The sequence below is a fragment of the Bacteroides sp. AM10-21B genome, assembly GCF_003472565.1.
Lineage (GTDB): Bacteria > Bacteroidota > Bacteroidia > Bacteroidales > Bacteroidaceae > Bacteroides > Bacteroides propionicigenes.
The window spans coordinates 57,672-115,342 of sequence record NZ_QRME01000007.1 but is presented as its reverse complement, the minus strand read 5'-3'; the positions used below and the strand labels follow the sequence as shown (position 1 = coordinate 115,342).

The 57,671-nt window shown below is 43.0% G+C and carries 49 protein-coding genes and 2 tRNA genes (2 of these 51 cut by a window edge); 22 read left to right on the top strand and 29 right to left on the bottom strand.

Annotated elements, in window-relative coordinates; genetic code table 11:
* A protein-coding gene (locus DW121_RS10805) for an ATP-binding cassette domain-containing protein (RefSeq protein WP_118323752.1) crosses the window boundary here: on the bottom strand, nt 1-371 show its 5' portion. It extends 253 nt beyond the left edge of the window; the window shows 371 of its 624 coding nt (coding positions 1-371); it begins with the start codon at nt 369-371; its stop codon lies beyond the left edge, outside the window.
* Nucleotides 372-474: 103 nt separating this feature from the next.
* On the opposite strand from DW121_RS10805, the gene DW121_RS10800 reads away from it, so the two are divergent.
* From DW121_RS10800 to DW121_RS10790, 3 genes are all read left to right on the top strand, one after another.
* Complete coding sequence (locus tag DW121_RS10800; protein WP_117710180.1) at nt 475-1,014, top strand: ferredoxin domain-containing protein; 540 nt, start codon at nt 475-477, stop codon at nt 1,012-1,014.
* 168 nt (nt 1,015-1,182) lie between these two features.
* The gene (locus tag DW121_RS10795) at nt 1,183-2,301 is read left to right on the top strand and encodes an agmatine deiminase family protein (protein WP_117710181.1); all 1,119 of its coding nucleotides are present in this window, start codon (nt 1,183-1,185) and stop codon (nt 2,299-2,301) included.
* Between the two features lie 21 nt (nt 2,302-2,322).
* Nucleotides 2,323-3,207, top strand: a complete 885-nt coding sequence (locus DW121_RS10790) for a carbon-nitrogen hydrolase (protein ID WP_118323751.1) — start codon at nt 2,323-2,325, stop codon at nt 3,205-3,207.
* 9 nt (nt 3,208-3,216) lie between these two features.
* Here the strand turns inward: DW121_RS10790 and DW121_RS10785 are convergent, their stop codons facing one another.
* The 4 genes from DW121_RS10785 to DW121_RS10770 all read right to left on the bottom strand — a co-directional run bounded on the left by DW121_RS10785 (nt 3,217) and on the right by DW121_RS10770 (nt 8,852).
* Entirely contained in the window at nt 3,217-3,597 is a 381-nt protein-coding gene (locus DW121_RS10785; RefSeq protein WP_117710183.1) for a GtrA family protein, read from the bottom strand.
* Nucleotides 3,598-3,617: 20 nt separating this feature from the next.
* Nucleotides 3,618-5,375 (bottom strand): aspartate--tRNA ligase, encoded by a 1,758-nt coding sequence (gene aspS, locus DW121_RS10780; protein ID WP_117710184.1) that lies wholly within the window; start codon nt 5,373-5,375, stop codon nt 3,618-3,620.
* A 139-nt stretch (nt 5,376-5,514) separates the two neighbouring features.
* Entirely contained in the window at nt 5,515-7,761 is a 2,247-nt protein-coding gene (locus DW121_RS10775) for an ATP-binding protein (protein WP_118323750.1), read from the bottom strand.
* Between the two features lie 47 nt (nt 7,762-7,808).
* On the bottom strand, nt 7,809-8,852 hold the full coding sequence (locus DW121_RS10770; RefSeq protein WP_117710186.1) for a diacylglycerol/lipid kinase family protein: 1,044 nt from the start codon (nt 8,850-8,852) through the stop codon (nt 7,809-7,811).
* Between the two features lie 204 nt (nt 8,853-9,056).
* Between DW121_RS10770 and spt the strand changes: the two genes are divergently transcribed.
* Both spt and DW121_RS10760 read left to right on the top strand, forming a co-directional pair.
* On the top strand, nt 9,057-10,244 hold the full coding sequence (gene spt / locus DW121_RS10765; RefSeq protein WP_117710187.1) for a serine palmitoyltransferase: 1,188 nt from the start codon (nt 9,057-9,059) through the stop codon (nt 10,242-10,244).
* Between the two features lie 194 nt (nt 10,245-10,438).
* Nucleotides 10,439-11,125 (top strand): hypothetical protein, encoded by a 687-nt coding sequence (locus DW121_RS10760; RefSeq protein WP_118323749.1) that lies wholly within the window; start codon nt 10,439-10,441, stop codon nt 11,123-11,125.
* A gap of 59 nt (nt 11,126-11,184) precedes the next feature.
* Here DW121_RS10760 and DW121_RS10755 read toward each other — a convergent pair whose 3' ends face one another.
* Nucleotides 11,185-11,541 (bottom strand): lipocalin family protein, encoded by a 357-nt coding sequence (locus tag DW121_RS10755; protein ID WP_118323748.1) that lies wholly within the window; start codon nt 11,539-11,541, stop codon nt 11,185-11,187.
* Nucleotides 11,542-11,762: 221 nt separating this feature from the next.
* On the opposite strand from DW121_RS10755, the gene DW121_RS10750 reads away from it, so the two are divergent.
* Nucleotides 11,763-11,837: transfer RNA gene (locus DW121_RS10750), tRNA-Pro, on the top strand.
* A 32-nt stretch (nt 11,838-11,869) separates the two neighbouring features.
* On the opposite strand, the gene DW121_RS10745 is transcribed toward DW121_RS10750, so the two are convergent.
* Both DW121_RS10745 and DW121_RS10740 read right to left on the bottom strand, forming a co-directional pair.
* On the bottom strand, nt 11,870-12,103 hold the full coding sequence (locus DW121_RS10745; RefSeq protein WP_117710199.1) for a hypothetical protein: 234 nt from the start codon (nt 12,101-12,103) through the stop codon (nt 11,870-11,872).
* Nucleotides 12,104-12,355: 252 nt separating this feature from the next.
* Entirely contained in the window at nt 12,356-13,066 is a 711-nt protein-coding gene (locus DW121_RS10740) for a tRNA1(Val) (adenine(37)-N6)-methyltransferase (RefSeq protein WP_117710200.1), read from the bottom strand.
* Nucleotides 13,067-13,237: 171 nt separating this feature from the next.
* On the opposite strand from DW121_RS10740, the gene lon reads away from it, so the two are divergent.
* Genes lon through DW121_RS10725 form a run of 3 tightly spaced genes read left to right on the top strand, consistent with a single transcriptional unit; the run spans nt 13,238 to nt 17,984 of the window.
* Nucleotides 13,238-15,709 (top strand): endopeptidase La, encoded by a 2,472-nt coding sequence (gene lon, locus DW121_RS10735; protein WP_118323747.1) that lies wholly within the window; start codon nt 13,238-13,240, stop codon nt 15,707-15,709.
* Nucleotides 15,710-15,714: 5 nt separating this feature from the next.
* Entirely contained in the window at nt 15,715-16,845 is a 1,131-nt protein-coding gene (gene tgt, locus DW121_RS10730) for a tRNA guanosine(34) transglycosylase Tgt (protein WP_117710202.1), read from the top strand.
* Entirely contained in the window at nt 16,842-17,984 is a 1,143-nt protein-coding gene (locus tag DW121_RS10725) for an LptF/LptG family permease (protein WP_117710203.1), read from the top strand. Before tgt ends, DW121_RS10725 begins: the two co-directional genes overlap by 4 nt.
* Before the next feature lie 222 nt (nt 17,985-18,206).
* On the opposite strand, the gene DW121_RS10720 is transcribed toward DW121_RS10725, so the two are convergent.
* Entirely contained in the window at nt 18,207-18,710 is a 504-nt protein-coding gene (locus DW121_RS10720) for a thioredoxin-like domain-containing protein (RefSeq protein ID WP_118323746.1), read from the bottom strand.
* Nucleotides 18,711-18,988: 278 nt separating this feature from the next.
* Between DW121_RS10720 and serB the strand changes: the two genes are divergently transcribed.
* Together serB and DW121_RS10705 are read left to right on the top strand one after the other, a co-directional pair.
* Nucleotides 18,989-20,218, top strand: coding sequence for a phosphoserine phosphatase SerB (gene serB / locus DW121_RS10710; RefSeq protein ID WP_117710205.1), 1,230 nt, complete (start codon nt 18,989-18,991; stop codon nt 20,216-20,218).
* Nucleotides 20,219-20,333: 115 nt separating this feature from the next.
* Nucleotides 20,334-21,629 (top strand): DEAD/DEAH box helicase, encoded by a 1,296-nt coding sequence (locus DW121_RS10705; RefSeq protein ID WP_118323745.1) that lies wholly within the window; start codon nt 20,334-20,336, stop codon nt 21,627-21,629.
* Nucleotides 21,630-21,641: 12 nt separating this feature from the next.
* Here the strand turns inward: DW121_RS10705 and DW121_RS10700 are convergent, their stop codons facing one another.
* From DW121_RS10700 to DW121_RS10685, 4 genes are read right to left on the bottom strand one after another with little or no spacing between them, the layout of a single operon-like run.
* Nucleotides 21,642-22,430: a DUF4738 domain-containing protein gene (locus DW121_RS10700; protein WP_118323744.1), complete on the bottom strand. Its 789-nt coding sequence runs from the start codon at nt 22,428-22,430 to the stop codon at nt 21,642-21,644.
* 15 nt (nt 22,431-22,445) lie between these two features.
* Entirely contained in the window at nt 22,446-23,759 is a 1,314-nt protein-coding gene (locus DW121_RS10695; RefSeq protein ID WP_117710208.1) for a UDP-glucose dehydrogenase family protein, read from the bottom strand.
* 3 nt (nt 23,760-23,762) lie between these two features.
* Nucleotides 23,763-24,311, bottom strand: coding sequence for a dTDP-4-dehydrorhamnose 3,5-epimerase (gene rfbC / locus DW121_RS10690; protein WP_117710209.1), 549 nt, complete (start codon nt 24,309-24,311; stop codon nt 23,763-23,765).
* 4 nt (nt 24,312-24,315) lie between these two features.
* A complete protein-coding gene (locus tag DW121_RS10685) occupies nt 24,316-25,749 on the bottom strand; it encodes a capsule assembly Wzi family protein (RefSeq protein ID WP_118323743.1) in 1,434 nt (477 codons plus the stop codon).
* A gap of 243 nt (nt 25,750-25,992) precedes the next feature.
* Here DW121_RS10685 and DW121_RS10680 point away from each other — a divergent pair, with 243 nt between their 5' ends.
* Nucleotides 25,993-27,081 (top strand): SPOR domain-containing protein, encoded by a 1,089-nt coding sequence (locus tag DW121_RS10680; RefSeq protein WP_118323742.1) that lies wholly within the window; start codon nt 25,993-25,995, stop codon nt 27,079-27,081.
* 47 nt (nt 27,082-27,128) lie between these two features.
* Nucleotides 27,129-27,650: an FHA domain-containing protein gene (locus tag DW121_RS10675; RefSeq protein WP_118323741.1), complete on the top strand. Its 522-nt coding sequence runs from the start codon at nt 27,129-27,131 to the stop codon at nt 27,648-27,650.
* Here DW121_RS10675 and DW121_RS10670 read toward each other — a convergent pair.
* The 4 genes from DW121_RS10670 to DW121_RS10655 form a co-directional block, all read right to left on the bottom strand.
* The gene (locus DW121_RS10670; RefSeq protein WP_117710213.1) at nt 27,628-28,080 is read right to left on the bottom strand and encodes a hypothetical protein; all 453 of its coding nucleotides are present in this window, start codon (nt 28,078-28,080) and stop codon (nt 27,628-27,630) included. The genes DW121_RS10675 and DW121_RS10670 overlap by 23 nt on opposite strands.
* A gap of 295 nt (nt 28,081-28,375) precedes the next feature.
* Complete coding sequence (locus DW121_RS10665; protein WP_117710214.1) at nt 28,376-28,810, bottom strand: DUF6078 family protein; 435 nt, start codon at nt 28,808-28,810, stop codon at nt 28,376-28,378.
* A gap of 162 nt (nt 28,811-28,972) precedes the next feature.
* Entirely contained in the window at nt 28,973-30,451 is a 1,479-nt protein-coding gene (locus DW121_RS10660) for a tagaturonate reductase (protein WP_118323740.1), read from the bottom strand.
* 61 nt (nt 30,452-30,512) lie between these two features.
* Nucleotides 30,513-31,574, bottom strand: coding sequence for a substrate-binding domain-containing protein (locus DW121_RS10655; RefSeq protein ID WP_117710216.1), 1,062 nt, complete (start codon nt 31,572-31,574; stop codon nt 30,513-30,515).
* A 232-nt stretch (nt 31,575-31,806) separates the two neighbouring features.
* Here DW121_RS10655 and uxaC point away from each other — a divergent pair, with 232 nt between their 5' ends.
* Nucleotides 31,807-33,213 (top strand): glucuronate isomerase, encoded by a 1,407-nt coding sequence (uxaC, locus tag DW121_RS10650; protein ID WP_117710217.1) that lies wholly within the window; start codon nt 31,807-31,809, stop codon nt 33,211-33,213.
* A 118-nt stretch (nt 33,214-33,331) separates the two neighbouring features.
* On the opposite strand, the gene DW121_RS10645 is transcribed toward uxaC, so the two are convergent.
* Nucleotides 33,332-34,024, bottom strand: coding sequence for an HAD family hydrolase (locus tag DW121_RS10645; protein WP_117710218.1), 693 nt, complete (start codon nt 34,022-34,024; stop codon nt 33,332-33,334).
* A gap of 78 nt (nt 34,025-34,102) precedes the next feature.
* Here DW121_RS10645 and DW121_RS10640 point away from each other — a divergent pair, with 78 nt between their 5' ends.
* The 4 genes from DW121_RS10640 to DW121_RS10625 all read left to right on the top strand — a co-directional run bounded on the left by DW121_RS10640 (nt 34,103) and on the right by DW121_RS10625 (nt 37,199).
* Nucleotides 34,103-35,485, top strand: a complete 1,383-nt coding sequence (locus DW121_RS10640) for a peptide MFS transporter (protein ID WP_118323739.1) — start codon at nt 34,103-34,105, stop codon at nt 35,483-35,485.
* Between the two features lie 83 nt (nt 35,486-35,568).
* Complete coding sequence (locus tag DW121_RS10635; RefSeq protein WP_118323840.1) at nt 35,569-36,372, top strand: MBL fold metallo-hydrolase; 804 nt, start codon at nt 35,569-35,571, stop codon at nt 36,370-36,372.
* Nucleotides 36,373-36,465: 93 nt separating this feature from the next.
* Nucleotides 36,466-36,538: transfer RNA gene (locus tag DW121_RS10630), tRNA-Lys, on the top strand.
* Nucleotides 36,539-36,641: 103 nt separating this feature from the next.
* The gene (locus DW121_RS10625) at nt 36,642-37,199 is read left to right on the top strand and encodes an NAD(P)H-dependent oxidoreductase (RefSeq protein WP_117710220.1); all 558 of its coding nucleotides are present in this window, start codon (nt 36,642-36,644) and stop codon (nt 37,197-37,199) included.
* Nucleotides 37,200-37,265: 66 nt separating this feature from the next.
* Here the strand turns inward: DW121_RS10625 and DW121_RS10620 are convergent, their stop codons facing one another.
* A complete protein-coding gene (locus DW121_RS10620; RefSeq protein WP_118323738.1) occupies nt 37,266-38,975 on the bottom strand; it encodes a lipid A phosphoethanolamine transferase in 1,710 nt (569 codons plus the stop codon).
* A complete protein-coding gene (locus DW121_RS10615) occupies nt 38,962-40,155 on the bottom strand; it encodes a BamA/TamA family outer membrane protein (RefSeq protein WP_118323737.1) in 1,194 nt (397 codons plus the stop codon). The genes DW121_RS10620 and DW121_RS10615 overlap by 14 nt, the downstream gene beginning before the upstream one ends.
* A 196-nt stretch (nt 40,156-40,351) precedes the next feature.
* Here DW121_RS10615 and DW121_RS10610 point away from each other — a divergent pair, with 196 nt between their 5' ends.
* Together DW121_RS10610 and DW121_RS10605 are read left to right on the top strand one after the other, a co-directional pair.
* Nucleotides 40,352-41,638, top strand: a complete 1,287-nt coding sequence (locus DW121_RS10610) for an NAD(P)/FAD-dependent oxidoreductase (RefSeq protein WP_118323736.1) — start codon at nt 40,352-40,354, stop codon at nt 41,636-41,638.
* A gap of 147 nt (nt 41,639-41,785) precedes the next feature.
* Nucleotides 41,786-42,343 (top strand): DUF3332 domain-containing protein, encoded by a 558-nt coding sequence (locus DW121_RS10605; RefSeq protein WP_117710224.1) that lies wholly within the window; start codon nt 41,786-41,788, stop codon nt 42,341-42,343.
* 92 nt (nt 42,344-42,435) lie between these two features.
* Here the strand turns inward: DW121_RS10605 and DW121_RS10600 are convergent, their stop codons facing one another.
* On the bottom strand, nt 42,436-44,748 hold the full coding sequence (locus tag DW121_RS10600; protein WP_117710225.1) for a BamA/TamA family outer membrane protein: 2,313 nt from the start codon (nt 44,746-44,748) through the stop codon (nt 42,436-42,438).
* 79 nt (nt 44,749-44,827) lie between these two features.
* Between DW121_RS10600 and DW121_RS10595 the strand changes: the two genes are divergently transcribed.
* Nucleotides 44,828-45,589 carry an RNA methyltransferase gene (locus DW121_RS10595; RefSeq protein ID WP_118323735.1) on the top strand — a complete coding sequence of 254 codons (762 nt, stop codon included), beginning with the start codon at nt 44,828-44,830 and terminating at the stop codon, nt 45,587-45,589.
* Here the strand turns inward: DW121_RS10595 and DW121_RS10590 are convergent.
* Genes DW121_RS10590 through ileS form a run of 5 tightly spaced genes read right to left on the bottom strand, consistent with a single transcriptional unit; the run spans nt 45,540 to nt 51,410 of the window.
* Nucleotides 45,540-45,944, bottom strand: coding sequence for a hypothetical protein (locus tag DW121_RS10590; RefSeq protein ID WP_118323734.1), 405 nt, complete (start codon nt 45,942-45,944; stop codon nt 45,540-45,542). The two genes, DW121_RS10595 and DW121_RS10590, sit on opposite strands and share 50 nt — an antisense overlap.
* Nucleotides 45,944-46,879 (bottom strand): DUF4296 domain-containing protein, encoded by a 936-nt coding sequence (locus tag DW121_RS10585; protein WP_118323733.1) that lies wholly within the window; start codon nt 46,877-46,879, stop codon nt 45,944-45,946. The genes DW121_RS10590 and DW121_RS10585 overlap by 1 nt, the downstream gene beginning before the upstream one ends.
* Nucleotides 46,876-47,505 carry a lipoprotein signal peptidase gene (locus tag DW121_RS10580; protein WP_118323732.1) on the bottom strand — a complete coding sequence of 210 codons (630 nt, stop codon included), beginning with the start codon at nt 47,503-47,505 and terminating at the stop codon, nt 46,876-46,878. Before DW121_RS10580 ends, DW121_RS10585 begins: the two co-directional genes overlap by 4 nt.
* Before the next feature lie 2 nt (nt 47,506-47,507).
* Nucleotides 47,508-47,888, bottom strand: a complete 381-nt coding sequence (locus tag DW121_RS10575; RefSeq protein ID WP_004290962.1) for a TraR/DksA family transcriptional regulator — start codon at nt 47,886-47,888, stop codon at nt 47,508-47,510.
* A gap of 33 nt (nt 47,889-47,921) precedes the next feature.
* Nucleotides 47,922-51,410, bottom strand: coding sequence for an isoleucine--tRNA ligase (gene ileS, locus DW121_RS10570; RefSeq protein WP_118323731.1), 3,489 nt, complete (start codon nt 51,408-51,410; stop codon nt 47,922-47,924).
* A 341-nt stretch (nt 51,411-51,751) separates the two neighbouring features.
* On the opposite strand from ileS, the gene DW121_RS10565 reads away from it, so the two are divergent.
* On the top strand, nt 51,752-53,218 hold the full coding sequence (locus DW121_RS10565; protein WP_117710571.1) for a catalase: 1,467 nt from the start codon (nt 51,752-51,754) through the stop codon (nt 53,216-53,218).
* A gap of 89 nt (nt 53,219-53,307) precedes the next feature.
* On the opposite strand, the gene DW121_RS10560 is transcribed toward DW121_RS10565, so the two are convergent.
* From DW121_RS10560 to xylA, 3 genes are all read right to left on the bottom strand, one after another.
* The gene (locus DW121_RS10560; RefSeq protein ID WP_117710230.1) at nt 53,308-54,843 is read right to left on the bottom strand and encodes a carbon-nitrogen hydrolase family protein; all 1,536 of its coding nucleotides are present in this window, start codon (nt 54,841-54,843) and stop codon (nt 53,308-53,310) included.
* A gap of 158 nt (nt 54,844-55,001) precedes the next feature.
* On the bottom strand, nt 55,002-56,477 hold the full coding sequence (gene xylE, locus DW121_RS10555; protein WP_117710231.1) for a D-xylose transporter XylE: 1,476 nt from the start codon (nt 56,475-56,477) through the stop codon (nt 55,002-55,004).
* A 130-nt stretch (nt 56,478-56,607) separates the two neighbouring features.
* Nucleotides 56,608-57,671, bottom strand: the 3' portion of a protein-coding gene (gene xylA, locus DW121_RS10550) for a xylose isomerase (RefSeq protein WP_117710232.1). Its footprint extends 253 nt past the window's final position; 1,064 of the gene's 1,317 nt are visible here — the last part of the coding sequence; the start codon falls outside the window, past its right edge; its stop codon occupies nt 56,608-56,610.

Genomic DNA, 57,671 nt, shown 5'->3' with positions numbered 1-57,671 from the left:
TCAAGTCCTAATTCTCCGAAGTAATTAAATAGCTGAGTTTCGGAGAATGGTGTGGCTCGGTTAGCTTTTAAACCGAAAGGTAGTTGTATCATATCTTTTACCCACTCTAATGGGAGTGCCAGTTCTTGTGGAATCCAAGCTATTTGCTTGCGAATGAGGTCGATGCTATTTTTATTCAAAACGATGTTGTTGACAGTAATACTCCCTTCTCTTAATGAAGTGAAACCGAGTATGGCATTGAGAAGAGATGTTTTTCCACATCCTGACGGACCGGAAACACAACCAATCTCTCCCCTTTTCAGTTGCAGGTTGAATTTGGAGAATAATACATCATTGCCGTATGCAATACTGGCATCCTCTATTTGTAGCATAAATAAAATCTTTAGTCTCTATTGCAAAGGTAAGGAAAAAAGATTTGCAAAGATAACTTTATACTTTTATCTTTGTGTCACTAATTAATTCAGGAAAGAAAGTATGATACAGAATGAACGGGATTGCCGCCATGAACATATACTTAATGTGGCGAGACAAATGATGACTGCCGCGCGTACGGCACCTAAAGGGAAAGGCATAGATATAATTGAGACGGCATTGGTGACAGGTGAAGACTTGAAAAAGCTTTCAGAAAGAATGATTGTCATGGCTGAAGAACTGGGTATGAAGTTCTTTCTTCGTGATGCTGCAAACGTTTTGCAGGCAGAATGTGTCGTTATAATAGGTACGCGCGAGCAGGCACAAGGATTGAACTGCGGACATTGTGGTTTTCCAACTTGTGCCGGACGCTCTGAAGGTGTGCCATGTGCCCTGAATATGATTGATGTGGGAATTGCAGTTGGTTCGGCTTGTGCTATGGCTGCTGATATGCGGGTAGATACCCGAGTTATGTTTTCTGCGGGGTTGGCCGCACAACGAATGAATTGGTTGAAAGATTGCAAGGCTGTATTCGCTATTCCGGTCAGTGCGTCTTCTAAGAATCCGTTTTTTGATAGGAAGCCTAAGGAAGAAAAAAAATAAGTGCATTCCGGACTTGAAGTTGAGAACTGTAAACGTAAAGTTGAACTTTAGAACTCTAAAGTTCAACTTTGGAAATGTAGAATAGAACTCTACGAAAATTAGGATTTAGGAGCATTTGTACTCAGACTTCATTATCTTACTTAACAAAGTAAATAACTTAGAATTGATATGGGATATTTTGTTGGGCTTCCATTAGGTGGAGCTACCGAAAAAGATTGCCAAGTGCGTTTTGGTAAGAATATGACCTTTCAAGTGGAAATGCGTACCCCTCATCTGCCTGCAGAGTGGGCTTTACAGAGTGGTATACAGCTTACATGGCCTCATGCAAATACCGACTGGGCTTATATGCTTGAAGAGGTACAGCGATGTTTCATTACCATTGCTTCCGAAATAGCAAAGCGGGAGTTACTGTTAATCGCAACCCCGGAACCAGAGGAAGTGAAAAAGCAAATCTCCACGACAGTCAACATGGAAAATGTTCGTTTTCTGGAGTGCGAGACGAATGATACTTGGGCGCGCGACCATGGAGCTATCACTATGATAGATACAGAAGGACCTTTTTTGCTTGATTTTACTTTTAACGGTTGGGGACTGAAATTCTCTTCGGATAAAGACAATCAGATAACACGCCGGGCTGTAGAAGCCGAAGTTTTAAAAGGTCGATATGTGAACCGTTTAGGCTTTGTCCTGGAAGGCGGTTCCATTGAAAGTGACGGAATGGGAACATTGCTTACCACTTCAGAATGCCTTCTGTCGCCTAACCGTAACGGTCAGCTAAATAAAGTGGAAATTGAAGAGTATCTTCGTTCTACATTTCATCTTGAACGGGTGCTTTGGTTGGATCATGGTTATTTGGCAGGGGATGATACGGATAGCCATATAGATACCCTTGCCCGTTTGTGCTCGCCGGATACGATAGCTTATGTGCAGTGTCGTGATGTAAATGACGAGCATTATGAGGAATTGTATCAAATGGAGGAGCAACTGAAAACGTTCCGGACGCTTGCTGGAGAACCTTATAAACTGTTGGCGCTGCCAATGGCTGATAAAATAGAAGTGGAGGGCGAAAGACTTCCGGCTACGTATGCCAACTTCTTGATAATGAATGATGCGGTGTTGTACCCTACGTATAATCAACCCAAGAATGATATGCGTGTCAAAGAAGTGTTGCAGGAAGCTTTCCCTGAACATGAGATTGTAGGTATAGACTGTCGCGCTTTAATAAAACAGCATGGTTCGTTGCATTGCGTCACAATGCAATATCCGATAGGAGTGCTGAATAAATAAAAATAGAAAGGAAATATAGATATGAGGAAAATAAAAGTGGGTATTATTCAGCAGTCCAATGTGGCGGATATGCGTACTAATCTGATGAATTTAGCTAAGAGTATTGAAGTATGCGCCGCTCACGGTGCACAATTAGTGGTGTTGCAAGAACTGCATAATTCTCTTTATTTTTGTCAGACAGAAAATACCCAACTGTTTGACTTGGCAGAGTCTATCCCTGGACCGTCAACCGGTTTTTATTCAGAGTTGGCGGCAGCCAACAATATTGTACTGGTAACTTCATTATTTGAAAAGCGCGCGCCTGGTTTGTATCATAATACAGCTGTCGTTTTTGAATGTGACGGTAGCATTGCCGGGAAATACCGCAAAATGCATATTCCAGATGATCCTGCCTATTATGAGAAATTCTATTTTACTCCCGGAGATTTGGGGTTTGAACCAATACAGACATCTTTGGGGAAATTGGGTGTTTTGATTTGTTGGGATCAATGGTATCCTGAAGCTGCGCGTCTTATGGCTCTGAAAGGAGCTGAATTATTGATTTATCCTACTGCTATAGGTTGGGAAAGCAGTGATACGGATGATGAGAAGATCCGCCAACTCAATGCGTGGATAATTTCGCAACGCGGGCATGCCGTAGCAAATGGTCTTCCTGTTATTTCGGTGAATCGTGTGGGGCACGAGTCCGATCCTTCCATGCAGACAAACGGTATTCAGTTTTGGGGAAATAGCTTTGTTGCCGGGCCGCAAGGTGAATTCCTTGTACAAGCGGGTAATGAACAACCGGAAAATATTGTAGTAGAAGTAGATTTGGAACGTTCGGAGAATGTTCGTCGTTGGTGGCCGTTCTTGCGCGACCGTAGAATTGACACTTATGAGGGGTTGACAAAGCGTTTTTTAGACTAAGGAGTAACTTCATTTGAATGTGACCTTTTTGTTCATCAAAAAGTTGACTCCGCCATATACAAATAACCCTAAGAACTGAGCGAGATATTCATCGCATTTCAGTCCCTCTACCAATCCGATAAGAAAAAGGAACTGTGCACAATAAGCCATTCCGAAAGCTATGGAAAAGAGCAGCACTTGTCTCCAAGTGTTGCTCTTTTTTTCTGTTGGGAATATCCAATACTTGCACCAGATAAAATTGTGAGTCTGTGCCAGTATATATGCAGTAATATTGGAGAGCATGTAATTGATGTCTAACTCATCCATCATTACCCAGATGGTGATTGCTGTTATTAAGGCGTTTAGCGTACCGATTACTGCAAAACGGAAAATACGTGCGGACTCTTTCACTCTCTCCTATTCTCTTGTTTTTATTCTTTTACCTCGACAATAAGGTTCAGTTCATCCAATTGCTTTTGGTCAATGGTCGAAGGCGCATCCAGCATAACATCACGACCGGAGTTGTTTTTCGGGAACGCAATACAGTCACGGATACTGTCGAGACCGGCAAAGATGCTTACCCAACGGTCAAGGCCGTAAGCCAAACCGCCATGAGGAGGTGCTCCGAATTTGAAAGCGTTCATCAGAAAGCCGAACTGTTCTTCAGCCTTTTCCGGTGTGAAGCCTAATATCTCGAACATCTTAGCCTGCAATTGGGCATCATGGATACGGATAGAACCTCCACCGACTTCAATACCGTTACATACCATATCGTAGGCATCGGCACGAACAGCTGCAGGATTTGTATCCAACAAAGGAATATCTTCGTCTTTGGGATGAGTAAACGGATGGTGCATAGCCATCAAGCGACCCTCTTCCTCACTCCATTCGAACATCGGGAAGTCAACAATCCAAAGCAGTGCAAACTTATTCTTGTCGCGCAAGCCTAATTGATTACCCATTTCAAGACGAAGTTCGTTCAGTTGCTTGCGGGTCTTCATTACGTCTTCACCGCTCAATATCAAGATTAAGTCACCCGGTTTTGCACCAAAGGCGGCTTTCATCTGTTGCAGCACTTCTTGCGTATAGAATTTATCGACACTCGATTTTACAGTACCGTCGGCCTCGATGCGGGCATAAACCATTCCCTTTGCTCCAATCTGCGGCTTCTTCACAAATTCGGTCAAGGCATCCAGTTGCTTGCGGGTATAGCTTGCAGCACCTTCGGCACAAATACCGCCGATGTATGCAGCATTGTCGAATACAGAGAAACCATGGCCTTTCATGATGTCCATCAGTTCTACGAACTTCATGCCAAAGCGGAGGTCGGGTTTGTCGCTACCATAATACTTCATGGCATCTGCCCACGGCATCCGCATGAACGGTTCTGTCAACTCAACACCACGAATTTCCTTGAAGAGATACTTTGCCATACCCTCGAAGAGTTCGATTACATCGTCTTGCTGTACAAAAGACATTTCACAATCGATTTGTGTAAATTCCGGTTGACGGTCGGCGCGAAGGTCTTCATCACGGAAGCATTTTGCAATCTGGAAGTAACGGTCGAAACCTGAAACCATCAGCAATTGCTTCAATGTTTGAGGGCTTTGCGGCAGTGCATAGAATTGTCCGGGATTCATACGTGAAGGAACAACGAAGTCGCGTGCACCTTCCGGAGTAGAACCGATGAGAAGCGGAGTTTCCACTTCGATAAATCCTTTGCTATCCAAATATTTACGGACTTCAATTGTCATTTTATGGCGTAACTCCAGATTCTTGCGTACAGTAGTGCGACGTAAGTCCAGATAACGGTATTTCATGCGGATATCATCACCGCCATCTGTATTATCTTCGATTGTGAAAGGCGGAGTTAAAGCTGAATTTAGTACATTCAGTTCCGAAACAATGATTTCTATGTCTCCGGTAGGAATATTTTTGTTTTTGCTGAAACGTTCGTTTACCGTTCCTACTATTTGGATTACGAATTCGCGACCCAAGCGGTTAGCCTGTTCGCAAAGTTCGGCATCTACTTCCTCATTAAAAACTAATTGGGTGATTCCGTAACGGTCGCGAAGGTCAATGAAGGTCATACCTCCCATTTTACGGCTACGCTGTACCCAACCTGCCAGCGTCACTTGCTTATTAACGTCGGAGATACGTAATTCTCCACAGGTGTGTGATCTATACATCTTATTATATACTGTTTTACAATTTACATTTTACCATTTGGTGATGCATCACCAAGATGTGTCATCGCTAAAAGCGGATAAATATTGTGCAAAAATACATAAAACATATTACAGACGTATCAAAACAGAAGAGTTTATTTTAAAAAACGACTTTGCAGGGCAGTATAACACTAAAACGGCTGCCTTTTTCGAGTTCCGACCGCACTTCTATTCTCCCGTTCAGCTTCTCAATGATGCTTTGGCAAATAGAAAGACCTAACCCCGTTCCCTGAGAGAATTCATCATGTTTATAGAAACGGGTAAAAATCATTTTCAGTTCTTTTGGTTCAATTCCCTGCCCGCTGTCTTCAACAAAGATTTCTACCTCTTCTTTGTCGGGAATATATTTATACCCCAATTTGATATGCCCTTGCTTGGTAAATTTACATGCGTTGTTCAAGAAGTTGATGATGACTTGGGTCAACCGTTCTTTATCTACATTGACTTCCGGTATCACACTACAATCTTCCTCTTTAAGGAATTGAATATGAGCTGGTATCATCATTTGATAAGAGTTGTAAATGCTGTTTATAATATCATCTATCCGATATTGTCCGTAAGTAAATGACATATATCCGGATTTGATTCTTGACAACTCCAAAATATCATTGATGAGTTTTAATAAAAGCTTGTTGTTTTCATGAATGCTTGCGATATAGTCTTGTTTATCTTCCCAATAAAGGTCCTCATTGGATGCCAGAAGTGTAGAAAATCCAACAATAGCATTTAAGGGAGTACGGATTTCATGGCTCATGTTAGCAAGAAAGGACTCTTTCAATTCCGCTTTTTCTGCCAGTTCACGGGCTTCTTCCAATTCTTGTTCACGTTCTTTGAATGTTTGAATATTGAGGAGCAATCCGGCAGTGCGGCATTCTCCTGTGGGCAGACAAGTGGTTGTATAGCGAAACTCCCACCATTGATAACCTTTTTGGTTGAAATCACATTGTAACTGTACTATTTCCTTTTGAGCGGAGCGTAATTCTTTCCAATTTAGAAAGAAAAGTTCTCGTTGGTCGGGATGAATACATTGTGTGAAGTCATCTATGGATAATACTTTAGTTTTGGATATCCCTAATGAAATCCAAAATGCTTTTTCAAAAATTAAAAAATTCTTCTCTAACGTCCATACATAAGTCGCTCCGCCTTCTACGGCTAAGGCTAGAGTCTCTTTCTCGTTAGCTAAATCGGACAATGCCTTTTTCTTTCTTTTCTGTTCGCGTCGATATAGAAATATAAGCCACAATATGACGGTTATCAATGAGCAGCTTATCGCGACAAGGCCGATAAACCATAGTACATAATGCTTTTCGCTGAAGGGGATATTGATAACTGTATACTCAGTCGGAATTTCTTTGAGAGAAAAACCCAATTGTTTTGCTACTTTCCAGTCAATTGTATATTGTTTGGCGCTCTCTTGCACGGGAATATCTGCAGGAGTTTCTCCACGCAAAATCCGACAAGCGGCTTTTACTTCTTCCGCCACCTGTGTATGTAATGTAGTGAAATATCCGCCCAAGTATTTTTCATCCATATCAAATGCCTCATTTATGGTTGTAAGACAAGGACTGGATGTGAGATTGCTGACTTTCACAGTTGTGTAGTCACGTTTGGCCTGTATGTAACAGCGGTTTCTGGCATATTGGCTTAGGAACCATAATAATGAGCAGCTTCCTTGCTCATTGACCGAGCGTATAGGTACTTCTGTGTAGACGGTATAGCCTTTCTCTAACAGTTCTTTGAATTCAAAATTCTTTAAGGTGTGATCTGTATATAGTATATTCTTTCCTTTTATTTGTTCTTGAATATCATTTCTGATCTTCTTGTCTAAATAAGTCATATCCATTAATGAGAAAAAACTTATTTCTTGCCCAAACAGTCTTCTGCCCATATTGATATTTGCCATGAAGTCTATTTTATCATGAAAGCCGGTAACATTAGAGTATTCTTTTATCAGTTCCCAATTGGGATAATTGACTCCGGCAAAGACAATCGGGAGCTGTTTGACTAAGGAATGCCCACATTTTAATAATGAGTATGCAGCTTGGTCCTCATTAACAAGAATTATTTCGGGTTTCCAGTTAGAAACAGAATCCAGCAACAGGCTCATTCTGGCCAATTCTTCTGTATCCAGATAAGCTTCACAGTCCAAATACTGTATGAATAACTCAGCATGTATCCCTTGCTTTCGAAACTCTTCTTTTATCAAATCGTTGAATAGAGGATAACCGGCATAGGTTTCTTCATATGAATGGATTACCAATATGCGTTTTTCTTCTTTCGGTGTGCTGCAAGCAGAGCATACTCCCAGCAAAGTCCAAAGATATATCAGACAGGTTATGTGATTCATTTCATGAGTTTATTATTCATCCTTACATCTATGGACTTTGTGAATTCTTAATTCTTTCTGAGCCTTTTTATTTGTTCCTTACCTTTATCTAATATCATTCTGTTTGTATGGGTAATGTCTTCCATTATGGCTTCGTTTATCTGTTTCAAACCGTTGATATAGTCTTGGGCACGTTGTAATACGTTTGAAGTATCTTTTTCTGCATTCTTAGGAACGATAACTTGCAATCCCCTTTTTATTATATTCACATCTATATTCTCTCCCATCATCATCGGGTCTCCGTCGAAATGTATTACTCCCGGTTTGGAACGATGAATGCGAAGCGTTTTACAACGGAAGGTTTTTATACGGCTGTTTTGGTCAATGGTTTTGTTGAATAACTGGAATGACAACGCCGGTACATCCAGCACGGTAAACGGTTCAAGAATAGTAACATCCAGTAGCCCGTCGTTTAGTGTGGCTTGCGGAGTTATGTAAGCATTGTTGCCATATTGTGAAGCATTTCCACATGCTATCAGGAACGCTTTATATCGCAACGTACTGCCATCCATTTCCAGTTCGTATGTTTCCGGTTTGTACTTCAAACTTTCAAGTAGCGTCTTTTCCAAGTATATGAGCGGTCCTCTCCTGCCGGCTTTGGAAAATTGCAGGCTGACAAATGCGTCGAATCCTACTCCGCTTGTACAGAAAAAAGGAATATCATTGATTTTGCCATAATCAATGATATCTATCAATCCTTCATTGATAACGTCGATTGCCTTTTTGGCTTCCATCGGAATTTGCAAATGACGCGCAAGCCCGTTTCCGGAACCACATGGAATGATACCTAATGCTGTTTTTGTGTGGACTAACGAACGTGCTATCTCGTTGATTGTTCCGTCTCCGCCAATAGCAACAACGGCAAAAGCTTCTTCTTTTGCTTTTCGGGCAGCTATCTCAACTGCATGCCCTGCCCGCTCCGTATAGATTACCTCCGGTATATATCGGCTCTTGTCTAACCTTTCATCAAGCCATTTCAAAATCAACTCCTTACCCTGCGTACCGGATATAGGATTTATTATAAATGATATTTTCTTTTTATTATCGTCCATTTAAACGGATATTACATGGGATTTCTTTCATGCAAAAGTAATATAAATCCTTTAAATTTTAACCATGTGAATCTCTTAAAACGAGTTAGAGTAGATTTTTTGGAGTAAATGGAACATATAACAACATATTTTGCTATCTTTGCCCCCTGTTTTTAAGAACTTGTTTTTAATAGAATTAAATATTCATTATATAAAAGACATTTCATGGGTTTACTGCAAGACAAATTCGCGAAATATGATTTGCCGCAACAATTTATGGCAAAAGGGGTATACCCTTATTTCCGCACAATTAACAGCCATCAGGATACAGAGGTGATGATGGATGGCAAGAAAGTTCTGATGTTCGGTTCGAACGCGTATATGGGACTGACATATGACAAACGAATCATTGACGCTTCAATAGCCGCCACTGAAAAATATGGTACAGGTTGTGCCGGTTCTCGTTTTTTGAATGGCACTCTTGATATACATGTTGAACTGGAAAAAGAATTGGCCGAGTTCGTAGGAAAAGATGAAGCACTCTGTTTTTCTACCGGTTTTACGGTGAATGAAGGTATTATTCCCGCAGTGGTAGGACGCGGCGACTATATCATTTGTGATGACCGCGACCATGCTTCTATCGTAGACGGGCGCCGTCTTTCATTCGCTACACAATTAAAGTATAAACACAATGATATGGAAGACCTTGAGAAGGAACTCCAAAAGTGTGAACCGGATGCTGTGAAGCTAATTGTTGTAGATGGGGTGTTCTCAATGGAAGGTGATTTAGCTAATTTGCCGGAAATCGTCCGTTTGAAAAAGAAATATAATGCCAGCATTTATGTAGACGAAGCTCATGGTTTGGGAGTGTTCGGTAAGCAAGGTCGTGGTGTTTGTGACCATTTCGGAGTTACCGAAGATATCGACTTGATAATGGGAACATTCAGTAAGTCTTTGGCTTCTATCGGTGGTTTCATTGCAGGCGACAAGGAGGTTATCAATTGGTTGCGTCACAATGCCCGTTCTTATATATTCCAGGCAAGTAGTACGCCGGCAGCGACGGCAGCTGCTCGTGAAGCTCTCCATATTATTAAATCCGAACCGGAACGTATTCAACGTTTGTGGGATATTACCAACTATGCATTGAAGAGTTTCCGCGATGCAGGCTTTGAAATTGGTGAAACCGAGTCTCCTATTATACCTCTGTATGTACGTGATACGGAAAAAACATTTGTTGTAACAAAGATGGCTTTTGATGAAGGTATCTTTATTAATCCGGTTATTCCTCCTGCATGTGCTCCTCAAGATACATTGGTACGTGTAGCATTGATGGCTACTCATACGAAAGAGCAGGTAGACTATGCTGTTGAAAAGTTAACAAAATGTTTTAAGGCATTGGAGATTATTAAGTAAGAGAATACTTATAAGCAAGATATAAAGCCGTTTAATCGAGGTTCGGTTAAACGGCTTTCTTCTATAAAAAATAACATGAGTCCTACTCTATGTGCAATGCTTTGAATTAAGTTACTGAAACTTTCGGTATGCTTTGATATTGGATTCATTTTAGTAAGTATGCAGCTATTGTTAATGAAAAACACAATATTTGGATGAAAAAGCAAGATTTTATTTTCGTGTTTATTTTAGTCGTAATCTTCTTACCTTTTTTAGTGAGTGATACTATCTACGACTGGTATAAATCTTTCAATGCTGCACATGGCATGATAATGAGTTTTCTGAAATTTGGAGTTCTTGCCACTTTGGGTGAAATGTTGGGACTTCGTATCAGCGTCGGTGTGTACAACAGAAGAGGATTTGGACTTCTCCCTCGTGCAGCTGTATGGGGGCTCTTAGGTATGGGGATTAATATGGCTATGATTGTTTTTTCTAAAGGTGTACCGCAATTCTTGGAATATATGGGAATGGTAAATGCTTCGGTTATAATTAATGAAGATTTTTGCTTAGGAAAGTTATGGATTGCTTTCGCTATATCTATCACTATGAACACTATTTTTGCTCCTGTATTTATGACGTTTCATAAGATAACGGATACGCATATTTTGAACTGTGGCGGTTCGCTTCGTAGTCTTGTTACTCCTATTCCTATGACACGCATCATTACACACCTTAATTGGGATGCGCAATGGAATTTCGTCTTTAAAAAAACGATTCCTTTCTTTTGGTATCCGGCTCATACCATTACTTTTTTGTTACCGGGAGAGGTAAGAGTGCTGTTTGCCGCTATCTTGGGTGTTGTACTCGGGGTATTGCTGGCTGTTGCTGCCAGAATGAAATAATCTTCTCCTTTCTGTATAGAAACAGGGAATGCAGATTAGTCCACATCCCCTGTTATTTTTTATTTTTCTCTTACATAGCGTAAGATGTAGCCATAGTTGGAATTTAAAATTAATGAATCGGCCGTGAGTTTCTCAATTTTTAGAGTATCTATACCTTCTATTTCCATACCATTACCAATACTTTTTACTGTAAGGTAGAGATCGTCTCCTTGTTGCTTCCAATATTTATATACCAGTGTAGCCATATTAATGGAAAAGGCCTCTCCGTTTTCTTCCAGTTTTATACCTTGCATTTTCCCAGGTTGACCTTCAATAGGCATTACCCATGAACCAATAATAGAGTCTTTACTCTTTTTTTCATTGCAAGCGACCATTGCAATCATTAATACGGCAGCTGCTAATAAAACTTTTTTCATTCTATATCTTTTTAAAGTGAGTTAATGTACCTTTTATTAGGACTATTTCTGCAAAAATAGATATAAAAGAGGATGTATCCAAAGGAGAAGGCGATAATTTATTATTGTTGACTATTGTTCCTCAGACTTTTATGATTTTATTTTAGATAAAACTATAAAAATGTTTGGTCTTTATCAAAAAAGATTTTACCTTTGCACTCGCTTTTAAGAAATAAGGCATTCGGGGTGTAGCGCAGTCCGGTTAGCGCACCTGCTTTGGGAGCAGGGGGTCGTGGGTTCGAATCCCGCTACCCCGACGAACAAAAATAAGCCGTTGGATTCCAACGGCTTATTTTTGTATATGGAAGCGTCCAACAAAATACTTTATCTCCTCAATTTCTTTATGTATTCTAGCAAAATCTTTTTTAACAGCAGCTTGAAGTTCTGCTTCATCTTCCGGATGTATTGAGTCAAAAAAAACTTTCATTTCGCGTTCTGCCTTTTCTTTATCGGTTCCCTTGCTTTTGATACAAACCTCTTTATATATTTTATTTGGTACGTCGTATCGTTTTTTTTCTACCAATTCTCCGACTATCCGGAATTATGAATCAATCTTCGGGCGGGTTTTATGGAGCAAATAGAGATTTACTAAAACGATGGGGAAGATTTAGTAAATCGTTGCCGGAGATTTAGTAAATCGTTGGGGACGTTTTAGTAAATCGGGAAAGTCTTGAATAACAATCTCAGGAAAGAAACAATGTGAGCCCACATGCTTTTACGGGTGAGTCCTATTCATATAGAGACTTTCCTTGTTCTTTATGAGCTATCAGGAACATTACATTCTCAAATAAAAGTCTTTGGTTAGGGCGATGTATGCCGGAGTAAACTGCCCGTGCTTCTCTCCTTCTATGTAAAGACTCTCCTCAATGCACGGTAAGTTTTGGTAACCGAAAGTCAATAACACACGCCGATAAGGTTTTCCGGGTTTGGTGAAAACGCGCAAGCGGCAATATGGATGAAAATTATATTTCCATGCCGTATCAATAACCGTATTTTCGACTTCAGATGGAATGATAATGCCTATAATTCCTTGTTCTGATAATATGTGTGTCGAATGCCCAAAGAGTAATTCATAATTCAAATCACTTGTATGTCGTGCTGTACAACGCTGGTTATCCGGACACTTCAAAGCATCAACAAAATAAGGTGGATTTGAAACGATAAGATCAAATTTATGTTCCGGGTTATAATTGCGGAAGTCACAGCATATAATTTCCATTCGGTCATTCCAGGGAGAAGACTGAATGTTTTCTTGAGCTTGGGCGGCTGCGGCCGGATCTATTTCAATAGATGTGATTAAGGCTTTCGGATTTCGTTGTGCTAACTGCAAGGATATTAATCCACTGCCGGTTCCTACATCAAGAATTCGTTTAGTATTCTGGACAGGAACCCATGCTCCTAACAGTACTCCATCTGTACCCACTTTCATGGCGCATTTATCGTGCCGGACAGTAAATTGTTTGAACTGAAAATAAGGATTCGACATATTTGTTTTTTGTTAATCGGACCCAAAAATAATCAAAGCTGCCAAAATAGCGGCAATTTTGGTATCGTTTTTGTCTTTTTAAAGGATGGAACATCTATTTAATAGAAGAAATAGCTAACTTTGCAGGCGCCTTATTGGTCTGCCAATATGACATAAACTAAAAAGAATGAGATGAAGAAAAGAAATTACTTTAGTGATATCGAAGATAGGAATGAAAATGGTTTTTCTGTAATTGCTGATTTTGAGGGGAATGAAGAACAATTGATGGATATTGAGGTTGATGAAATCCTGCCGGTATTACCTCTTCGGAACATGGTTTTGTTTCCGGGTGTGTTTATGCCGGTGTCTGTCGGAAGAAAATCTTCCTTGAAATTAGTGCGCGAAGCAGAAAAGAAAGGTGCATATATAGCTGTAGTATGTCAGAAAGTAGCTGATACGGAAACTCCTTTATTTGAAGACTTGCATACAATCGGTACGGTTGCCAAAATTGTTCGTGTGCTGGAAATGCCGGATCAGACAACTACAGTTATCCTGCAAGGCTCCAAACGTATTGAATTAAAGGAAATAACAGAGACGAGTCCATATTTAAAAGGACGTGTCAGCACTCTTAATGAGGAGATTCCGGCTAAAGATGACAAGGAGTTTCAAGCATTGGTAGAAGCATGTAAAGATTTGACCGTGCGCTATATCAAATCTTCCGAAATGTTTCCGCAGGATTCAGCCTTTGCTATCAAAAACATTAGTAATCCAATGTTCTTGGTGGACTTTATCTGTACTAACCTGCCGTTGAAGAAAGATGAGAAGATTGAGTTGCTGCGTATTGATGCATTGCGTGCCCGTACGTATCGTTTACTCGAAATTCTGAATCGTGAAGTTCAGCTTGCTGAAATAAAAGAGTCAATCCAGATGCGTGCCCGCGAGGACATCGACCAACAGCAACGCGAATACTTCTTGCAACAGCAGATTAAGACAATTCAGGATGAACTGGGTGGAGGCAATCAAGAGCAGGAACTGGAAGAAATGCGTAAAAAGGCAGAGACTATAAAATGGAATGGAGAAGTGAAAAATACATTCCTGAAAGAAGTCGATAAATTGGAACGTATGCATCCGCAATCGCCTGATTATAGTGTGCAATTGAATTATCTGCAAACCATGATGAGTCTGCCATGGGGAATTTATACGACGGATAATCTGAACTTGACTAATGCCGAAAAGACATTGAATAAAGATCATTATGGCTTGGAGAAGGTTAAAGAGCGTATTCTGGAACATCTCGCCGTATTGAAGTTGAAGGGAGATATGAAGTCGCCTATTATCTGTTTATACGGTCCTCCGGGTGTGGGTAAAACCTCTTTGGGGCGTTCCATTGCCGCTGCGTTGAAACGGAAGTATATCCGTATGTCTTTGGGTGGTGTGCACGATGAAGCCGAAATACGCGGACATCGCAAAACCTACATAGGGGCAATGCCGGGACGTATCATCAAGAGTTTGATTAAAGCCGGTTCTTCCAATCCTGTATTTATACTGGATGAGATAGACAAGGTGAGTGCTGACCGTCAGGGTGACCCCTCTTCTGCCCTCCTCGAAGTACTCGATCCGGAGCAGAACACTACATTCCATGATAACTTCCTGGATGTAGACTATGATTTGTCGAAAGTAATGTTCATAGCTACTGCGAATAACTTGAATACGATTCCCGGACCACTACTTGACCGTATGGAGTTGATTGAAGTAAGCGGTTATATCACAGAAGAAAAGATAGAGATTGCCCGTCGCCATTTGGTTCCAAAAGAGTTGGAAGCAAACGGTATGAAGAAGAATGATATCAAGCTTCCCAAGAATACGTTAGAAACCATCATAGAATCCTATACTCGTGAAAGCGGTGTACGTGAATTGGAAAAGAAGATTGGAAAGATTCTTCGTAAATCGGCTCGTCAATATGCTACTGATGGTTACTTTGCAAAAACTGAGATTAAGCCGGGAGATTTGTACGATTTTCTGGGAGCTCCCGAATATACACGCGACAAATATCAGGGTAATGAATATGCCGGTGTGGTGACAGGCTTGGCATGGACAGCCGTCGGCGGTGAAATACTTTTTGTTGAAACCAGTCTCAGTCGTGGTAAGGGCGGTCGCCTGACGCTGACAGGAAACTTGGGCGATGTAATGAAAGAGTCGGCTATGTTGGCGCTGGAATATATTAAGGCCCATGCTTCGTTACTGAATCTTGATGAAGAAATCTTTGATAACTGGAATATTCATATTCATGTTCCCGAAGGAGCTATCCCCAAAGACGGTCCGTCGGCAGGTATAACCATGGCTACTGCGCTGGCATCTGCACTTACACAACGAAAGGTAAAAGCTAATCTTGCCATGACAGGGGAAATTACGCTTCGCGGAAAGGTACTTCCTGTCGGTGGTATCAAAGAAAAGATTTTGGCCGCGAAACGTGCCGGAATCAAAGAGATTATCTTGAGTGACGAGAACCGCAAGAATATTGAAGAGATACAAGAACTTTATTTGAAGGGACTCACTTTCCACTATGTGAAAGACGTAAAAGAAGTGTTTGCCATTGCGCTGACTGACGAAAAGGTAGCTGATGCCATTGACTTGTCCGTTAAAAAAGAAAAGATAGAAAAGTAAGAAGAATGACATTTGAGTTACAGTATACAGACAGTAAGACGAATGCGCGTGCAGGTTTGATTACCACTGACCACGGGCAGATTGAGACTCCTATCTTTATGCCGGTAGGTACGTTGGGAACCGTAAAAGGCGTGCATTTAACGGAATTGAAGGAAGATATAAAAGCGCAGATTATATTAGGAAATACTTATCATCTTTATTTGCGTCCGGGATTGGATGTTATCGAGAAGGCCGGCGGGTTGCATAAGTTCAATGGTTTTGATCGTCCGATGCTGACCGATAGCGGCGGTTTCCAAGTCTTTTCATTGGCAGGTATTCGCAAACTGCGCGAAGAAGGCGCAGAGTTCCGTTCGCATATTGACGGAAGCAAGCACATCTTCACTCCGGAAAAGGTAATGGACATTGAACGTACTATTGGAGCAGACATCATGATGGCATTTGATGAATGTACTCCGGGCGATGCGGAATATGCCTATGCCAAGAAGTCGATGGAAATGACGCACCGTTGGCTGGACCGTTGTATTACGCGATTCAATGAAACAGAACCCAAGTACGGTTATCATCAGGCACTTTTCCCTATCGTACAGGGGTGTATCTATCCTGACCTTCGTAAACGGTCGGCAGAGTTTATAGCTTCTAAAGGAGCCGAGGGCAATGCAATCGGCGGTCTGGCTGTGGGCGAACCTACGGAGAAGATGTACGAAATGATAGAGTTGGTGAATGAGATTCTTCCGAAAGACAAACCCCGTTATCTGATGGGTGTAGGTACGCCTGTAAATATACTGGAAGGCATCGAGCGCGGAGTTGATATGTTCGATTGCGTGATGCCTACACGCAATGGACGTAACGGCATGCTGTTCACCAAAGACGGTATCATCAATATGCGTAACAAGAAATGGGAAACCGACTTCTCTCCTATTGAAACCGATGGCGCGTCTTATGTAGATACATTATATAGTAAAGCCTACCTGCGCCATCTGTTCCACGCACAGGAGTTGCTGGCCATGCAGATTGCTTCCATTCATAATTTGGCGTTTTACCTTTGGCTTGCCGGTGAAGCTCGCAAGCATATTATCGCCGGTGATTTCTCTACATGGAAGCCGATGATGGTACAACGTGTATCGACAAGATTATGAGAAAGATTGGCTGGAAGATATTGAAAAACATAAAACTGCCTGTTGGAAAAAACAAATTCCTCAAGCGGCTGGACTGGTACATCATCAAGAAGTTCCTTGGAACATATGTGTTTGCCATAGCCCTGATAATCTCTATTGCCGTAGTATTCGACTTTAATGAAAAAATGGACCGCTTTATGTCTCATGAAGCACCATGGAATGCTATTATTTTCGATTACTACATGAACTTCATCCCCTACTTTGCCAATCTGTTCAGTCCGCTGTTCGTATTTATTGCAGTAATCTTCTTCACTTCCAAACTGGCAGAGAATTCGGAGATTATCGCAATGTTTTCTACGGGAATGAGTTTTAAGCGTATGTTGCGTCCTTATATGGTGTCGGCGGCTATTATTGCGGTAACGACTTTCTGTCTCGGCTCGTACGTAATACCTAAGGGCAGCGTTACGCGACTTAACTTTGAGGATAAATACTATAAACCACGTAAATCTACCACAGCCCGTAATATTCAGTTGGAAGTAGATTCGGGAGTAATTGCTTATATAGAGCGTTTTGAGGATTACAGCAAGACGGGATATCGCTTTTCACTTGATAAGTTCAAGGACAAGCAGCTGGTGTCTCATCTTACCGCACGCAGTATTACGTACGATACGGCGGCAGTGCATAAATGGAAAGTGAAAGACTATATGATTCGTGAAATGGACGGTATGCGTGAAAGTATCGTCAAAGGAGAGAAAATGGACACCGTACTTTTTATGGAGCCTGCCGATTTCCTCATCATGAAGAACCAGCAGGAAATGCTTACCAGTCCTCAGCTGAGCGAGTACATAGACAGGCAGCGGCAGCGTGGTTTTGCCAACATCAAAGAGTTTGAAATAGAATACCATAAACGTATTGCCATGTCTTTTGCTTCATTCATTCTGACGCTGATTGGTGTATCACTTTCTTCGAAAAAGACAAAAGGCGGTATGGGATTGCATTTGGGTATAGGCCTGGGATTAAGTTTCTCATACATTCTGTTTCAAACGATAGCCTCTACATTTGCGGTGAATGGTAATGTGCCGCCTTTTATTGCGGTATGGATACCGAACTTGCTTTATGCTGTCATAGCATTCTATCTGTATAAGAAAGCACCGAAATAAACAACAGGAAAAATGCCGCTGAAATAAAAGATTATAAAAAATAAGAAGCCGTCCCGCTCTTGTGTTTCCACAAGTGCGGGACGGCTTTTTTGTTGTATTCATTTTCCTCTTTTGTTTTGTTCTTCTTTCTGTCAGGCGGGTAGACCGTCTGTTTATCAGAAGAATCCCCACTTTCTTCTTACAGGTTCTTTAATCCCTTCGTTGCCATGTGCACTGAAGCGCTTAATTCAAGTAAGCTGAAAGCTCTGCAGCAGAGATGTTTTTGGCAATAATCACACCATTTTCATCTAATAAATAGTTAGTAAATCCGCGGCCTAAACGATATTTTTTAAATAAGCCGGAGGACTCGCCTTTAGTTTCCACGAAACAAGTGGGCGTAACTATTTGGTCCTTACGAACGGTTTCCTTAAAAATAGATTGATACTCATCGAATGAGACGGAAACCATTTCCACATTTTCATTGCGGGAAGCGGAACGGAGCACATTGCTCAAACTTGCGTTTTGCATCCGGGAGTGCGCGTCATAACTTGCCCAAAAGCTAAGCAATACATATTTGCCTTTCATGTCTGAAAGTTCAGCTAACGATTGCTCGGCAGACATAGATTGGATTTTAAAATCCGGGGCTATGTCACCCACATTCAAACCGCCGGTCGGTTTGTCTTTTTCTACAAAAGAAGTCAAGGAACCAATTAGTAATACAACAAAAATCCATTTTACATATTTCATGTAACACGATTTTGGTTAATACTATCCGGGACTGTCCTTTCTGGCAGTGATTTCTTCCCGGAACGTCATCTTCTCAGACCTTGCAATGAGAGGAATTCATTGATACTCAAAGCCTTTAATTCTGAAATCGGGTGCAAAGGTAAGTAATTCTTAAAGTAACTTCCAAATAAACAAGCAAATTTCTCACTTTTTTAATGCACTTTTTTATGTTATTTAGCATAAAAGGCGAGAATTTTCCTTACTTTTGTAGCTTGTTATTCTATTAATAGACAACTCTTATGCAACCATTAAGTACAGAACTTATTCTTATCCGCGTAACAGGTGAAGACCGTCCGGGACTGACGGCGTCGGTTACAGAAATTCTTGCCAAGTATGATGCAACCATTCTCGACATCGGGCAGGCTGACATTCATAATACTTTGTCACTGGGCATTCTATGTAAAACAGAGGAACAGCATTCCGGATTTATAATGAAAGAATTGCTTTTCAAGGCATCGTCTTTAGGTGTGACCATTCGTTTCTATCCTATTACAGCGAAAGAATATGAAAACTGGGTGAGCATGCAGGGCAAGAACCGCTATATTCTTACTTTGCTCGGACGTAAGTTGTCTGCCCGTCAGATTTCCGCAGTTACCCGTATTCTGGCAGAACAAGGTATGAATATTGATGCCATCAAGCGCCTTACGGGGCGTATTCCATTGGATGAGTGTGATACAAAGACACGCGCTTGTATTGAGTTTTCTGTGCGCGGTACTCCCAAAGACCGTATTGCCATGCAGGAGCAGCTGATGAAGTTGGCAAGCGAACTGGAAATGGACTTCTCATTTCAGCTGGACAATATGTATCGCCGTATGCGCCGCCTTATTTGTTTTGATATGGACTCTACATTAATAGAGACTGAGGTTATTGATGAATTGGCACTGCGTGCGGGAGTTGGAGAACAGGTTAAGGCTATTACGGAACGTGCCATGCGGGGAGAAATAGACTTTACGGAGAGTTTCCGCGAACGGGTGGCGTTATTGAAAGGCTTGGATGAATCTGTAATGCAAGAGATTGCTGAAAAACTGCCTATTACGGAAGGTGTTGACCGCTTGATGTATGTCTTAAAAAAATATGGCTACAAGATTGCCATTCTTTCAGGCGGTTTCACATATTTCGGGCATTATCTTCAACAGAAATACGGTATAGACTATGTATATGCCAATGAACTGGAAATAGAAAATGGTAAACTGACCGGGCGTTATCTCGGTGATGTAGTGGACGGCAAGCGTAAAGCGGAGCTGTTGCGCCTGATAGCACAAGTTGAGAAAGTAGATATTGCACAGACCATTGCGGTGGGTGACGGAGCAAATGACTTACCGATGTTGGGTATAGCTGGATTGGGTATTGCTTTCCATGCCAAGCCTAAGGTTGTGGCGAACGCCAAGCAGTCCATTAATACTATCGGTTTGGACGGAGTGCTTTATTTTCTGGGATTCAAAGATTCTTATATAGATATTCCGCGATAAAATTAATTCATAAGCTTCTGCGATAATTAATTATCATAGGAGCTTATTTTTTAAGCGAGCTTTATTTTGTTCTACTTTCTGTTTGCATTATCTTTGTAACAAATAAAAGAAATACATGAAGTTTTCTGAACTAAAATTAAACGACAACGTGCTTGAAGCACTGGATGCAATGCGTTTTGACGAGTGCACCCCCATACAAGAAGAATCAATACCAGTTATACTCGAAGGCCGGGACTTGATAGCTGTTGCACAAACCGGAACCGGAAAAACTGCCGCGTATCTGTTGCCCATATTAAACAGACTTTCTGAAGGCGGGCATCCCGAGGATTCCATCAACTGTATAGTAATGGCCCCTACACGGGAACTGGCGCAACAGATAGACCAGCAAATGGAGGGGTTCTCCTATTTCATGCCGGTGAGCAGTGTGGCTGTATACGGCGGTAATGACGGAGTGCTCTTCGAGCAGCAGAAAAGAGGTTTGACTTTGGGCGCAGATGTAGTAATCGCCACTCCGGGACGTCTGATAGCGCATCTCAGTCTGGGATATGTAGACCTTTCACGTGTCTCCTACTTCATTCTGGACGAAGCAGACCGTATGCTGGACATGGGATTCTATGATGACATTATGCAGATTGTGAAATTTTTGCCTAAGGAACATCAGACCATTATGTTCTCGGCTACAATGCCGGCGAAGATACAACAGTTGGCAAAGAGCATTCTAAATAATCCCGCAGAGGTGAAGCTCGCAGTTTCCAAACCTGCCGAAAAGATAGTACAGGCTGCATATGTATGTTATGAGAACCAAAAGCTGGGTATTATCCGTAACCTTTTTTCAGAGCAGACCCCCGAACGTGTCATTATCTTTGCATCTTCCAAATTGAAAGTAAAAGAGGTTACTAAAGCGCTAAAACAGATGAATCTGAATGTTGGAGAGATGCATTCGGATCTTGAACAGGCGCAGCGTGAGGAGGTAATGTATGAGTTTAAAGCCGGACGAATCAATATTCTGGTAGCCACCGATATTGTGGCACGCGGTATTGATATCGATGATATTCGTTTGGTTATCAATTATGATGTACCACATGACAGTGAAGATTATGTGCATCGCATCGGACGTACGGCACGTGCCAATAATGATGGCGTCGCTCTTACTTTTGTCAATGAAAAGGAACAGACTAATTTCAAGAGTATAGAGAACTTCTTGGAAAAAGAAATCTATAAAATACCTGTGCCGGAGGAGTTGGGAGAAGCTCCTGAATACAAACCGCGTTTCAACGACGGACGCAAGCATAATTACAAAGGCAGCGGACGCCGGAATAATGGAAACAACAGAAACAGTAAAAGTGGCAATCGGAATGATAATAGACGAAGAGAAGATAAACGGACTCCTCAAGCAAAGAAACAAGAATAAAAAAAGCGGAATTTATTCCGCTTTTTTTATGTTCAGTCGGTTATCGAATCCGATTGTTATATTTGCCAGGCTATATACAGAACTTTCCGGTACGCGTAAGGTTGCCTGATATTGGTAGCCCTTATTGTTTACTCCCATAAAATTCATATCGGCAAGAATCATTTGGGTTAGAATCTCTTCAGGAAAGATATCGGCAAACATCTTTTTGGTAATGTCTTTACCGTACAACATCCGCTTACCCTCATATACGCAGATATGTATAACATTGTCATAGTAAACATTATCCACACTAATTCCCCCCTCTGAGTAAGATGAACGGATAACTTTCATCTTTGAGGGGTTGATGTATACATATCCCCGATAACGTGTACCTTTATACGTCACTACACTATCCTTCTTCACAACTTCCGTAGTGGGTATTACTTCCACTTCCTTATTATCAAAAGCAAGTATGTCCTCAAGGTTTTCAGATTTATGTAGTTTCACAATCTCATCTGCCAATGAGTGGAACCAGAAACTGTATTCACTCTGCCTGTCGATTTTGTAGGCTATGGTATTACTGCCATACACATATATAGTATCGCGTATAATCTTAAATGATACGGGGATATTTTGAGGGTCGGCATAGTATATGGTGTCTCCTTCTATCCGCATCAGAGGCAGTTCGGTTTCGTCATCTATCCAAACTCCTTGAAGCATGGCTTTGGCCGTAGAGTCCTCTTCTGCCATTTTTTGTTCCTTACTATTACCACATGCAGCCAACGCTATGACGCAACATAACTCTATTACGAGTCTTTTCATGTCTATCTTCCTCCTTTATTTACCGATACAGCGATAGGTAAATCCAAGTTCTTCTATTTCTTTCTTTTCGTAGATATTACGACCATCCAGCAACACCGGGGTTTTCATTGTCTTTTTGATGACAGCCCATGACGGCAAGCGAAATTCTTTCCATTCCGTTACCAGCATCAAAGCATCTGCATCCAGTGCAGCATCGTACATATCAGTAGCATAGTAAACACTGTCACCTATTCTGCGGCGGCATTCCGTCATGGCAGCCGGATCGTACGCACGTACTTTACAGCCTGCATTCAACAACTTATTTATCAGAATTAAGGAAGGTGCTTCGCGCATATCGTCAGTTTCCGGTTTGAACGCCAATCCCCATAAGGCAATCGTCTTATCGTTCAAGTCGCCATTGAAGTGCCGTTGCAGCTTTTCGAACAATATACTTTTCTGTTTCTCATTCACTTCCTCTACTGCTTGGAGTACGCGCATCTGATAGCCACTCTGTTCGGCAGTCTTGATTAATGCCTTTACATCTTTTGGAAAGCATGAACCGCCATATCCAATGCCCGGATAAAGGAATTTGCGACCGATACGCGTATCGGAACCGATACCGCTGCGCACCATATTGACGTCAGCCCCTACCAATTCGCACAGATTGGCAATATCGTTCATGAAGCTGATACGGGTGGCGAGCATGGAGTTAGCCGCGTATTTTGTCATTTCGGCGGAAGGAATATCCATGAAGATAACACGGAAGTTGTTCAGCAAGAACGGTTTGTAGAGTTTGCTCATTAGCTTCTTTGCACGTTCGGATTCAACTCCTACTACAACTCGGTCGGGACTCATGAAGTCTGCCACAGCATTGCCCTCTTTCAAAAATTCGGGATTGGATGCAACATCGAACTCCATTTGCACTCCCCGCTTATCCAGTTCTTCCTGAATAGTTGCACGTACTTTCCTGGCGGTTCCCACCGGAACGGTACTCTTGGTTACTACCAGTACATATTTTTCCATATTGCGCCCAATGGTACGTGCCACTTCAAGTACATAACTCAAATCGGCGCTGCCATCTTCATCGGGTGGAGTTCCCACAGCGCTAAATATGACATCTACCTCATTCAAGCAACTTTCCAAAGAAGTGGTGAATTGCAGACGTCCTGCTTTTGCGTTTCGGTTTACCATTTCTTCCAGTCCGTTTTCATAGATTGGAATAATTCCCTGTTTCAACGCTTCTATTTTTTCGCTGTTTGTATCAACGCAAATTACATTGACACCGATTTCCGCAAAACAAGTACCGGTTACTAAACCGACATACCCTGTACCGACAATGGCTATTTTCATATCTTATTCAAAATATTCCGCATCTTTGAACGATACGGCATGACCGTCTTTCTCCGACAATAAGAGCTGCGATTCAGCAACCGGCCAATCAATGCCTACGGTTTCGTCATTGAAACGAACAGACGCTTCCGCTTGCGGGGCATAGCCGTTATCTACTTTATAGGTAAAGATAGCCTCTTCGCTCAATACCAAGAAACCGTGGGCAAAGCCACGGGGTATGAAGAATTGCCGTTTGTTGTCTTCGCTCAATTCCACACTGACATATTTGCCGAATGTAGGAGAAGATTTGCGTAAATCAACCGCAACGTCCAATACCTTACCTTTAATGACACGTACTAATTTAGCCTGGCTGTACTCACCTTTCTGATAATGCAACCCGCGCAATACACCGAAAGAAGATTTTGATTCGTTGTCCTGTACAAAGTGTACATCACCGATATGGGTACGGAATTCTTCTTCCTTAAACGCTTCCATAAAGTAGCCGCGTGCGTCATTGAACACTTTCGGTTCAATAACCCATACACCGTCAATTTCTGTTTGTATGTAGTTCATTGCTTTAGAATGATTTATGTATCTTTAATTGAAAACCAAAATTATCTCCATATATCTCTCCCATATCCAAGGCGAGAGATGCGTTAAAGTTCCAGCCTTTCCATCTTTCGGGAGAATAAGAGAACGAGGCGTATGCTGAAAAGTTCTCCAAAATATCCAGTGTAGGAGCACCCGGAGCTCCCCACGTCCTGTTATGGCTCATCTTGGCAATATAGCTCCATTCCGGACTTATCTGTCCGCTCCAGCCGATGTGCAACGCTTTTACACGGTTATATTTGAAAGCCATATATCCGTCCTCATTATAAATAGGTGAGGCAATCAAAGGATTGGCTATCATCATACCCCAATGTGCCCAGCCCGGATAAAGGCCGTTATTGTAATAATTGTCGCTTCCTCCTGTTTTGTGCACAGGACCTTCCTCGGGTTCGTGCAGGCCATGCAGCGGACCACTCATGTTGGTAGTCTGCAAATATTCAAAGACCACTGCATTGATAGGCTTGAAATTATTGAAACTCATTTCAATTCCCCACAGACCATCCCAGCCGTTTTGCTTACCCATAGCAGAGAAGTCGTCAAAGTGGTTGCACAAATATGCGCTGATTGAGAATTTGTCGGCACGGTGAGTCAGTCTTATTTGTTCGCTGCCCAAGAAGTTGCCTTGATAGAACTGACTGTCATTGCCGGGTTTGTCCTCACCGGCGGAACCCGGAATAAATACTCTGAAATAATCTTTCAGTGTGTTTCCTAAATCGGTGCTGCTGCCGTCTGCATTCATCATATGTCCGCCAAATTGCGTATCAAGCGTCATGCCGATGTCAAACTGCCACTTTCCGTTAGGTACTCCCACACGGATAAATCCTTCTTTGTGATGATATTTGATGTCTTTCGTATACCAATATCCCGCCCCTACTTTACGTTCCTGATACTTATTGTCAGTGAACCAGCCGTAAGAGATTTCGCCTTTTATGGCAAGGCGCGGAAGTATGTAAAGGTATTCGGGGATGCCTGCCATTATTTGGGGAATGGGTCTTGCATTGCCCGACCATGTCATGTCGCCACTGCTTAAAGCATTGTTCAGCAATGGAGCGCCTTTCTCACGACTTCCGGCAAAAAGTCCCAACCATTTGTAGCGTACATCTATATATGCCTGTTGGATGAATATATCCTTATCGCCTTTAAAATTCATCCCGACAGCTGCTACCATATCCAGCTTTTCCTCAAATTTCCACTTGCCCAGCTGGTGCTTGTAGCCTACTCCGCCCCGTACATAAGTATTGTCATAAATGGAGCCGAGCCCTTGCTGGTTGCTCACTTGCCACAGAGGAGTGTAATCTCCTGTATGTACGGTGGCTCCGTATTCAACGAAAGGAGAAACCTGTGCGGTTGCCATGTTGCTTCCTATAAAAATAAAAGCCAATAAACAGATAGGGATACGCATGATAGTGGATAGTCTATATCTGGTTAAGTGCTGACAGTAATCCGTGTTCATTTCAAAATATATAATATAGTTTATAGTCTTAATTAAAGGAGACGTAGAAAACGCTGCAAAAGTAGGAAAAAAATCTAATATATCAGCCATAGCCGATAAAGGAGTTTCCAAAGTTTGCTGTGTTTATAAGTTGTTAATAAGAAAAACGCGGCGAAAGTGGTGTATCTCCGATAAAACCGCTACTTTTGTAGCATGATTGAATTAGCACAACATATAGAAGTATTGTTATTGGAGAATGATTGTGTCATTGTTCCGGACTTGGGAGGATTTGTTGCTCACTATACTCCGGCAATGAGAGCTGTGGAGGAAAATACATTTTTACCCCCTACCCGTATCATCGGTTTCAATCCGCAGTTGAAGATGAATGACGGGCTGCTGGTGCAATCCTATATGGCTGTGTACGGTACGGACTTTTCCGATGCTACCAAGATTGTGGACAAATCGGTGGAAGAGTTACTGGCTCTGCTCCACGAAGACGGGAAGGTAGACTTGCCGAATGTCGGCGAGTTACGCTATTCCATTCATGATACATATGATTTTGTTCCATACGATAATAAGATTACTACTCCTTACTTATATGGTCTCGATAGTTTTGAGATGCAGGAACTGGCTGCCATAAGCAAGCCTTATGAGGACAAGGTTATTCCTTTCGTACCGGTTGTCAGGGAAGAAAAGAAGCGTAAGTACGAGATTCGTATCAATCCCTCTTATCTGACGAATGCAGTTGCCATGATTGCCATTGTGGCTCTGTTCTTCTTCCTTTCCACGCCCATAGAGAATACGGAAGTGGTGAAAGCCAACTATGCGCAGTTGCTCCCCGGCGAGTTATTCGAGCAGATAGAAAAACAATCGCTGGTTATAACTCCGATTGTTGTCCATCCCAAAGCCGGAGACAAGAAGGTAGAAGCCGCCCGGACTAACTTGCCGCAGTCCGCAAGCAAGAAAGTCACAGTTCCTGTTGCCGTAAAAGAGATAAAGGTTAGCCGGCAGCCGGTCGCTCCTATTCAGCCTGATACAGAGACTGCAACCGCTATTCCTGCCGCTCAGCCCGCAAGGACGCCTTACCACATCATCATAGCCAGCGTAGGCACCGAAAAAGATGCCAATGCCATGGCACAACAGCTGGTCGTCAAAGGACATACAGGTGCTAAAGCAATTATCGGTGACGGCAAGATGCGTGTCAGCATTCAGTCATGCGCCACAGAGAAAGAAGCCTATCGCGCTTTAAATAAGATTCGTCAGGATGAAGCATTTCAGAATGCCTGGGTGCTGAAAAGATAACTTTTCTCCGTGATGAACTATTAATAATCAACTATCCAATCTATCCAATGAAACGTATCCGCTGCCCCAAATGTGAGAACTATCTGACTTTTGATGAAACAAAATACACCGAAGGTCAGTCCTTGGTGTTTGTATGCGAGAACTGCAAGAAGCAATTCAGCATACGTTTGGGCAAAACGAAAATGAAAGCTCCGCAGAAAGAAGAGAATCCGGATGAGACTGAATATAAAGAGGCTTTCGGTAGTATTACAGTCATTGAGAACGTTTTTGGCTTTAAGCAAGTACTGCCCTTGCAAGAGGGAGATAATAAGATTGGCCGTCGTTGTGTAGGGACTGTTATCAATGTTCCGATAGAAACTTCGGATATGAGCATGGACCGCAATCATTGTGTGATTAATGTAAAGCGTAATAAGCAAGGCAAATTTATTTACACGTTGCGTGATGCCCCGAGCCTGACAGGTACTTTTCTGAATAATGAGATTTTGGGAGATAAAGACCGCGTCCGCATTGAGGACGGGGCTATTGTGACTATCGGCGCCACTACCTTTATTCTTCGGACGGCAGAGTAAATAAGTTGCCTTCTCGGTTTACCCACCAATAGCGTATAAACAATACTCCGGTAAAGATAAGTGCAAGTGAAAGCCCGGTATAAAAGACCGAAATAAATGCGTCCGGCAACCAATGGAACGAGCGCATCGTAATGCCGAACGTTATCATAAAGACCATTACAATCCAACCTTTTACATCAAAGAAAGAGAAAGGACAGTTCTTCTCTTTCTTTTTTTGTTCGATACGTTTGGTATGTTTGTAATAGAGCTTCTTGAATACCAGCAAAAAGAACAGAAGAAACACAACCGTGGCCTCGCCTATCTTGAACAACCAATATTGTGAATCCGTCAGCCACGTTACTATCCCTATCCTAAGGATATTGGCTCCGGCGGCAATCCATACGACTCCGGCGGTGACAAGCAATACTTTTCTGTTTACTCCGTATTTCATATTTCTATTTTGGGTTGTTCTGCTGATATAGGGAACAAATATAGGAAAAATATGTTCGCAAATCGCATTGTGTACCTTGCTGTTTATCAGATATATGTATGTACCAAAAAGTTTCCTCCTTTGGTACGTCCCGTACCTCAGCGTGGTACGGTCTGTACCTTACTGTGGTACGACGTGTACCATAGTAAGGTACAAGACGTACCATCGGTTGGTATTCCTTGTACCAACCGACGGAAATTGAACTATCATACGGGAGAAAATCGACGGTTCCGTAGGGGGATTCCGGCGGGAATGCCTACCAGTCGTATTCTTCGGTGTATCGGTCGAAAACAACTTCCTCTTTCCAACCATGCTTCCTGCATACTTGGCGGATGCACTCCTGCTGCTTCGGGGTGAGTCCCAACTTCTGATTACGGTACCGGTAATAGGGAGAATGGCTGAAAATGGCTTCCAGATTGAGATGGACAGCGCGGGCAATACGTGCGGGCATATCATCATAAAGATTCTTGAAGCCCCATGCCACTCGTATTTTCTTGTTTGTACGAAAATGCGGGCACTCTTTTCCCGCTTCCGGATAACAGAGGGGATTGATAACGGACAGTCGGATGTTTTCCGCTGTATTGTATTGTGTCATACTGTGTCGCAGGCAGTTTTCGGCTTTTGGGCATTGGTCGTTGAAACACAATGTGTATTGGGCTACTTGTTTGTTGAAGTCGGTGTTGCTTTCCATTCTTTTGTTCGGATTTTAATGAATATGTATTGTCCGGTAAAGGTACATGAAAAATATCGGTTAGGCATCACATAGGTACTGTTATATTCAGTGTGGCAGGCATAAAAAAACAGGGTAAAACCGCAGTCTTACCCTGTTTCTTTTCATAATATCGGTCCTTGTTTAGAGAATGCCTTTTACCGTTTCCAGCATACCCTTTTCCTGAATGGAGTTCAAGAAGCCGGTAACCATATCCGTCAAGCCCGGAATGGTATTCAAATCTCCGTGCTCGCCCCAGATAAGGTCTTTGGCAGCCAATACGCCTTCCGCTACCTTGCGGGTGTCGCCTGTTGCCCAAAGGTCTTTCAGCAGTTGCATGATTTCGGGAGCGTCGTTCGGAGTGATTTCCGCACCGTCGGCACGCACACCACCCTTATAATAGGTGATGATGGCGGCAAGGCCAAGCACCAGTCCCTTCGGAAGTTCGCCTTTGCGTTCCAAGTAAGTCTTTAAGCCCGGCAGGTCGCGGGTTTGATATTTCGGGAAGGAGTTCAGCATGATGCTGGTCACCTGATGCTCTACGTAGGGGTTGTCAAAGCGTTCCAATACATCGGCTGCGAACTTCTTCAGTTCTTCGATAGGCAGGTTCAGTGTCTGCATCAATTCGTCAAACTGTACTTTGCGGACATACTTGCCTATAACAGGGTGGTTGCAAGCGTCGCGTACGATGTTTACGCCGCTAAGGTAAGCCACCGGAGAAAGTACGGTGTGAGGACCGTTCAGCAGGGTAACCTTTCTTTCGTGGTACGGAGCCTCAGACTTCACAAAGAGCACATTCAGTCCTGCCTTGTTTGCAGGGAATTCTTCTGCCAACTGGCGGAGAGAGAGGTTCTCGGCAGCTTCGATAACCCACAGATGGAAGATTTCGGCCTGTACAACCAAGTTGTCGGCATAACAGATTTTCTTCTGAATCTGCGCAATCTCCTTACGCGGGAAGCCCGGAACGATGCGGTCTACCAAAGTGGCGCATACATAACAATACTTTGTAAACCAAGTCTTGAACTTCTCATAATCTGCACCGAAGTCGTCTTTCCACAGTTCGATGTATTGGTAGATACATTCTTTCAAATGGTGTCCGTTCAGGAAGATTAATTCGCAAGGCATGATGATAAGACCTTTGTTCTTGTCGCCCTTGAAAGTCTTGAAACGACGATATAATAATTGGGTCAGCTTGCCCGGATAGGAAGATGCGGGAGCGTCGCTGAACTTGCAATTCGGGTCGAAGGCGATGCCGGCTTCCGTTGTATTGGATATTACGAAACGTATTTCGGGCTGGTCGGCAAGCGCCATGAAGGCTGCATTCTGAGAGTATGGATTCAATGCGCGGCTGATGCAGTCGATACGCGTCAGACTATTGACAGCTTCACCGTTCAGGCGGCCTTGCAGATTGACGTGGTAGAGACAATCCTGACCATTCAGCCATTCTGCCATACCTCTTTCTATGGGCTGAACCACTACAACACTGCTGTTGAAGTCGGTCTTCTGATTCATGTTGTAAACAATCCAGTCTACAAATGCACGAAGGAAGTTACCTTCACCGAATTGAATGATTCGCTCGGGAGCAACGGACTTGGGAGCCGTCTGTTTGTTTAATGCTTTCATCTTAAAAATGATTTTAATAATAAGTTATGGATTATGATTTATAATTTATGGTGTTTGGGGACTATTCAAACTCAAAGTAAAAGTCTATGTTCTCTTTCATAAGGATGTCAATAGGCATATACTTTACAGCCGTAACCGGCTTCTTGAACACGATGTGATTGCATAATGCCTTGACACCGCAATAACCTTGCAGTCCCGGTCGCTGCCCGATAAGGTAATTTACTTCGCCGCTTTTCAAATATTCCACATTCTTTTGAAGTAAGTCATAACCTACCAGCGCATTCATTTTTTGTTTCTTCTTTTGCAGATAGCTTGCTACCTGATATACGCGGGAGTTGAATACGGCTCCTAAGACCGCTTTGGGATGTTCTGCAAAGAAAGTGTCTAATAATTCCTCATTGGAGTTATTATTTTCCTTGTGAAGAATGATATCGTGTATAGTCAGATTATCGTGCTCGGTTGCAAGATATTGCATAAAACCCTCCAGACGGCGTTGCATTTGCACCTCAGCCGGACTGTTCTTTTGATTATTCAGGAAAAGTACGATTTCTTGCCCTTCTTGATAACGACGCATCAATATTTTGGCAGCAATATATCCGCTGATTTTTGAATTCTGACCGATATAGCATAATGCATGGGTTTCTTCCATGTTGAAGTCGATGAAGGCATAAGGAATCTTTTTGTTTTCCAGATAGGATGTCAGTTTCAAAGTGTCGTCCTGAAAGTTCGGAGCAATCAACACCGCGTCAACAGGCTCGGTTTGAAGCTGTGCACATGCTTTTTCATAAGAAGTTTTATCCGCATGGTTGTAATACAGGTAATCTATCCCGACGTTGAACGGACGCAATTCCTGTGCGGCACGGTCTATGCCTTGCGCTACGGAGTGCCAATAATCATGCTCTATATAATAAGGTATAATGCAAACTATATGATAACGCTTTTTGGCAGCCAGTCCTATGGCAAACATGTTAGGATGATAATCTATTTCATCAAGAACCTTCTGGACCTTTTCTCTACTCGCGCGGGATACATCGCCCCGGTTATGGAGCACGCGGTCTACAGTTCCGGCAGATACACCCGCCATGCGTGCAATGTCTTTTATCGTATAATTCTTGTTTTCCATATTCTCCCTACCCTAAGGCGTTTAAAGGTCCTACGTTCAAAACTTAAATATTATAAATTATTTGCCGCAAAGATACGAATTATTTTGTTTCTCCAAGTAAAATTTCTACTTTTGTGTTCGATAACGGTTAATAAAAGTAAAAAGCCTTATCAAGCCTATTAGCTTTACAATCAATACTATATAGGTGTAATAATAGGAAAGTAATTTTTTTAGATACTTAAAACACAAGAAGATGAAAAACTTTATGGACGAAAACTTCCTGTTGCAGACAGAAACCGCACAGAAGTTGTACCACGAACATGCGGCTAAAATGCCGATTATCGATTATCACTGTCACTTAATTCCACAAATGGTAGCAGACGATTACCGGTTCAAATCACTGACGGAAATCTGGTTGGGTGGCGACCACTACAAATGGCGTGCTATGCGTACCAATGGTGTGGACGAGCGTTTCTGCACCGGTAAGGACACCACCGATTGGGAAAAGTTTGAAAAATGGGCGGAGACCGTACCCTATACTTTCCGTAATCCTTTGTATCACTGGACGCATTTGGAGTTGAAGACAGCATTCGGTATTGATAAGATTTTGAATCCTAAAACTGCACGTGAAATCTACGACGAATGTAACGAGAAGCTGAAACAGCCGGAATATTCGGCTCGCGGTATGATGCGCCGTTATCATGTAGAAGCGGTCTGCACTACGGACGATCCTGTTGACTCACTGGAATATCACATCAAGACCCGTGAAAGCGGTTTTGAAGTTAAGATGTTGCCTACTTGGCGTCCCGACAAGGCTATGGCGGTGGAAGTTCCTGCAGATTTTCGCGCATATGTAGAGAAGTTGGCGGAAGTAAGCGGTGTAACCATCTCTACTTTCGATGATATGATTACAGCTTTGCGTAAACGTCACGACTTCTTTGCCGCTCAGGGATGTAAGCTGTCCGACCACGGTATCGAAGAGTTCTATGCGGAAGACTATACGGATGCGGAAATCAAAGCAATCTTTAATAAGGTGTACGGCGGTGCAGAGCTGACTAAGGAAGAAATCCTGAAGTTCAAGTCGGCTATGCTGGTTGCGTTCGGTGAAATGGATTGGGAAAAAGGTTGGACACAGCAATTCCATTATGGAGCTATCCGTAACAATAATAGCAAGATGTTCAAGTTGCTCGGTCCTGACACCGGCTTCGATTCTATCGGCGAGTTTACTACAGCCAAAGCAATGGCTAAATTCCTCGACCGACTGAATTCGGAAGGCAAACTGACCAAGACTATTCTGTACAACCTGAATCCGTGCGCCAATGAAGTAATCGCTACTATGCTGGGTAACTTCCAGGACGGTACGATTGCCGGCAAGATTCAGTTCGGTTCCGGCTGGTGGTTCCTCGACCAGAAAGACGGTATGGAGAAACAGATGAATGCCCTTTCCGTACTTGGTTTGCTGAGCCGTTTTGTCGGTATGCTGACAGATTCACGTTCCTTCCTGTCCTATCCGCGCCACGAATATTTCCGTCGTACGTTGTGTAATCTCGTAGGTCGTGATGTAGAAAACGGTGAAATTCCTGTTTCTGAAATGGAACGCGTTAATCAGATGATTGAAGATATCAGTTATTACAACGCTAAGAAGTTCTTCCAGTTCTAAGACAAGGAAGAGATATTCTAAATCAGCCCTTCCATGCTTGCAGTAAAGTATCAAGTATGGAAGGGCTTTTCATTCATACTGCTAAAATCAGGCTTATACGCTCTGAGTGACAGATACCTTATAAGAGATATTCTGCTATGTCTTTGATGTTCTTTAATTGGATAAAGTTGGGATTTGTAATGTCTCCTTCATGGGCCTCATGCTGCCAAGTGATATGATGAGGTATGTGGGCGGCATACCCTCCCAACTCCAGTACCGGCAGTATATCCGATTTTATGGAATTTCCCAGCATCAAGAATTTCTGTGGGCGGCATTTCATCGTGTCAAGGAGTTTTTGGTAATCGGACTTCTTCTTGTCGCTCATTATTTCAATATGGCAGAAATATTTCATCAGTCCCGACCCCATAACCTTTCTTCTTTGGTCGAACAAATCTCCTTTGGTTGCCAATATCAGTTTGTATCTTCCTTGCAATTGGAGCAACACGTCTTCCACTCCATCCAAAAGCGTCACAGGTCTTTGCAAAAGTTCCTGCCCCTGTTTGATGATTTCTTCTACACAATGTATGTTTTTTTGTCCATCGGTGATTCGGCATACGGTTTCAATCATGCTGAGCATCATACTTTTCAAGCCGTATCCATACATATGCAGGTTTTTCATTTCCGTTTCAAACAGTTCTTGTGAGACTGCTTCCGAGGGCTGATATGTTTTTAGCAGATTACAGAACTTGTGCTCAAACTCTTGAAAATAAAGCTCGTTTTCCCAAAGAGTATCGTCCGCATCGAATGCCACGACTTCTATTTTGTCTTTCATACGTTGCCTGTTTTATTGTTATTGCCTATCTTTGCCGCAAATATAAACAATTAAAACATAATAATTAATTAGTAAAGGATGACTCAATCACCCCAAACTCATGCCAAAGGTTTTAGTAAAGCCTTTTGGGTAAGCAACACAGTAGAACTTTTTGAACGCATGGCATATTATGCCGTATTTATAGTTCTTACCATTTATCTTTCCAATATCTTAGGTTTCAACGACTTTGAAGCGAGTATGATTTCCGGTCTGTTCTCAGGCGGTCTTTATCTGCTTCCCATTTTCACCGGAGCTTATGCCGATAAGATAGGCTTCCGCAAATCAATGATTATCGCCTTCTCTCTGTTGTCAGCAGGCTACTTGGGCTTGGGAGTGCTGCCTACCTTGCTGGAGGCTGCCGGATTGGTGGAATACGGCGAAGTAACACGCTTTTCAGGGTTGGCCGACAGTAACGAACGTTGGATGATTGTTCCTGTATTGTTTGTCATTATGCTTGGCGGTTCATTCATCAAGTCTATCATATCTGCATCGGTTGCGAAAGAAACGACTGAAGCAACCCGTGCCCGCGGTTATTCTATCTTTTATATGATGGTGAATTTCGGTGCTTTTACCGGAAAGACCATTATCGACCCTTTGCGCAACGCTATCGGTGAACAGGCTTATATCTATATTAATTTCTTCTCCGCAGCAATGACTATTCTTGCATTGCTGTCAGTTATTCTTCTATACAAGTCGGCGCATACGGCAGGTGAAGGTAAAAGTATGCGCGAAATAGGGCAAGGTTTCCTGCGTATCATTACAAACTGGCGCTTGTTGATTTTGATTCTTATTGTAACCGGATTCTGGATGGTACAGCAACAACTGTATGCCACAATGCCTAAGTACGTTATCCGTATGGCAGGAGAAACAGCCAAACCGGGATGGATAGCCAATGTGAATCCATTTGTTGTGGTCTGCTGTGTAAGTTTCATTACCAGATGGATGGCAAAGCGTACCGCTATTACATCCATGAACATCGGTATGTTTCTGATTCCGGTATCCGCATTACTGATGGCATGCGGAAATCTGTTGGGCAATGATGTCATTGCGGGAATGAGCAATATCACATTGATGATGATACTCGGTATTGTGGTACAGGCTTTGGCAGAATGTTTTATTTCTCCACGCTATCTGGAATACTTCTCTTTGCAGGCTCCCGAAGGAGAAGAAGGTATGTATCTTGGATTCAGTCATCTCCATTCTTTCCTGTCTTCTATTTTCGGGTTTGGCATAGCCGGTGTATTGTTGACTAAATATTGTCCCGATCCGGCTTTGTTTGCAAGCCGGGAAGCTTGGGAAGCTGCCAGTGTGAACGCACATTACATCTGGTATTATTTTGCGGGAATAGGGTTGGTGGCTGCCATAGCTCTGTTGATTTTTGCAAAAACCACCGAATTCATCGACAAAAAGAAGAAAGTATAATCTTTTATATTTTGCATATTTTGCGTATATTTGCCGTCACTTTTTCAAAAAGTGACGGCTTTTTTGTAATTAAGAAGATTAAAATGAAAGTAAGATTTATAAGCCTTGCAAGTGGTAGCAGTGGCAATTGTTACTATATAGGCACAGAAAAATACGGAATACTCATTGATGCCGGTATCGCTGTCCGTACCATAAAAAAAGGATTGAAAGAGGCTGGCATCAATATGGAAATGATACGTGCAGTGTTTGTTACCCATGATCATGCCGATCATATCAAAGCGGTAGGCGGACTGGGTGAAAAGCTGAATATTCCAATCTATACAACCGCACGTATTCACGAAGGAATAAACAAGAGCTACTGCATGACAGAAAAGTTGCATTCATCCGTTCGTTATTTGGAAAAACAACAGCCTATGCAGCTGGAAGATTTCCATATCGAATCTTTTGAAGTCCCCCATGACGGTACAGACAATGTAGGTTATTGCATTGAGATAGACGGCAAGGTATTCTCTTTTCTCACCGACCTTGGAGAAATAACTCCTACTGCGGCGCAATATATCTGTAAAGCCAATTATTTGATATTGGAGGCCAATTACGATGACGAAATGTTGCGTATGGGTACTTATCCCCAATATTTAAAGGAACGCATAACCAGCCGTACCGGACATATGAGCAACATTGCCACCGCAGAATTTCTTGCCGAGAATATCACTGAGCATTTGCAATATATCTGGCTCTGCCATTTAAGCAAAGACAATAATCATCCGGAACTGGCTTATAAAACCGTTGAATGGAAATTAAGGGAGCAAGGTATTATTGTAGGTAAAGATGTGCAGCTCTGTGCTTTAAAGAGAACCACTCCTTCCGAACTGTATGAGTTTGAATAAAAAGATACCCATTTCATCGAAAAAAGTCCGAGAATTGTTTGCGGAATAAAATAAAAGGACTACCTTTGCACCCGCAAACAAGAAATAAGTAATGCACTCTTAGCTCAGTTGGTAGAGCAACTGACTCTTAATCAGTGGGTCCAGGGTTCGAATCCCTGAGGGTGTACTTAAAAAAGGAACAACAATAGTTGTTCCTTTTTTGTTATATATTCATATTTTTTTATCTTTGTAACTATTCAGCAGATATTTCTAAATTATAAAAACATACTATGGATAAAGGTGCAAAACAAGTCGTGGTTTTATTGGCACACCCCGACATTAAGAGTTCTCAAGCCAACAAAGCATTGATGGATGCCATTAAAGAGTTGGAAGAAGTGGCAATATACAATCTGTACGAGATGCGTTCTGAGGATGCTTTTAATGTGGACTCATGGAGCAAGATTATATCCCAAGCGTCTACTTTGGTGTTCCAATTTCCATTATATTGGATGTCAGCCCCTTCCTTGTTGAAGAAGTGGCAAGATGAAGTATTTACTTATCTGGCCAAGACTCCGGCAGTGGCCGGCAAGGCTTTTATGGTGGCAGTCACTACCGGCTCTGAATATAGCGCCTATCGCAGTGGCGGAAGAAACAATTTTACGATAGATGAATTATTAAGACCTTATCAGGGAAGCGCCATACATGCCGGAATGGTCTGGCAAACTCCTGTAGTGGCGTATGGTATGGGGACGGCTGATGCAGGAAAAAATATTGCGGAGGGGGCTAATACCTATAAGCAGAGAATTGAAGCATTAATTGGAAAAAGCCACGCAGGCAATGATTGGTAATCATATAAACAAAAGTGATGTATCAATACGAATTTTAGTTGTTTTTAAGTAATAGGCATATTCATTTTATTTATATGATATGCCTTTCTTTTGCAGCATATCAAAATCCTCTTCTCTCATTCCTATATCATCCAGAGGACGGGCTTCATTATGATCGTTAAGGTACACTCCGGGCTTTTCGGTATACAAAGCATTTGTAACGGATAATGAATCGTTCCGATACGGTGTCTCTACTCCTCCCAACTCCAGCATGGTCTGAAAGAACGAAGCGCTGGATGATATATTCTTTTGCTTATTGGCTTCGGCATTTGTCAACAGAGCCGGGTAATTCCGCCGGTAACTATCAGACATCCATACTAAGAAAGGCACATGTATCTGATAGTACGACGGAACCGGTGATGCGTGCAGAAAAAGATGACGATTATCATCGAAAATGTCTTCTCCATGATCTGAAGTGTAGAGCATTGCCGCATTCACGTTCTGTTCTTGCAGCATCCGAATGAGGCGCGACAGAAAATCGTCTGTATAACGGATGGAGTTATCATAGGCATTCACCAAATTATCCTTATATTTCACTTCGGCATCCACCGGAAAATCAGGCAGGAAGAAAGCATTACCCGAAGGGTAGCGTTCACGATAATTGAAATGCGAGCCATAGGTGTGAAGAACGATAAATTGCTTGGAAGCATTTTTCGCCAATTCGGCAGCTACCAGTTCTAAAAGTTCATCATCAGAAGGGTTATAATCGGCGCTTCTTCCTGTATTCTCTTTTATAAAGTCGTATGTATCAGCTTCTTTCCCAAAAAAGTCGATAAATGAATGATTGTAACGTTGATTGGAGAAGAAAGCCGTCTTATACCCCGCCTCCTTGAATGCCGTGATAACTCCTTTTTGCCGGTAGATAGAATTGAAATTATGTGCCGAAATCGAAGACATCAGCATCGGCACGCTCTTGTGCGTAGTATTGGATTCTGTCAGTGTATGGCAGAATGCAGTCAGCCCTTCTACTTTGGATAGCTTCGGGTTCGTATCACGATTATAACCATAGATTGACCAGTTCGCGGCACGGGATGTTTCTCCGATTACCATGACATAGACTTCCCTATTCTCTTCCGGATGAGTGGCTTTTGCTTGAAAAGTAAAGTCTTTCGAGGTTTTCGCATAGTTTTGTGTCTGTGCAGTACGCTGAAAGGCAAGTGCAATATTATAGCATACATTTGCCGGATATAAATCCGATTTCAATTCATAACGGGAATCGAACAGATAGGCAGTTCCTAATGACAGGACGCCGAGAATCATTACAATACGGGCACGCCTGCGTTCCCTGTGAATGAATGTTTCCGGCAGTTTTCGTTTTTTGGCGACAGACACCGCAGCTAAAAATAATGCCGGAATATACAGCAACACTACAATGACAATGGCGGGAATCAGATTATCCAGTAATTCCAAGGCTTCGCTGGAGTTGGTCGTTACCAGATTAAGAAACATATCTACCGCAATAATGGACTGCCCGAAGAGGTACAACAACACAATCTGGAATGCTCCGAAAAATAGAAAAGGAAACAATATCCAAAAAGTCTTTCCGCAATTCCTCGACCCACTCATTACTATATAATAGATGGAGAAAGGCAATACTACATTACACACCTTTGCTACTAAAGGCATAGGTTCTGTAAAACATAGTACAATATTGGGTACTATAAGAACTGCCAGGAACAAGTAAAACAAGTTCTCTTGGTTTTCAAACCATTTGTTGATTTTTCTAAAAAGCTTCATTGATGTTAAATATAAATCCGGTCTGGTGCTTGCCAAACCCTAAATCCAAACGTACATTCACTCTCTTCTTAAACTCCCAGCGATAGCCGAAGCCATAATTGGGAAGAATATGTTTCACATCGAATTCGGAGAACTTCGGGAAAATGGTACCCGCTCCCACCCACACAGCTACTCCATTTCGTTTCCAAATATGCTGACGAAGTTCTATTTGAACATCCATAGCACATTTGTCACGATAACGCCCTTCGTAATAACCGCGCATCGAATACGAACTGCCCAAAGTTGCCATTAGCCCCCAAGGGGGATTCCCATAATTCAGCAGAGTATGGAACTGTCCTGCCAAAACACCACCTTTCCATACGGTATGATAATACCTTGTATCCAATTCCGTACTGCTGAAAGCATATTTATTCCCTAAAAAGGCAGGGCTGAAACGTTGGTCTATTCTCAGGTAGTATCCCTTGTATGCATTGGTCAGGAAGTCTCGTGAATCATAAAGTAGCGACAGGCCCAAACTGAGGTTTGTTGTGCGTGTACTCATGCCTCCCCACAACTCCGGCTTGTCAAAATCATGCCCGTACACATAATCGAATACAGCCATAGGTCCTATATAGAAATTTTGTGCAAGCCGAAACATAAAGTCCGCTTTTATCTGTGCCTGAAAACGGTCATAATCGCTTTCATTGGCACTGTTGGTTCCGTTATCATATCCGGTTCCCCAATATAAACTGGGGAAAGAATAGAAATAAAGGTTATAATTCAACCGGTATTTATCATGCGGGAAAAGATGCGTTCCGCGTACTCCCAATAGATAGAAGCCTACTGTGGAAACATCTCCATACAATGATACATTGGAAGGCGGAAGGATCGTATCGTTCCGGTCGGAGCGGTAAAGTCCTGCTGCAACCAATCCCAGTCCCAACTTGGTGTCACTGGAATAGTGCGGTCCGCCGATAATGCTAAAATCGAATTTCTTATTTTTCTTTTCTTTATTGGCATCGTTGAAGTAGTCTAAAAATTTTTTGAAGAAACTCCGCTTAGCAGGAACAGAGTCTGGGACGATGACAGAATCCGTACCAGCCGAAGTATTTGCTTCTGCCAGACGTGTTTGTGCATGAACAGCAGTTACAGTCACCAACAAAATTAATGATAACAGGCATCCTTTTAGTTTTGTGTCCATTTTCTATTTGCTAAGAAACCCTTAGGGCAAAGGTAGTTGTAAATATTCCATGTTACAACAATATTACAAGGCTTTTTGTTTCCATTAACTCCGATTTAATGTCTATTATTTCCTATAAATGCTTTTACCCGAGTGCTGACAGAACAATCCTTAATCCCCTGTGTTTCTTTATAATGAACAAAGAACAACTTGAAATATGAAAACAGCAATGGATATTCCCGATAAAGAGGGACGCAAACGACTGGTCATTGTAGGCGGAGGTTTCGGCGGACTGAAACTGGCAAGAAAATTAAAGAGTGACAAGTATCAGGTCGTCTTACTGGACAAGAACAACCACCATATTTTTCAGCCGCTACTCTATCAGGTGGCTACGGCAGGTATCGAGCCAAGCGCCATTTCCTTTCCTTACCGCAAAATCTTTAAGAAAAGAAACCATTTCCACATACGTATTTGTGAAGCACAATGTGTCATTCCGGAGAACGACTTACTGGAAACGTCTATCGGTACATTGGCCTATGATTATCTGGTGATTGCCACCGGATGCGATACGAATTATTTTGGCAACAGCGATATGGCCAAACAGACTATGGCTTTGAAGAATACATCGGAAGCCCTGTTCAACCGTAATCAAATTTTGGACAGCTTTGAGCAAGCCCAAAATACCGGAAATCCGGAGGAGCGCAAACGTCTGATGACTTTTGCCATTGTGGGTGGAGGAGCCACAGGCATAGAACTGGCAGGCGCTTTGGCGGAAATGCGAAAATTTGTCCTTCCGCAAGATTATCCGGATCTGAATATCAATGAGATGCGCATTATTCTGATAGACGGTTCTTCCCGTCTCCTATCCGCTTTTTCGGAAAAATCGTCCCAAGAAGTGGCGGAATATCTGAGAAGCCGGAATGTGGAAATTAAGCTGAATGCGCGAGTTATCAACTACAAAGAAAATAAACTTGTGCTGAGTGAAGGGTCTCTAATAGATACCAAGAACGTGTTTTGGGTAGCCGGTGTAAAGGCCAACAGTCTGCAAGGTTTGCCGACCGAAGCCTACGGACCGGGAAACCGTCTGAAGGTGGACAACTATAACCGTCTGTACGAGTATCCCAATATCTTCGCCATTGGCGATACAGCCTTGATGACTTCCGATGCCTTTCCTAAAGGGCATCCGCAAGTGGTTCAGCCTGCCATCCAACAGGCAAGGAATTTAATTATCAACTTACAACGTATGGAGCAAGGCTTGCCTTTACAGCCTTTCATATACCACAACAAAGGGGCTATGGCCACCATTGGCCGCAATCATGCAGTTGTTGAATTAAAGAAACTGCGTTTTGGCGGTTTCCCGGCATGGGCCGTATGGCTGTTTATTCATTTAATGAGTATCGTGGGGGTAAAAAACCGTTTATTTATATTTGTAGACTGGATGTGGAGTTACTTCACCTACGATCCGTCATTACGGATAATCATTAAACCGTTGAAACGGGAGTGAACATTTATTTATTCTTTTATTTTACAAAATGTTGTTTTTTGCGGCTTTTTTGTGTTTTTTTATAAAAATGGTTATATTTGCACTAACCTTATAAACAAATAATGAGATTTTATCTCAATAAACACAGTAAAATAAAAGAAAGAGATTATGAAAAAATTAAATTTGAAATTGGCTGCAACTGTAATGGTATGCGGTGCTTTTCTTTTCAGTTCATGTATTGGTTCTTTTGCCTTGCACGGTAAGTTGTTAAGCTGGAACCAGGGTGTCAGCAATAAGTTTGTCAATGAACTTGTTTTTCTTGCATTCAATATCATTCCGGTGTATGGCGTATGCTACCTGGCAGATGCTTTGGTTATCAACTCCATTGAGTTCTGGAGCGGAAATAACCCCTTGGCAAGTATCGGTGACGTCAAGAAAGTAAAAGGCGAAAACGGAAACTACTTGGTAGAAACTCTTGAAAACGGCTACTCTATCACAAAAGAAGGTGATGAAACTGCATCTATGGAGTTAATCTATGACAAGGACTTGAATACTTGGAATGTTGTGGCAGACGGCGTAAGCACTGAACTTCTGCAGATGAACAACGACGGCACTGCACAGATGACTTTGCCCAACGGTGAAGAAATGACTGTTACTCTGGATGCGCAAGGTGTATCCGCCGCTCGTCAGGCAACTATGGTCAATACCTATTATGCAGCACGTTGAGAGCTAAATAATAAGAATTAAAAAGACCAAAGAGGTTGTATCAAAATATAAAACCTCTTTGGTCTTTATTTTAGACGGGTATTTTCTTTTATTTAGAACGGATATCCCACTGCAAAATGGAATGCGAAATCGCGGCTGAATTTGGGATGAAGAATAGGAAAATGTTCCTTGCTGTTGCTGTACACCGGATTGACAGCTTTCATACCACCGTCAAAACGCAGGACGAAGAAGTCCAAGTCCAATCGTAATCCCAAACCGTAGGCTACGGCTATCTGTTTATAGAATTTATTGAGTTCAAACTTACCTCCCGGCTGGTCTTTGTAATCGCGCAATGTCCAGATGTTGCCGGCATCCACAAAGACAGCCCCTCTGAATTTCCAGAAAAGACGTGTGCGGTATTCTATGTTCGCATCCAGCTTTATATCTCCCGACTGATTCATGAAGTTTCCGTCACCGGGGAAAACGCCCGGCCCCAAATCACGTACCGACCAGCCTCGCACACTGTTGGCGCCGCCGGAGAAGTAACGCTTTTCAAAAGGCACAATCGTTGCATTGCCGTAAGGAACGGCTATGCCGGCTCCCACATGAAATGCAATGGAGTTGCGATTATCGATAACAACGTTCTTGGCAAAATCGAAATCTCCCTTGACATATTGTGCGAATGGGATACTCAGCAATGAATACTCCCCATCTTCATTCTTCTTCATGTTAGTCATTTTGGCAAAAGCATACAGCAAATTGCCTGCCGACTCAAAATTCACACGAATGGAATATGAGTTACCTATGATTGTGTTGTTCATCAAGGCCTGCCCTGCGCTATTGTACGTGTAGCTGTATCCTGTGCGGACAATCAGGCGGTCATCATAGTTATACTTTAAAATATAATTTTCATCTTTCTCCAAGTAATTTTCACGGAATTCCTTGGAGATGGAAGGCATATACAGATAGTTGATGTCCAGCAAATCAATGCGGTGTTGCGCCCGCTGACGTTGCAATCCCCATTTATAACTCCATCCGGCAGAGGCGATGATGCGTGAAAATTCCGGACGTATCTGATAATTGTACTGTACGCCAAACTCTGTGGTGGCACGTATCTTCCGCCTGAAATCTCCGGACAGGAACGGAAAGAGGAAACGCGGGAAGTTAATGGTCGCTTCCGCTCCCAACTCGGTGTAATCCTCGTGGTTGTAGCCACCCTGCAGACCGGATACGGCTTCGTAGGCGCCACGCAGTTTTATCATAAAGGTTTCGGAGCCTTTGAACATATTCCGGTTCTGGAACGATACGGATGCAGCCGCCCCCAAGTCTCCTGCCGAATTGGTTCCTTCCAGCTCAAGCGATACGGACTGGTGTTTGCTTTTTGTCAGCATCACATAGGCATTCAGTTTGGAGGTATCGCCCACCTGTGTTTCAAAAAAACGGATATTGGTGTATTTCAATGCTTGCAGACGTCCGAAATTGGAGTATGTGCGCTGAACATCCGGTTCATTATACAAGCTTCCCGGCACGATACGCAGATTATTGGTCAGGACTTTCGGACGCAAATAGAGTCTATCCTTGTAATATATGGGAAATCCTTTGTAATGTATGGAATCGTTAATTTCTATGCTGCTCAAAGCGGATGATTCCAGCACATTATAGTCCGTAATGAAGTTTACCTTATTGATGTAATACTGCCGGTGATTTTGCGGGGCGTCATCGTTGTGCTGCCGATAAGGGGCCAGATGCATGGTTACGTCTACCTGATAGGTGTTTCTCACCGTATCTGCCGTATAGGAGATGTATTCCTTATTAAACTTATAATATCCGTTACGAAGAAGATTGTCCGTAATGCGTTGGCGCTCTGCATTCAGGCGGTTCACATCAAAATACATTCCCTCGGTGAGGTAGGTGTCGGCCGAATCTTGCCGCATATATTCCTTGATTTTCTCGTCTTGGATGTCATACTTGAGAGAGCGAATCTTATAGGGTTTTCCACCGGAAACCTTATATGTCAGCTTCAACTTCTTCTTTTTTATGTGTGTAATCGGTTCTACGGTAGCACTCATATAGCCCATATTCTGTATGGCCTTTGTCATTTCTTCACCGGAACGTTCCGTTTCTTCCGCCTTATATATCACCGGGGCGTCTCCCATGCGGCGCAGGGTGCGGTTTATCCAGCGTGTGGAATCCCTGCCCGACCAGTTATAGACGTACAACTGTGTCTTTATCAAACTGAACCATTTGGCATTCGGGTTTTGGCGGACATACATCGAGAGGCTCGAAGGCTTGATGTCCTTGTTGTCCGTTTGTATGCGCACTTCGTCCAACAAATACGAACCTTCCGGCACATATTTCGTGGCAGAACATGAAGCTAATAAAAGTACGGCGGTAGCAAGTAGTGCGTAGCGAAAGCCTTTCTTCATACTAAGTTATTAATTGCGCATAAATTACTGCAAATATAGAAATAATCGTGTACTTTTGCCAAATAAAACCAAACAACTTATGGCACTAAGCAAGAATCGTATCAAATATATCCGTTCACTGGAGTTGAAGAAGAATCGTAAAGCCGATAAAGTGTTTTTGGCAGAGGGGCCGAAACTGGTCGGCGATTTATTGGGGCACTTCCGTTGCCGTCTTCTGATTGCAACTGCCGAATGGCTTTCCGCGCACAAGCATCTGCCGGTAGAAGATGTAACCGAAGTATCCGAAGAGGAACTCTCACGTGCCAGTCTGCTGAAAACGCCCCAACAGGTACTTGCCGTTTTTGAACAGCCGGACGAAGCAATGGATGCTTCCGTCATAGGCCGCTCTCTTTGTCTGGCATTGGATGATGTGCAAGACCCCGGCAATTTGGGGACTATCATTCGCCTTGCCGACTGGTTTGGTATTGAGCATATCTTCTGTTCGCCCAATACGGTGGATGTTTATAATCCCAAAACCGTGCAGGCCACTATGGGGGGCATCGCACGTGTAAAACTGCATTATACTTCCCTGCCCGAACTGATTGGCTCATTGAAAGACATACCGGTATACGGCACTTTTCTGGACGGGGAAAATATGTACACTCAGCCGCTTTCCGCCTATGGATTGATAGTTATGGGGAATGAGGGCAACGGTATAGGAAAAGAAGTGGAGCAACTCATCAACCGGAAACTGTATATTCCCAATTATCCATCGGAACGTGAAACTTCCGAATCTTTGAATGTCGCTATTGCTACCGCAGTAGTTTGTGCCGAGTTCCGGCGACAGGCAGCATCGTTGTAATGTCAAAATTGGAGAAATAGACGGGCAACAGTCTGCAACTCCCGTCAATAGAGGGTGGCGGAGTTTTAGTAAAACTCCGGGGAAAATTTACTAAAACGTCCCCGGAATTATAGTAAAACTCCGGAGAGGTTTTACTAAGTTCCTGAAAAGTGTGTGCAGAATTGAAATTTGCGTCAAGTTTTTTCAACTCCTCTTGTGTCAACAGAACGATTGCTCCCGGCAACCATTCCACATTTTCTATCTCTTCGGTCAGTGGAAATAAACGTACAACTATTCCCTCTTCCGTTTCTACTACATACTGTTTCAGGTAACCGTACGCAGGCAAGAACAAAAAGTGTGAAGCAAAGCGTTTCATTACTTTTCAGTAGTTGGGCGTAATCTTGGGCGGGGACGCATTTCAGGACGGCGAGCATTGTCATTCTCTTCATCCTGTTGCTTCAATTCTACGGGTTTGCTTGGTGGCGTATCTTTCTTTATCTCCTTATCCTCAGTCCCGATGCTGTCTTTTTCAGCATTAAAAAGGGTGTCCGTTGCATGATAGCGCATCAGGCTGATACGGTCTGCCAATATGCTTTGCGCAGACTGTTGTGCCGGATAATAGATGAATCCGCGTATTTCTTTTATCGTTCCCAATGTGTCGGCAAACAAGGAAATAGTCTCTGTGCCCGCTTGCTTTATCTTCAGCATACCGTTCAGCGTATCTTTGGCATAAAGAACCTGCATTGCCATTAATGGCGCATGAAGGCTGTCGGGTGTTCCGTTCAAGAAGCGGAAGCGAACTGTCCATCGCAACGTATCTCTGTCCTTGAAGTTGGTGTCCGAAGGAAGTGTAAAGGCAAGCTTATTATTCAACGGCATCCCGGTAAGATGATAGATGTGCCGCCCTATCCATACGTCGATACTGTCGCCCGGAAGAGATTCTTTGGGCTTGTTGTCGCGTAAGGCAATCAGATGGTTAATGCCGTCTCTTTCGGCCTTTAACCGTTGGTTTACTTTCTCGTAGACTTTTGTGAGGGCATCCGGATGGCGGGCATACCACACCATTGAAGTATCGAAATCGGCTTGGGTGATGCCGTATTTCTTGTAAACAGATTCAATGTAGAGTACACGCTTATAGCTTTCGTTATAAGGGACTTCCTCTCCCATCGCCTTGGCAATGTGGAAGTCGTAAAGTACGTTTTCCATTTTGGCGTCCGGTATCACTGTGTCAGGTCTCTTAACCTGACACGCCGTCAGACTGAACGCCAAAAGGATTACGCTATACCATTGAATCTGTTTTTTCCTTTTCATGATTTCTTTATAACATGATAGGAATCATTCAAATATTTACTGTAGAACAGCAACAATGCTATGATACCGCAACTGATTGCAGCATCGGCAAAGTTGAAAATCGGGCTGAAGAAGATGAAATGGTTTCCACCGATGAAAGGCATCCATTCAGGCCAGTTTGTTTCGATAATGGGGAAATAGAACATATCTACCACTTTACCGTAGAACAGCGGAGCATACCCGCCGCCTTCGGGCATAAAGGTTGCCAGTTGCGAGTAGGTGCTTTCATTGAACAGTACTCCGTAGAATACGCTGTCGATGATATTGCCCAATGCTCCTGTCAGGATGAGTGACACACAGACAATAAATCCCGTCTTCATGCCATGCTTTATGAACTTGTACAGGAACCAGCCTATAACCCCTACCGCAACGATTCGAAATGAAGTAAGGAACAACTTTCCGAATAGCTCCAAACCGAAAGCCATACCATTGTTTTCGGTAAAATAGATATAGAACCAATCGGTGATGCGTATACTCTCATGCCAATACATTTGGGTCTTAACAATCACCTTAATTACCTGGTCGATAATCAATACCGAGAAAATAACGAGTAAGGCTATCCGCCCTTTCGTGAAAAATTTCTTCATCCTTATTTCTTGCCGTTGTTTTTAGCTTCAATGCTCAATGTTGCATGAGGCACCGCACGCAGACGTTCGGCAGGAATCAGTTTGCCTGTTTCGCGGCAGATGCCGTACGTTTTGTTCTCAATACGTACCAGAGCCGCCTGTAAACCTTGGATGAACTTCAGCTGGCGTTGCGCCAAGCGTGTCGTTTCTTCCTTAGACAAGGTATTTGCTCCTTCTTCCAGTACTTTGTATGTTGGAGATGTATCGTCGGTATCATTACCGTCTGCACCTGTCAGGCTGGCTTTCAGCAACTCATAATCGCGTTGTGCCAACTCTAACTTTTCCATAATAATGGCGCGGAATTCTTCCAATTCTGCATCCGAGTATCTTGTCTTTTCTGCCATAACTTTACGTGTTTAATCGTTAGTATTAATAATTTATTCTTTTACAACGCTTACATACAGTTTGAAATCGTCGAACTCAAGTTCCGTACCGCTTTCTACATCGTCTGCCAGCGTCAGTGAGGTTCCTAAAACCTGGTTGCGAATATAGTCATTATATTCATTTACCGCATCATCTGTTTGCGGATTTTTTGATAATGTAATCTTTATTTTATCCGTTATCTCAAAGCCGCTTGACTTGCGGATATTCTGGATGCGGTTCACCAATTCGCGGGCGATACCCTCGCGACGAAGTTCTTCGGTTATGGTAACTTCCAGAGCGACAGTCAGCTTACCTTCATTGGCAACCAGCCAGCCCGGAATATCTTCACTGAAGATTTCTACATCGGATGTTTCGATTACGGCTTCCGCACCGTCTAAGTTCAGTGTATAAGAACCGCTCTTTTCCAGTTCGGCGATGGCTTCCTGCGGCATTTCGGCAACGGCGGCGGCTACGGCTTTCATTTGCTTGCCGAATTTCGGGCCCAGCTTCTTGAAGTCGCACTTCACTTTCTTCACAAGTACCCCTGCCGCACCGTCCACAAACCGGATTTCCTTTACGTTCACCTCGTTCATGATAAGTGCTTTTACGGCTTCGATGTGGGCACGTTGCTCTTCGTCTACTACCGGAATCATGATGCACTGTAGCGGCTGGCGTACTTTGATGTTCACCTTGCGGCGCAAAGCCAATACCATAGAGGTAACGTCCTGTGCCATTTGCATACGTGCTTCCAGTTCCTTGTCTATCGCTTCTTCCTTGCATTCGGGGAATTTTGCCAAATGAACGGACACTACATTGTCACGTCCGGTTGCCGCTATCAGGTCCGAATAGAGCATATCGGCATAGAACGGGGCGATAGGCGCCATTAATTTGGATACGGTTTCCAGGCAGGTATAGAGTGTTTGGAAAGCGGACAGCTTATCTTGTGTCATGCCGCCACCCCAGAAACGTTTACGGTTCAGGCGGACATACCAGTTTGAAAGGTTGTCGTTCACAAAGTCCGAAATCAATCGTCCGGCTTTGGTCGGCTCGTATTCGTTGTAACAGTTGTCTACGTCTTTCACCAGCGTGTTCAGCACGGAGATAATCCAACGGTCTATTTCAGGACGTTCCGCCATCGGGACATCGGCTTCCTTGTATTCAAATCCGTCCACATTTGCATAGAGGGCGAAGAATGAATATGTATTATATAAGGTACCGAAGAACTTGCGGCGTACTTCTTCCACTCCGTCTACATCGAACTTCAGGTTGTCCCACGGAGAAGAATTGGTAATCATATACCAGCGCAAGGGGTCAGAACCGTATTTCTCGATAGTGGAGAACGGGTCTACGGCATTGCCCAAACGCTTGGACATCTTATTGCCGTTCTTGTCGAGTACCAGACCGTTTGAGATTACAGCCTTATAAGAGATACTGTCGAACACCATTGTAGCGATAGCGTGCAGGGTGAAGAACCAACCGCGTGTCTGGTCTACACCTTCTGCGATGAAATCGGCGGGATATACCTGATGGTTATCCAGCAATTCCTTATTTTCAAACGGATAGTGTATCTGTGCATACGGCATGGAACCGGAGTCGAACCATACGTCAATCAAGTCTGACTCGCGCTTCATGGGCTTGCCGTCTTTGGAAACGAGGATGATGTCATCCACGTAAGGACGGTGAAGGTCTATCTTATCATAGTTCTCCTGCGTGTACACACCCGGGCGGAAGTCTTTCTCCTTGTAAGGATTGGATGCCATCAGTCCGGCTGCAACGGATTTTTCTATCTCGTTGTAAAGCTCTTCTACGGACTCGATGCACTTCTCCTCATCACCGTCTTCCGTACGCCAGATGGGCAACGGAGTACCCCAGTAACGTGAACGGCTCAGATTCCAGTCGTTCAGGTTCTCCAGCCACTTGCCGAAACGTCCCGTACCGGTGCTTTCCGGTTTCCAGTTGATAGTCTTGTTCAGCTCCATCATACGCTCCTTGCAAGCGGTACTGCGGATAAACCAGCTATCCAACGGATAGTACAATACCGGCTTGTCCGTACGCCAGCAATGCGGATAGTTGTGCACGTGTTTCTCTATCTTGAATGCTTGATTGGCTGCCTTCATCATCATACAGATGTAAATGTCGAGAGTCTCGGCAGCTTGTGCGGCTTTTTCATCGTATTTGCCGTCAACGGTAAATTGAGGGTCATAGGCGTTCTTCACCCAGCGACCCTGATATTCTTTGTAAGCATCTACATTGACGCATTCTTTTACGAACTTTTCATCCAGTTCGTCCAGTAAATAGAACTTACCGGTAAGGTCTACCATAGGACGAGTTTCACCGCGCTTGTTAATCATGAACAAGGAAGGGATACCTGCCGCACGGGCTACGAAAGCATCGTCCGCACCAAATGTCGGAGCAATGTGCACGATGCCCGTACCGTCTTCTGTGGTTACATAATCGCCAAGGATTACGCGAAAACCTTTGTCGCTGACGCTCCAATTGCCGTCATTATCCACATCTACCGGTTTCACCCACGGAATGAGTTGCTCATATTCCATCCCTACCAAATCAGGACCTTTATATTCGCCTATAACCTTGAATGGAATCAATTTGTCACCGGGCTTATAATCCTCTAATGCAAGTTCTTCTGCTTTTTTGTTGAAGTGAGTATAGAGTAGTGCTTTGGCAAGTACCACAGTCATTTTTTCACCCGTATACCCGTTATAGGTTTGCACGGCTACGTAGTCAATTTTCGGACCTACGCAAAGAGCGGTATTGGAAGGCAATGTCCAAGGAGTTGTAGTCCATGCCAAGAAATAAGGAGTACCCCACTCTGCCATTTCGGGCTTCGGGTTCTTCATCTTGAACTGTCCTACTACGGTTGTATCTTTTACATCGCGATAACAACCGGGCTGGTTCAACTCGTGAGAGCTCAAACCGGTTCCAGCAGCCGGAGAATATGGCTGTATGGTATATCCTTTATAAAGAAGTCCTTTTTTATGAAGTTGCTTCAACAGCCACCACAGGGTTTCGATGTATCGGTTATCATAGGTGATATAAGGATTCTGCATATCCACCCAATAACCCATTTTGTGAGTAAGGTCTTCCCACTCTTTGGTGAACTTCATCACGTCCTTGCGGCAGGCAGCGTTATATTCGGCAACGGAGATAGTCTTACCGATATCTTCTTTGGTAATGCCGAGCGCTTTTTCCACACCCAACTCCACCGGAAGCCCGTGTGTGTCCCAACCAGCCTTGCGCTTCACTTGGAAACCCTTCATGGTTTTGTAGCGGCAGAAAATATCCTTAATGGAGCGAGCCATTACATGGTGAATACCCGGCATACCGTTAGCCGAGGGAGGTCCTTCGAAAAACACGAAAGAAGGACAACCTTCACGTTCTGTCATACTCTTGGCGAAAACTTGGTTTTCGTCCCATTTCTTCAACACTTCCTTATTTACTTCCGAAAGGTCAAACTTTGAATATTCGGCAAACTTCTTACCCATCTTGATATTTACGATTTGACTATTTACGATTTACTACTCTTAGAGATAGTCCGAGGAGTCTTTTCAGCGCATCTGGAGCTATCCTCTTTGTTTTAAGGGTGCAAATTTACAAAAAAGTTAGAGAAAAGAGATTTTTGAGTAGATAATTTTAAAATGTGCTATTTATAAATATCCGTTTTAAACGTAGGTTATTCCATTATTATGACTATATTTGGAAAATTAGAGCGATACATTATAGATTTAAACAATATATCCATAGAAAAAATCTGTTGTTGTGTCTGTATGCTGCCACTATCTTTGCAACATAGGAAATCCTTATTATTAACTCTAAAATGGTATTTATGGAAAAAAAGAAATTAACAGCAGCCAACGGTCGTCCGATAGCAGACAACCAAAACAGTCAGACAGCAGGCCGGAGAGGTCCTATGGTATTACAGGACCCGTGGTTTTTGGAAAAACTAGCTCACTTTGACCGCGAGGTAATTCCCGAAAGACGTATGCATGCCAAAGGTTCCGGTGCTTATGGAACGTTTACTGTGACCCATGACATCACAAAGTATACCCGTGCGGCAATTTTTAGCGAAGTAGGAAAAAAAACAGAATGTTTCGTCCGTTTCTCAACAGTGGCAGGCGAAAGAGGTGCAGCAGACGCTGAACGCGATATTCGCGGGTTTGCCATGAAGTTTTATACGGAAGAAGGTAATTGGGATTTAGTAGGAAACAATACTCCGGTATTCTTTTTACGTGATCCGTTGAAATTTCCGGATTTGAATCATGCAGTGAAACGTGACCCGCGTACTAATATGCGCAGCGCCAATAACAACTGGGATTTTTGGACATTATTGCCCGAAGCTTTGCATCAGGTAACTATTACAATGAGCCCGCGGGGCATCCCCTACTCTTATCGTCACATGAACGGATACGGCAGTCATACATACAGCTTCATCAATGCAAATAATGAACGTATCTGGGTGAAATTCCACTTCAAAACCATGCAGGGTATTAAATGTCTGACCGACCAAGAGGCAGAATCAATCATCGCCAAAGATCGTGAATCACATCAAAGAGATTTGTATGAGAGCATTGAAAAAGGCGATTTCCCGAAGTGGAAACTTCAGATTCAGCTGATGACTGAAGAGGAAGCGGATAATTACCGCATAAATCCTTTTGACCTGACGAAAGTGTGGCCGCACAAAGACTTCCCGCTACAAGATGTAGGTATCTTGGAACTGAACCGTAATCCGGAAAACTACTTTGCGGAAGTGGAACAGGCTGCATTCAATCCTCAAAACATTGTAGAAGGCATAGGTTTTTCACCTGATAAGATGTTGCAGGGAAGATTATTCTCTTATGGAGATGCGCAACGTTATCGTCTGGGAGTAAATGCGGAACAAATTCCGGTAAACAAACCTCGCTGTCCGTTCCATGCGTTTCACCGCGACGGCGCTATGCGTGTAGATGGCAATTATGGTTCCGCCAAGGGATATGAGCCTAACAGCTATGGAGAATGGCAGGATTCACCGGAGAAGAAAGAACCGCCTTTGAAAGTGCATGGAGACATTTATAATTATAACGAACGTGAATACGATGATGACTATTACAGCCAACCGGGTGATTTGTTCCGACTGATGCCTGCAGGCGAACAACAGCTTTTGTTTGAGAATACGGCTCGTGCCATGGGAGATGCCGAGCTTTTCATCAAGCAACGCCACGTACGCAATTGCTACAAAGCAGACCCGGCGTATGGTACCGGAGTAGCATCCGCTTTGGGCATTGACTTGCAAGAGGCTTTGGCGAGTACCAGATAGGAAAAAGTTTGCCACCGATTATGCGGATTTACACAAAAGGATAATAACACAGAAACCGTATAAATCCGCATAACCGGTGGCAATTTTTCTTACTTCTTCATTTTCACTTCATACAAATCATTTCTGCGGTCTTTCAGGTTGCGAACGCTGCCATAGGTATGCAGTTCGTTCAATAAATCCAAATCCACATCAGACACAAGAATCATCTCCGTGTTCGGAGTGGCTTCGGCACGCTTTCCGTCGGTGGGGAAAGCAAAGTCGCAAGGAGTAAACACACCCGATTGGGCATATTGTATATCCATATTGTGTACACGGGGAAGATTACCCACACTACCCGCTATAACCACGAAACACTCATTCTCAATGGCACGGGCATGAGCGCACACCTTAACACGCGAATAGGCATTCTGCGTATCGGTAAGGAATGGAACAAATAATATTTGCATTCCTTGGTCCGCCATGATGCGTGAAAGTTCCGGAAACTCCACATCATAACATATCAGCACGCCTATTTTTGCACAGTCCGTGTCGAATGTTTGCAGAGATTTACCGCCGCTCAATCCCCAGCTTTTAATCTCATCGGGAGTGACGTGTATCTTCTCGTACATTTCGTATGTTCCGTCGCGACGGCAAAGGAATCCCACATTGTACAAGCGTCCGTCCTCTTCCTTAATGAGCGGCATACTGCCTGTAATGATATTGATGTTGTAACTGATGGCCAGCTTTACAAATCGTTCCCTGATTTCATCGGTATAAGCGGCAAGTCCGCGAATAGCTTCCGACTCTCCCTCATCATTGAATTTCGCCATTAACGGTGCATTGAAATACTCCGGAAAAAGTACAAAGTCGCTCTTATAGTCAGAAACGGCATCCACAAAGAATTCCACTTGTTCAAATAAATCATCCAATGTCTTATAAGTACGCATCTGCCATTGTACCAGACCGACACGCACTGTAGTTTTCGGACTTACATACTCCTGCGTAGGCGGTTGGTAATAAATGTTATCCCATTGCAAGAGACAGGCGTAATGCTTGGATTCTTCATCATTAGGGAGATAGTTGCGCATCACTTTACGTACATGGAAGTCGTTGCTCAGTTGAAAAGTAAGTACCGGGTCATAAATTTCTTTCTGTCTTACTTTGTCGATATATTCTTTAGGACGTATCTGGTCGGCATACTTGTGGTAATTAGGAATACGTCCGCCAAACATGATGGCTTTCAGGTTCAGCGTTTCGCAGATTTCCTTGCGGTATTCGTACATACGGCGTGCCAGACGCAATCCGCGATATTGAGGATGGATAAAGACTTCGATACCATAGAGAATATTACCTTTAGGGTTATGAGTATTAAAAGTTTCCTTACCCGTAACCTGAGCATAGGTATGGTCATTCTTTACATCATCATAATTTACGATAATGGAGAGTGCACATCCCACTATCTTTTCATCCACTACCGTTACAATCTGTCCTTCAGGAAAGATACGAATCAGTTTTTCTATCTGTTTGTGTGTCCAGAATACATCACTTCCATCTGAATAAACACGTGTGAATGATTGTGCCAATTGATCGTAATCTTCTATTTGCAGATTACGTATTTGCACCTTATTGATTTTCATTTCGTCCATAATCTTTGTGTTCTACCTGAATTTAAACGATGCAAAGTTACGGTTTTACTGATACATTAAGCTTTGTAAAGTGTGATTTTTTTAAGAATAAAGGCTGCGCAGTTTAAAACAAACATTGCGCAGCCTTTATCTTTATTTAGAACGAAACTTTGATAAACTTACTTTCTGTTTTTCCAAAGTTTAGTCATATCTTCCAGAGTCTTGCCTTTCGTTTCGGGAACAAGCTTCCATACGAAAATGGCAGCTACCACACAGATAATGCCATAAAGAGCATATGCAAACATATGGCCGAACTTGTCTCCCATTTCTCCGAGACGCATATTGTACATCGGCAGGAAAGTAGACGAAACTATGAAGTTGAAAATCCATTGGAATGCCACTGCAATAGCCACTGCAGCACCACGAATGGTATTCGGGAAGATTTCAGCAATCAGTACCCAGCAGATGGGACCCCAGCTAAACATGAACGAAGCGCTATAAACCATAATGCTGATAACGGAAACTATTGCAGGAAGTCCTGTTACAATGTTGCAAAGCGCCACACCGAAAGCTCCTACAGCCATACCGATAGAACCGGAAATAAGCAACGGTTTACGCCCCCACTTCTCAACTGTAAATACAGCCAACAGGGTAAACAGAATGTTGACAACGCCCATAAGCACGGTCTGTACCATTGGATTAGCCATACCCATTGTCTCGAATATACGCGGAGCGAAATAAAGGACGGCATTGATACCGACAGCTTGCTGGAATACGCTCAGCATGATACCGATGAAGATAACCATCCAACCGTAAGTGAAAAGTCTTTCTGTTTTTTCTTCGGTAGTAGCTTTAATCTCGGCTAAGATAACTTTGGCTTGTGACGAACCGTTGATACGGCTCAGTACGTTCAATGCTTTTTCGTCTTTACCGCACATAGCAAGATAGCGTGGCGTTTCAGGAACTAATAATACCAATAAAGCAAACAACCCTGCTGGAACAGCCTCACTGACAAACATCAAACGCCAGCCTGTTTCCGTAGTCCATGCAGCAGCTTCCGGATTCATTATCTGATTGACCCCGTTAACCAAGTCTATTACAGGATTTGCATGACTGCCCAAAATCAGGAAATTCACAAAATAAACGACTAACTGACCGAAGATAATAGCGAATTGGTTCCATGAAACCAATGTTCCGCGAATGTTACTTGGAGCAATTTCTGCAATGTACATCGGACAGATAGCAGATGCCAATCCTACACCCACGCCACCTAAAACCCGGTAGAAGTTGAATGCAACTAAAAGAGAATAAGAAGGAACACCATGCTCAAAAAACAGGAATTCCGGGTAGTATGAGCCCAATGCTGATAAAAAGAACAGAATACCAGCTAAAAAGAGAGAATTTTTGCGACCTAATCTGGAAGCAAAAAAACCGGAGACGGCACTACCTATGATACAACCTATCAATGCGCTGGATGATGTAATGCCGTGTATTGCATCTGTGTATTCAAAATCGGCTCCCATGAAGAAAGCTTGAAGTCCTTTCTCGGCTCCGGAAATAACCGCTGTATCATAACCGAAAAGCAGACCGCCTATGACAGCCACAAGTACAATAGAGAAGAGGTAGATCTTGCTACCTTTTTCTGTATAATTCATGATATAATTAGATTAGGAATTAATAACAAATTACGAACTACAAATTATGGGCTACCGGCAGCGGTGATGCAAAATGTTGCAGAACCGCTATTCCGATAGTTGATAATTTGTAATTCGTAATTAATTAAAATCAGCAATACATATTTACGATTGCCTCGTACAATTCTTGTTTACCGCTGGTTTGTTTAGGTTCGCCATTAGCTTTTGCGTAAGCTACGACATCTTCCAAAGTCAGCTTGCCTTCTTCAAATTCTTTACCCTTACCGCTGTCAAAGGAAGCGTAACGGTCAGCAAGCATTTTCTTGTAAGGAGATTCTTCAAGCAGTTTGGCTGCGCTTTCCAAAGCACGTGCCATTGCATCCATGCCGGCAATGTGAGCGATGAAGATATCTTCAAGGTCTGTAGAGTTACGGCGAGTCTTGGCATCGAAGTTAGTACCGCCGTTGCCCAAACCGTCGTTGCGGATAATCTGCATCATGGCTTGTGTCAATTCGTAGTTGTCGATAGGGAATTGGTCTGTATCCCAACCGTTCTGGTAGTCACCACGGTTAGCATCGATAGAGCCCAACATACCGTTATCCACAGCAACTGCAAGTTCATGCTCGAATGTATGACCTGCCAATGTAGCATGATTTACTTCGATATTTACCTTGAAGTCCTTATCCAGGTTGTGAGCTTTCAGGAAGCCGATTACAGTTTCAGTATCTACATCATATTGATGTTTGGAAGGTTCCATCGGTTTCGGTTCAATCAAGAATGTACCTTTGAAGCCACGTGCACGAGCATAGTCGCGTGCCAAAGTCAACATTTGTGCAAGATGTTCTTTTTCACGTTTTTGGTCAGTGTTCAGCAGAGACATATAGCCTTCGCGTCCGCCCCAGAATACATAATTTGAACCACCCAGCTCGATTGTTGCGTCGATAGCGTTCTTGATTTGAACGGCAGCGCGAGCTACAACGTCAAAGTCAGGATTGGTAGCAGCACCGTTCATATAACGTGCGTGACCGAATACATTGGCAGTACCCCACAACAGTTTGATACCGGTTTCAGCTTGTTTTTGTTTAGCATAAGCAACGATAGCTTTCAGATTTGCTTCGTATTCTTCGATAGTAGCGGCTTCTTCGCAAAGGTCTACATCGTGGAAGCAGTAATACTCGATACCCATTTTCTGCATGAATTCGAAACCTGCATCCA

Excerpts from the sequence above, each read along its gene's own strand:
- DW121_RS10800 (WP_117710180.1), top strand. The coding sequence starts at position 475 with ATGATACAGAATGAACGGGATTGCCGCCATGAACATATACTTAATGTG.
- DW121_RS10795 (WP_117710181.1), top strand. The coding sequence starts at position 1,183 with ATGGGATATTTTGTTGGGCTTCCATTAGGTGGAGCTACCGAAAAAGAT.
- DW121_RS10790 (WP_118323751.1), top strand. The coding sequence starts at position 2,323 with ATGAGGAAAATAAAAGTGGGTATTATTCAGCAGTCCAATGTGGCGGAT.
- aspS (WP_117710184.1), bottom strand. The coding sequence starts at position 5,375 with ATGTATAGATCACACACCTGTGGAGAATTACGTATCTCCGACGTTAAT.
- DW121_RS10775 (WP_118323750.1), bottom strand. The coding sequence starts at position 7,761 with ATGAATCACATAACCTGTCTGATATATCTTTGGACTTTGCTGGGAGTA.
- DW121_RS10770 (WP_117710186.1), bottom strand. The coding sequence starts at position 8,852 with ATGGACGATAATAAAAAGAAAATATCATTTATAATAAATCCTATATCC.
- spt (WP_117710187.1), top strand. The coding sequence starts at position 9,057 with ATGGGTTTACTGCAAGACAAATTCGCGAAATATGATTTGCCGCAACAA.
- DW121_RS10760 (WP_118323749.1), top strand. The coding sequence starts at position 10,439 with ATGAAAAAGCAAGATTTTATTTTCGTGTTTATTTTAGTCGTAATCTTC.
- DW121_RS10755 (WP_118323748.1), bottom strand. The coding sequence starts at position 11,541 with ATGAAAAAAGTTTTATTAGCAGCTGCCGTATTAATGATTGCAATGGTC.
- DW121_RS10740 (WP_117710200.1), bottom strand. The coding sequence starts at position 13,066 with ATGTCGAATCCTTATTTTCAGTTCAAACAATTTACTGTCCGGCACGAT.
- lon (WP_118323747.1), top strand. The coding sequence starts at position 13,238 with ATGAAGAAAAGAAATTACTTTAGTGATATCGAAGATAGGAATGAAAAT.
- tgt (WP_117710202.1), top strand. The coding sequence starts at position 15,715 with ATGACATTTGAGTTACAGTATACAGACAGTAAGACGAATGCGCGTGCA.
- DW121_RS10725 (WP_117710203.1), top strand. The coding sequence starts at position 16,842 with ATGAGAAAGATTGGCTGGAAGATATTGAAAAACATAAAACTGCCTGTT.
- DW121_RS10720 (WP_118323746.1), bottom strand. The coding sequence starts at position 18,710 with ATGAAATATGTAAAATGGATTTTTGTTGTATTACTAATTGGTTCCTTG.
- serB (WP_117710205.1), top strand. The coding sequence starts at position 18,989 with ATGCAACCATTAAGTACAGAACTTATTCTTATCCGCGTAACAGGTGAA.
- DW121_RS10705 (WP_118323745.1), top strand. The coding sequence starts at position 20,334 with ATGAAGTTTTCTGAACTAAAATTAAACGACAACGTGCTTGAAGCACTG.
- DW121_RS10700 (WP_118323744.1), bottom strand. The coding sequence starts at position 22,430 with ATGAAAAGACTCGTAATAGAGTTATGTTGCGTCATAGCGTTGGCTGCA.
- DW121_RS10695 (WP_117710208.1), bottom strand. The coding sequence starts at position 23,759 with ATGAAAATAGCCATTGTCGGTACAGGGTATGTCGGTTTAGTAACCGGT.
- rfbC (WP_117710209.1), bottom strand. The coding sequence starts at position 24,311 with ATGAACTACATACAAACAGAAATTGACGGTGTATGGGTTATTGAACCG.
- DW121_RS10685 (WP_118323743.1), bottom strand. The coding sequence starts at position 25,749 with ATGCGTATCCCTATCTGTTTATTGGCTTTTATTTTTATAGGAAGCAAC.
- DW121_RS10680 (WP_118323742.1), top strand. The coding sequence starts at position 25,993 with ATGATTGAATTAGCACAACATATAGAAGTATTGTTATTGGAGAATGAT.
- DW121_RS10675 (WP_118323741.1), top strand. The coding sequence starts at position 27,129 with ATGAAACGTATCCGCTGCCCCAAATGTGAGAACTATCTGACTTTTGAT.
- DW121_RS10670 (WP_117710213.1), bottom strand. The coding sequence starts at position 28,080 with ATGAAATACGGAGTAAACAGAAAAGTATTGCTTGTCACCGCCGGAGTC.
- DW121_RS10665 (WP_117710214.1), bottom strand. The coding sequence starts at position 28,810 with ATGGAAAGCAACACCGACTTCAACAAACAAGTAGCCCAATACACATTG.
- DW121_RS10660 (WP_118323740.1), bottom strand. The coding sequence starts at position 30,451 with ATGAAAGCATTAAACAAACAGACGGCTCCCAAGTCCGTTGCTCCCGAG.
- DW121_RS10655 (WP_117710216.1), bottom strand. The coding sequence starts at position 31,574 with ATGGAAAACAAGAATTATACGATAAAAGACATTGCACGCATGGCGGGT.
- uxaC (WP_117710217.1), top strand. The coding sequence starts at position 31,807 with ATGAAAAACTTTATGGACGAAAACTTCCTGTTGCAGACAGAAACCGCA.
- DW121_RS10645 (WP_117710218.1), bottom strand. The coding sequence starts at position 34,024 with ATGAAAGACAAAATAGAAGTCGTGGCATTCGATGCGGACGATACTCTT.
- DW121_RS10640 (WP_118323739.1), top strand. The coding sequence starts at position 34,103 with ATGACTCAATCACCCCAAACTCATGCCAAAGGTTTTAGTAAAGCCTTT.
- DW121_RS10635 (WP_118323840.1), top strand. The coding sequence starts at position 35,569 with ATGAAAGTAAGATTTATAAGCCTTGCAAGTGGTAGCAGTGGCAATTGT.
- DW121_RS10625 (WP_117710220.1), top strand. The coding sequence starts at position 36,642 with ATGGATAAAGGTGCAAAACAAGTCGTGGTTTTATTGGCACACCCCGAC.
- DW121_RS10620 (WP_118323738.1), bottom strand. The coding sequence starts at position 38,975 with ATGAAGCTTTTTAGAAAAATCAACAAATGGTTTGAAAACCAAGAGAAC.
- DW121_RS10615 (WP_118323737.1), bottom strand. The coding sequence starts at position 40,155 with ATGGACACAAAACTAAAAGGATGCCTGTTATCATTAATTTTGTTGGTG.
- DW121_RS10610 (WP_118323736.1), top strand. The coding sequence starts at position 40,352 with ATGAAAACAGCAATGGATATTCCCGATAAAGAGGGACGCAAACGACTG.
- DW121_RS10605 (WP_117710224.1), top strand. The coding sequence starts at position 41,786 with ATGAAAAAATTAAATTTGAAATTGGCTGCAACTGTAATGGTATGCGGT.
- DW121_RS10600 (WP_117710225.1), bottom strand. The coding sequence starts at position 44,748 with ATGAAGAAAGGCTTTCGCTACGCACTACTTGCTACCGCCGTACTTTTA.
- DW121_RS10595 (WP_118323735.1), top strand. The coding sequence starts at position 44,828 with ATGGCACTAAGCAAGAATCGTATCAAATATATCCGTTCACTGGAGTTG.
- DW121_RS10590 (WP_118323734.1), bottom strand. The coding sequence starts at position 45,944 with ATGAAACGCTTTGCTTCACACTTTTTGTTCTTGCCTGCGTACGGTTAC.
- DW121_RS10585 (WP_118323733.1), bottom strand. The coding sequence starts at position 46,879 with ATGAAAAGGAAAAAACAGATTCAATGGTATAGCGTAATCCTTTTGGCG.
- DW121_RS10580 (WP_118323732.1), bottom strand. The coding sequence starts at position 47,505 with ATGAAGAAATTTTTCACGAAAGGGCGGATAGCCTTACTCGTTATTTTC.
- DW121_RS10575 (WP_004290962.1), bottom strand. The coding sequence starts at position 47,888 with ATGGCAGAAAAGACAAGATACTCGGATGCAGAATTGGAAGAATTCCGC.
- ileS (WP_118323731.1), bottom strand. The coding sequence starts at position 51,410 with ATGGGTAAGAAGTTTGCCGAATATTCAAAGTTTGACCTTTCGGAAGTA.
- DW121_RS10565 (WP_117710571.1), top strand. The coding sequence starts at position 51,752 with ATGGAAAAAAAGAAATTAACAGCAGCCAACGGTCGTCCGATAGCAGAC.
- DW121_RS10560 (WP_117710230.1), bottom strand. The coding sequence starts at position 54,843 with ATGGACGAAATGAAAATCAATAAGGTGCAAATACGTAATCTGCAAATA.
- xylE (WP_117710231.1), bottom strand. The coding sequence starts at position 56,477 with ATGAATTATACAGAAAAAGGTAGCAAGATCTACCTCTTCTCTATTGTA.